The sequence below is a fragment of the Nocardia sp. NPDC055053 genome (assembly GCF_053608285.1).
Genome location: NZ_JBSGVD010000002.1, coordinates 226858 through 283474 on the forward strand (window position 1 = coordinate 226858; position 56617 = coordinate 283474).

Consider the following 56617-nt stretch of genomic DNA (forward strand, 5'->3'; position numbering starts at 1 on the left):
ACTGAGGCACTGGTTCATCCTTCGAGCTTTTGACTCGGCTGATCCAGTTGTTGTTCGCGCTTTCGCTGCTCGCTCTTCAAGAGTTCGACACGTTCAGCGAATTCAGCTAGAGCTGTCTCCGGCTCCTGAATGTGCTTGTACTGCGCTACGCCCAGTTGTAAGCTGCTAAGCTCCCCCTCAATAGAGTCAGCTGTCTGCTGGAGGTAGAATCCCCTTTCTCGAAATTTGAAATATCCAGTGAATCCAGAAGCGAGACCGACCGAAAAGGTTACGCAAACAAGGATCGTCTTTTGTATGCCTTGAATTTCAGCAAGTCCAGCTATCGTGGAGGACGCCAGGGAGCCCACGATAATCAGTGACTGAAGGATATTGTGGACCCGTCGATAGTATCTTTGCCCACTCCTCAACTCCGCAACCGTTGCGGGCGTTTCCTCACGGTATAAATGCCGAAGTGTAGACTCGGATGGGCTCAACTTCGCGGCGTAAAGACGCCTTCTCTCCTGGGCGATTTCGAGATCAAGCCGACGGCTGGAAACGTAGGACGCTGTCCAGTTCCTGCTATCTGCATTATACCGGAAGCCGATCGTGCAAATCAGAAGGACAAGCGCAATAGGAATTAATGCGACATTTGTCCTGGCTAGATCTACCCTGCCCCACAGGGCGATGTTTACCAGGGCGAAGGTCGGTACGAAGAGTCCAGTGATCGCCCATGTTGACAGGGCCCAACGCCTGAATATGCGCGTAGAACGGATGTCTTCTTGGATGTCAAGGATTCTTCTGCCGTGAGACAGGAGGCGTTCGATGGACGCTTCCTCTGCTGTGGGTTCTTCCGGACCGTCAGCACTCTGATTCATTGCCACCCCTGCTTTGGCTCGCACTCGGTCGAGCAACTCTAAACTGTTGCACAGTAACAGGTTTCGCCGACTGCCAGGGAGGTCGAATGAGCGCGTGGTGTCATGATGTCAGTGGCTGGATCAGTCGAGAGGTTCTATTCGACTCCGCTGGACAAGGCGCTGCAGGTATGCAGCCCGCACGCGCCGATCCGGGTATCAGCACCACCGGGGTAGCGGGATCGGCGTCACCTGGTACACGTGGCTGGAACAGGGCCGCCAGATCAATGCCAGCGTCCAGTTGCTTGATGCGGTCGCGCGCAGCCTGTGCCTCGACCATGCGGAGAAGGTGTACTTTACCGGCTTGCGGAAGTCCTCTCGGTACCCGCTGCGGCGGCGCAGTCGGCGATGCCGCCCGGCATTCCGATGATCGTGGGGCAGAAAACAAGTTGACGCGGTTAGCCGGCTTGATCCGTGGCCGATAACCTGCGCCAGAAGCGGAAGAACTCATTACGAGTGAACCGGCGTAGTTACGCCGAGCGAATCCGAGGCCGTGGAAGGCCCAGCGCGTCAACATGTTGCACGACCGCAGAATCCACCGGCCGACCTGCTCAGCGGTCTCGGCCGCGAATACCGCACTCTTCGGGCGGATCCGGGTAGCAGCGCTACCTGGATACTGGTATCGGTATCGGCGACGATGAGCAAATGATCGAACTCGCCGACGTACACGCGGTCCACACCGAGCGCCGGACCCAACTCGGCGCCTTCCTGAAATCGCGCCGCGCCAAGATCACCCCGGGCGATGTCGGCCTGCCCCCGGCCCCCGCCGCCGCACACCCGGCCTGCGCCGCGAAGAGGTCCCGCAACTCTCGGGGGTGAGCATCGAGTACTACACGCGCCTGGAGCGCGGCAGCCTCAACGGTGTCTCCGACGGCGTGCTGGACGCGCTGGCCCAGGCACTGCGGCTCGACGGCACCGAGCGCATGTACCTGTACGACCTCGCCCGCGCGGCAGGACCGGCGCCCAAGGCCCGGCAGCGCGCGGCCCGGCCGACGATTCGGGCCGGCGTGGCGCGCATCGTCGAAGGCATCCGCTCGTCGGCTACCTGGAACTCGACCAGGAGACCATGACCCAGCCGGACGACAGCGGCCTGAGCGTTGTCGTCTACAGCGCGCCCGCCGGATGCGCCGCCGAGGAGGGCCTGAAGCTGCTCGCCGGCTGGTCCGCCACGACCGGACAGGACCAGCGCCCGGAATCCACCACTCCGGTCGCCCCGACCATCCGCGGCGCTACCTGATCCGGGACCTACTCGGTATCCGAGGCCTCGCGATGCACCACCTGGGCGTCGGTCCCGGGCGACATGATGCTCTCGTGGCCATCGTCAGCCCGCACCCGGTAGGGCGGTGCGCCGTCGTGGCCGAGTACTTCGACGATCTCGACAGTGTGGTCGTGTTGCCCGACGGTCCTGCCATGCAGGACCAGCTGGTCGCCCTTTGCTGCATACATGAGTAGCCTCCTCGTCGACGCTGACTGATCTCCCGAATTCAACGGTACGACTGGTACGAATTCTCAGCTAGCGGGTGGTGAGCGGCTGACTCACCCGATGGCACGCAGATATGCCGCGCCGCGCGGTGAGATCTCGTAGCCGATCTCCAAGCTGTGGGTCAGGCCGAGGTTCTTGAGCTTGCGTACATCGAGCTTCAGCGAATCCTTGTCTCTGCCGAGAAGCTCCGCCAGCTCGGCCGCGCGGCGACCGGGATGCGCCGCCACGGCGGCCAGGACCGCACCTGTCCATGGTCCTCGGCGACTCGCTTTGTCCAGCCGGGCCAGTGCCGCGGAGATCTCGGCGATGTCGAGCGGGGACAGGTCCGCATGGCTCCGCAACGCCACCCGCTCGTCGGGCCCGACGAAGCGGACCTCGATCCGGAAGACCGGGTCTTGCGCGGGGCCCCGCAGGGCCGCTGTCACCGCTTCGGCGTCACGCTCCCCGGCGCGGCGCGCGTCGGCGTCCGAGATCTCGTGTTGCTCGATCCGGTCGACGCGGACGATCTCGACGATCCCGGCGCTGGTGTGCAGGGTGCCGCCTGCCCGAACTCTGGGTACCGACCAGCGCCGGAACACCGTCGAAACCTCGCCGGCGGCGACACCGCGTGCGATGCGATCGGTCAGGATCACTGCGCGTCCTCCCTGAAGCGGCCCGATGACCCGATCGTAGCGTCGCGGGCTTCAGGCACTGATCGGCGCCGCCGTCACTCCGTAGCCGAGGTTGCCGAGGACTTCGCTGGTCGCCTTCGCGAAGTTCAGGGTGATGAAGTGCAGGCAGGGGGCTCCCTCATCGATCAGACGCCGGGTCATCTCCGTCGCGATATCGATTCCCTCGGCACGCACGGCAGCACGATTCTCCTCCGGCCCGTCGCCCGCGGCCCGGCGCAGCCGTTCGATCACCCGCTTCGGGAGCGCCCGGCCGCTCAGCTCTTCCGCCCGCTGGACGGTGCGCAACGAGGTGATCGGCATGAGTTCCGGGATGATCGGTTTGGCGCCCTCGATCGGGTCGAGCGCGACGGCTCGGTCTCGCAGCCGCAGATAGTGCTCGACGTCGAAGAACATCTGCGTGATCGAATACTCGGCGCCCGCACGCAGTTTCGCGACGAGGTGGCGGGTGTCGTGGTCGAGGTCGGGCGAGCGATGGTGACCCTGCGGGAACGAGGCGACACCGACGTGGAAGTCGCCGAGGTCGCGCACGATGCGCACCAGCTCCTCGGCATGCTCGACGCCACCGGGGTGTTTGCGCCATTCACCGAGCGGATCACCCGGCGGATCGCCGCGCAGGACGAGCACGTTGCGGATGCCGGAATCGGCGTAGGAGCCGATCAGCGCCCGCAACTCCGCGACGCTCTGCCCGACGGCGGTGAGATGCGCGACCGGCAGCAGGGTCGTCTCGGTGGCGAGCTCACCGGTGATCCGCGCGGTGCGGTCCTTGGTCGACCCGCCCGCGCCGTAGGTCATCGACACGAAGGCCGGGTGCATCCGCTCGAACTCGCGCACCGTCCGCCACAGTCTCGCCTCGCCCGCGGCCTCACGCGGCGGATTGAACTCGACCGAGAACGGCACACCCCGACCCGCGTGGGTTCGCAGACTCTGCGCGACCGACGGAGTCCGGGAGACCGACGGGGTCGGCTGCCCGTTGGTCGCTGGTCGTTCCGCACCGGTCATCGACTCTCCCCCAGTTCCACTAGTAGGTCGCCGCCCTCGACCTGCTGCACCTTCGCCACGGCGATTCGACTGACGATACCGCCGCGGCGGCGCGGTGACAGCCGCTTCGCTCTTCATCCGCTCGTCACCGAATCACCCTCGGAGACAAGGCGAGTCACTCCCGGGCAGGCTAGGCCACGACCGCGCTCCGACGTACTCGCTCAGTGACCGGATCAGGGCATCGGATTCGCCACGCTCGGCTGATTGCCCCCAGGCTTCCCCTCGGAAGGTTGTCGAATACGCGAAGGTTGCCCGGTGCGGGCTAGGCTCGTGGAGTGCCCGACACCGAGGCCTCGCCGCCACCACGCAATGGTGCCGGACTCGCGTCGCTGGTGCTCGGCATCGTCGCCTGTGTGTTCTCGTTCATCCCGTTCGCCACGGAGTTCGTCGCGGTGCCCTCGTCTGTCGCCGCGGTGGCCGCGGCGTTCATCGGGTGGGACCGGATCGAACGTGGGGTGGCCACGAACCGCGCCGACACCGTCGCCGGTGGCCTTCTCGGCGCGTTCGCGCTCGCCATGAGTGTGCTCGTCTACCTCGCGACCCACAGCGGCGATTCGGTCTGAGAAGCATCCGGCCCGGGAGTCCACGCTCCCGGGCCGAATGACTCCTGATGTCAGACCATCTCAGGCACGCGCAGGTGAGCGAACCCCAACCTGAACTCCGCCACATCGAGAACCCTGGCACCCGTCACCTGAGTCGCCATCTTCCTGATCCGATCAGCGTGCTCGCGGCTGCTGTCCAGCTCCTCGAGGCTCGCCCAGACGGTGGAGCCGACGCCGCGGCCGGTCGCCCGGTCGACGAACAGGCTGGCGCTGCGGAATCCTTCGAGCTTCTCGAACTCCGGCATCAGCTGTGATTTGAACGTATCGATCGCCTGATCGATGCCGGACGGATCGACCTGCACCCAGGTACACCGGGTACACGCGTTCGCGCCGGCCAGGTGATCACGGTGCATCACCGCGACTTCCCACTCTTCGATCTTCTCGACCGGCCCGTGCAGCGACTGGGCCAGACCGTCACGCAATGGCTGGACGCGCCTGCTGCTGGCGTGCAGTGCGTCCTCGGATTCCCACGCGGTTGTGGCGATGCAGCGCCCTGTCGACCTGTCCAGCATCAGCGACAGGCCGACCCAGCCTTCCAGCTCGGGCAGATTCGGCATCACCTCGTTGCGGAGGTATGCGAGCCCGCCATCGATCGACGACGGCTGAGCTGCAATGGTGCTTGAACGTGCGTACACGAGCCACCTCCTGCTCCCATAGAGGCGGCGCCCCGGTGGGCGCCACCGGACATACCCACTGTCCTCCACGGTTACCGTCCGCACAATGCCGCGGCGGACGCGGCGGACACGGGTCCTACAACTTGTAGCCGATCTGACGCAGTAGCTGCCGACGGTCCGCTTGATCGCCGGCACCTTCCACGCCCAGTGGCGCCGACCCGTCGACCACTCCGACAATTCCGCGGCCCAGCTCGGTCTGGGCGATCAACACATCCACGGGATTGGCGGTGGCACAGAATATTCCGCAGACTTCCGGGACGTGCCGGATCGCGTTGAGCACATTGACCGGGTAACCCTCACGCAGGAAGACGATGAACGAATGTCCCGCGCCGACGGTGAGTGCGTTCGCCGTGGCGAGCTCGATCAGATCATCGTCGTTGCCGGAGTGCCGGACCAGGCACGGCCCGGATGCCTCGCAGAATGCCAGCCCGAACCGCAGGTGGGAACTGACCCCGACCAGCGCCTCGTGCAGATCCTCGACGGTCTTGATGAAGTGCGCCTGCCCGATGACGACATTGAGATCATCCGGCTTGTCGATACGCACGGCTGTCAGCTCCACACCCAGCATTCTGCGCCGCACCGATGCCGATGCACAGCACGTCTCGGCACCGATTTGCCCGGGCGGCCCCGACGGGCCGAAAAAAGCCGGATTCAGGGGGCCACAGCTATTGACAGAACGAGAATCCGGAGAAGACTGTACATATACCAGAACACCGGAAATGAACCACGCTGTCAGTGGAGACGTCTGTTGACTTCGGTGAATGATTTTCGAGGATCTGGCCAGGCCCCCGGCAAGCCAATCGAATGCCAGAGTTATCAGCGACGACTGAAAGCTCATGGATTTGATGGAGACTACCGGGGACTGTTCTGTGTGGGGGCTTTCTACTTGGCGTCCCCGTAACACTCCACCACCGCGGTGGTGAACGGGAACCGCACCGGTGTCGATCCGAAAGCGAGTGTGCCCGCGGTCTCGGCCGCGGCGGCGATCGCGGCGGTCACCATTGGCGCCTCCTCCGCCGGACAGTGCACGATCACCTCGTCGTGCTGGAAGAAGACCAGTTCGGCGCGAAGACCGGCGATCGCGTGACGCACACCGGCCAGGAGCAGCAGCGCCCAGTCGGCTGCGCTGCCCTGCACCACGAAGTTGCGGGTGAACCGGCCACGGGCCCTGGCCGCGGAACTGCTGCCGTATCCTCCCGGATTCTCCTGGGCCTGGTCGGGCTCCTCCGGCGCGGCGACCGACAGCGGCGGGCAGGTACGCCCCAGCCACGTGCGCACCAGGCGCCCTTCCTCGCCGGCGCGCGCCGCGTCGTCGACATAGGCGACCGCCGCCGGATACCGCCGGCGCAGACCAGCCAGGTGGATCAGGGCATCGCCGGAGGTCTGGCCGTAGATGGCGCCGAGCAGGGCGATCTTGGCTCGAGCGCGGTCGCCGCCGAACCCGCGGGCCGCCAGATCCGCGTACAGATCTTCACCGCGACCGGCCACCTCCATCAGACCAGGGTCGCGCGACACGGCGGCGAGCACGCGCGGCTCCATCTGATCGGCGTCGGCGACCACCAGACACCAGCCCGGATCGGCACGGATCGCTTGCCGGATCACCTTCGGAATCTGCAAAGCCCCGCCCCCATTGGTGGTCCAGCGGCCTGTCACCGTGCCGCCGGGCAGGTATTCGGGACGAAATCGGCCGCCGTGCACCCACTGTTCGAGCCAGGACCAGCCGTGCGCGGTGTACAGGCGATACAGCGACTTGTAGGCCAGCAGCGGCGCCACGGCGGGGTGGTCGACCCGCTGGAGTTCCCATTTCCGGGTGGAGGACAGCACGATCCCGGCGCGGGCGAAGGCCTTGACGATCTCGTTGGGCAGGTCGGGCCGGACCCGGACGGCGCCGCCGAAGGCTCGCGACACGTCATCGGCCAGCTCCGCCATCCGGCGCGGTTCCGGTGCGCCGGGAACGCGCTCCCCCAGCATGGTGTCCAGCAATGCGCGGTGGACGTCCGCGCGCCACGGGATCCCGGACCGCGACATCTCCGTGGCCACCAGCATGCCCGCCGATTCGGCGGCCAGCAGCAGCCGCATGCGTTCCGGATGCTCGGTGTGCGCCGTCCTGGCGACCTGTCCCGCGTAGACCTCCAGCAGCGCGGTGAACTCGTCCGTGCCGGGCGGTAGCGGCACCGGCGCCGACTCGAACAGCGACGGCTGGGTCTCGGCCGCCCGTGCGGGGGCGTCCGGCGGGACCGGCAGATTGCGCAGGCGCGCCCAGGCTGCCGCCAAGGATCGCGCCTGACCCGCCTGACCCTCCTCGTGCCCGATCAGCAGGGCTTCCGCGGCCTGCACGTCGTAACAGCGCTCCACGCGCACACCGGCCGCGAGCAGGGTCCGGTAGATCTCCGCGGTGGATCGCCACACCCAGCGCTCGACCTCAGGACGTGAGCGCACCGCCTCGGCCAGCGACGGCTCGTCGACCACCGGTCCCGCGGGCAGGCCGTCCCGCTCGAGGGGACACAAACGAGCACCACCGTCGCCCCACTCCGCCACCGCCCATCGCACGAGACGAGTCTGGCAGCGGGGTCCGACATCCCCGGTGGCGGCGGCCACGCGGCACGGCTTTCGCGGCGTACCGTTGACTGTCCGGTTGCCGGGCCGCACAGTTGGTACAGCAGACTTTGCGCGTGTCGTGGTGGTGTCCACAGGATTGCCGCTGTTCACATGGGGTATCAGCGTGATTGATCGCACACGGAGAGGATGCGATGACGATGCGCGGCCGACGGAATCGACGTGATCGGGAAATTCGCGAAGTACGAGAGATCCACGCCAGGCCATCCCACCAAGTCGCCAGGTTCTTGCTGTCTACGCTGCTGATGGTCTGGATCGGATCCGGGATGGTCGCGGCCATGCAGCGGAACTACTTCACCAACCCGCCCGTCAACTGCGGCGAATGGGGCACCATCGCCGTCACGCTCGTGGCGGGCCCGCTCAACTATCTGGGGGCGAACCCGAAGGTCACCGAGTGCCAGCTACCGGAGCCGAGCCAGTGAACGGCCGCGGTGACCAGGCAGCAGCAGTGCCTTGACGGCTCGCCGTTCATCCATCGCGCGGTAGCCCTCGGCGACCTGGTCCAGGGGCAGAGTCAGGTCGAAGACCCGGCCCGGGTCGATGCGGTCGCTCAGGACCCGCTCGATGAGGTCGGGCAGGAAGCGGCGCACCGGGGCTGGTCCGCCGCGCACGCCGACCGCGGACGCGTACAGCTCTTCGGCGTCGAGCCGGACATCGTGTGGCAGGCCGACGACACCGAGGCCGCCGCCGGCGCGGGTCGCCCGCAGTGCCTGGCGCATCGATTCGCTCGTGCCGACGCACTCGAGGACCGCATCCGCACCGATCCCGCCGGTGATTTCGCCGATCACCGCGACGCCGTCGTCCCCGCGCTCGGTGACAATGTCGGTGGCGCCGAACGCGAGCGCCAGCCGCTGCCGGGATTCGTGGCGGCTCATCGCGATGACGCGCTCGGCGCCGAGTTCCCGCGCGGCGAGAATCCCGCACAGGCCGACGGCTCCGTCACCGACCACCGCCACGGTCGAGCCGGCACGCACGCCGGCGGCGACCGCCGCGTACCAGCCCGTACCCATCACATCGGACAGGCTGAGCAGGCTGGGCAGATGCCGGGCATCGGGGTGCTCATCGAGGGCGACGAGCGTGCCGTCGGCGTGGGGCACGCGAAGGTAGTCGGCCTGGCAGCCACTCATGAAGACCCGGTCGACGCAGGAGGACTGGTAGCCGTAGCGGCAGGTCGGACAGGTGTTGTCGGAGGTGGCGAAGGAGCCGACGACGAACTGGCCCGGCCGGATCATCGAGACCCGGCTGCCGACTTCTTCGACGACGCCGAGGTATTCATGGCCCATCGGGCGCGCTTCGGTGACGGGTTCGATGCCACGGTACGGCCACAGATCCGATCCGCACACGCAGGTGGCCACGGTCCGCAGGATCGCGTCGGTCGGCGCCAGGATCGCCGGGTCGGGCAACTGTTCGAAACGGACGTCGCCGGGGGCACGGAGGATGGTGCCGTACATGGTTCACTCCTGGCATCGAGGCCGGGGCGGCAAGTGGACAGCGGCTGGCGACGAATTAGCAACTGTCAGTGCGTCATTCTCCGCATCGCAAGCCAAACATATTGTGCGCCAACACAAGACCAGAACGCGGACAAATCCAGCCTCGAGCGAGGCGATCGCAAAGCAAACGAACCGGCAGGTTCCTACCACCAATTACGTTGACCCGCAACATCATTCATTGATCGCGTGTTACGGTGACCGAACCGTCGAGTTCGACTGTCGTACTGAATCACCTTGTGGTGCAACCTCTTTCAAGACTTCCCAGGAGGTCCGAGTAATGCGTGCGTTGGTGACCGGAGGTGCCGGATTTGTTGGATCACATGTGGTCGACGCGCTCGTCGCGCGCGGCGCCGACGTGCTCGTCGTTGACGATCTCAGCCGCGGCAACGTCAGGAATCTCGAGTCGGCGCTACAGCTCGGCGCCGAGCTGATCAATCAGGATGTCCGATCGGCCGGCGCGATCCGCGACACCATGCGCCGGTTCGATCCGGAGGTGGTGTTCCATCTGGCGGCCCAGGTCAGTGTCCATCATTCGATCGCCGACCCGGTGACCGATGCCGAGCAGAACGTGGTCGGTGTCGTCAGCGTGCTGGCCGCCGCGGCGGCGACCGGAGTCCACCGCGTCGTGCTGAGTTCGACGGGCGGGGCGATCTACGGCGAATCCGACCGATATCCGACGCCCGAGAGCGCGACACCCGACCCGCCCTCGGCCTACGGGCTGGCGAAATGGGCCGGTGAACGGTATGGGCGCTGGTTCCGGGATACCCGCGATATCGACGTGGTCGCCTTGCGATACAGCAATGTCTACGGTCCGCGGCAGTCGCTGGAGGGTGATTCCGGTGTCGTCCTCCGTTTCTGCGCGGCCGCACTGGAGTGCAGGCCGCCGGTGATATATGGCGATGGCATGCAAACTCGTGACTTCGTGTATGTCGACGACGTCGTCGAAGCCAATCTCGCCGCCGCGCAATGCGATCAGCACAGCTTCGGCGAGTACAACGTCGGCAGCGGCATCGAAGTGACGGTGAACGGATTGGCCGACGCCGTTCGCGCCGCCGCCGGGCTGCGCGCGAGCGCATGGCTGCCCCACTATGCCGCCGCGCGCGACAATGAGGTGCGGCGCAGCTGTCTCGATATCGCGCGCGCCCGAGCCGAACGAATCCTCGAGGCGACCACCACCCTGCCCAACGGCATCGAACGAACATTGAGCTGGTTGCGGGACGCGCGAGCCTCCCTGGTTCCCACTGTGTAATTTCCTCGTTTGGCGAAGGGAGGCGGCCCTATGCTGCCTGTTCTCGATGACGACCACGCCGGAGCCGTCGCCGCGAAACAATTCGCGGATCTCGGCTATCTGATCGTTCCCGGACTCGTCCCCGACGATCTCTGCGCGCGATTGCTGCCGGAGGTGGACCGCTGGGTCGATCAAGGGTTGCGCACGCGGTCCATAGACAGTTGCCTGGATCCCGCGAAATTCGGTATCCCCCCGGTGATGGAATTCGAAATGCCCGCCCACGGCGAGATATTGACGCATCGGCCGTTGATGGCGATCCTGGACCGGCTGCTCGGCCCGGACTACGTCTTCCACCATCTGCACAGCGACCGCCACGATGCCACGACCCCGGCCAAGGCCTGGCACCACGACTACGAGCCCAACGATCGGTCCGACCCGTCGCTGACGATGCTGCACGCATTGCACTACCTCAATGGACTCGACGGCACCATGGCCGGTTTGGTCGTGCTACCCGGGTCACACCGGCGGCCGGGCAGCAAGACGGCGATGGCGCATCTGGGCAGCGGCCCGCTCGACGGCGAGGTCGTCATCGACGAGCTGGCGCCGGGGTCCACCGTATTGCTGCATTCGGCTTTGCTGCACGCCCGGCGAACAGCGGCGACGACCTCACAGCGGCGGCGATATTTCGTCGACGCGTCGTATTGCCAGACCGGCGCGGCGCGCTGGCGGCCGGTGAAGCCGTACTGGCGGCACATGCTGGCCCGTGCGCGCGAACTCGGCCTCGGTGCGGGTTTGTCGCCGGAGTTGTTCGCCGAAAAGCATTTCCGAGACGATGTCATACAGGGATAGGGGCCCGGATCATGAGAATCGTCGGAGACAGCGATCTCACCGAGGTCGTCGAGATCTATCGGTCCGAACATCGTGCCAACGGCGTCGAGGACGGCGTGCGGTACAAGGAAGGCGAAGACAACCTGCGGCGCGGCGACGCAGTGTCCGGCCGTTGGTCTCGCGTGCTGCTCTCGCGCGCCGATCTGGTCGCCGTGATGTTGCCGTGGCATCTGAGCGAAGGGGGCGGTCGCGAACTGGTGCCGCGCACCGGGCTGACCGTCGCGCAGGCGGCCGCGCGCCTGCGTGCCGAGCACGGGGAGATGGCCGCGGCCAATCCGGTGTGCACCGGACTGATCACCGCACTCGCCGAGTCGCCGTTCACCACCGTGTTTCTCAGCACGCGCCCGGTCGACCACAGTGACTATTCCGATCTGCGCACCCGCGACGGTCTCATCCATCTCGACGGCCTGCACCGCATGCTCGCGTGGGAATTGGCGGGCAGGCTGCCCGAGGGTGAATTGATCGAGGGTTTCGTGGCAGGCGACGTGCGCGACGGAGGTCTGCGCCGATGAGTGGAACCACGCTGGTCGATCTGCTCCGCGCGAACGCACTGACCTACCCGGCGCGCCCCGCCCTTGCCGATGCCGAGCGCACGTACACCTATCGCGACGTCGAGCGGATCGCCGATGCGACGGCGGCCAGGCTGCGCGCGGCGGGCGTCGGCCGGGGCGATCGCGTCGCGGTGCTCGGTCCACGAGACGCTCGGCTGTTCGCGTTGATGTTCGGTGTGTGGTGCTGCGGCGCGGTCGCCGTTCCGGCCGAATCTTCGTGGAGCCCCGCACAATTACGTCGCCGACTCGACGCTGTCGGTGCCCGGTGTGCCCTGTCCGCGCAGCAGGGCGCCGATCGGCGCAGCGTTGTCGTCGATCCGGACGCGGTGGACGGCCAGGACGTACCGCCGATTCCGGCACAGGTCGACGCGGACGAGCTCGCCTATCTGTCGTTCACTTCCGGCTCGACCGGTGAGCCGAAGGCCGTGGCGGTCACGCACCACAACGCTGTGCACTACGCGCGGTCGCTGTGCCTGCGGCTCGGATACGGCGCGGGCGACGCGCCCTGTGTCGGGCATGTCACCACGCTGGCCGCGGATCTCGGCCATACGGCCTGGTTGCTCGCGCTGGCGAGCGCCGGTTCGGTGCACGTGGTGGGCGACCGCGACGCGAGGGATCCGTCGGCATTCTGGGCGGCGGTGCGGCGCGCGGGTATCTCGGTCCTGAAGACGACGCCATCGCATCTGACCGCCCTCGAGCCAGGCAGGCCGCGAGAGGACCAGCCACTGGACACCGTGCTGCTCGGCGGCGAGCCACTGCCGCGAGTGTTCGCCTCCGCCTTGCTCACTCGTGGCCTCACGCGCCGGGTGGTCAATCACTACGGCCCCACCGAAACGACCGTGGGTGCGACCTGCTTCGTCGCCGCCACCGACGCCGATCTGCCTGCCGGGGAACCGGTCGTGCCGATCGGCAGCGCCATCGGCGTGGCGACCCTGCACCTGCTGGATCGAGCGGGCGCGCCGGTACCCGACGGCGCCGAGGGTGAACTGTTCATCGGTGGAAAGGGTGTCGCCGCAGGCTATTTCGGCGCGCCCGGCGAAACCGCACGGAAGTTCGTGCCCCACGGGGACGGCCGGGCCTATCGCACCGGCGATATCTGTCGCCGACGCGACGACGGCGCACTGGTCTTTCTGCGGCGCACCGACCGCCAGGTCAAGATCCGCGGCTTCCGTGTCGATCCCGCCGAGATAGAACGGGCCGCCGAGTCCGTGCCCGGTATCGATCGAGCGGCGGTGGTCGTCCACGCCACGGCTACCGGCAACCGGCTCCATGCCGCGGTCTGGCTTTCCGGGCGCACCGACGACTCGGCGACGCTGGACTCCCTGCGCGCGCATCTGCGCGATGTCCTACCGGATTACGCGGTACCGCAACCTGTCTTCGCGCTGCCCGAGCTGCCGCTGGGACCGACCGGCAAGCTCGATCTGGCCCGGGTGTCGGAACTGGTGACAGCGCTGCTCGACGCCCGAGCCCGCGACACCGCCCGGCGAGATCCTCGGCCCGGCGATCCCGCAGGCGACGATCTCGCGCAGGCCGTCGCCGCACTGTGGGCGGAAGCGCTGGGCGTGCACTCGGTCGATACCGATGCCGACATCCTCGATCTCGGCGGCGACTCGATTCTGGCGATGCGGACCATCGCCGCCCTGTATCGACGCGGGTACCGGGTCACCTTCGACGACTTCTATCAGCATCCGACCCCGCGCCTGCTGGCCGCGGTCGCGCGGGCCGTCGCGCCTGCCGCGCCACCGGCAGGCGACCACCGGCCGGAGCAGCAAGCAGGACCGGCGCAGCGGTGGATGTTCGCACAGCCCGTCGCCGACATCCGGCAGTGGAATCAGTCGGTGGTCGTGCGCTGCGGCAATTCTGTCGACGCCGGTGCCCTGTCGCGCGCGGTCAGCGATCTTGTCCACCGGCACACCGCGTTGCGCAGGCCGATCGGGCCGGACGGGCCTGGCGTCCTCGAGGCCGTAGCCGAACTGGACATGGTGTCGTTCTCCCGGCTACCGCGTTCGCCGGCCATGGTCGCGGACTTCGTCGAGAAGACGTGCACCGACTTGCATCTGAGCCTCGACCCGGCGGCAGGGCGGCTCATCCGGGTGCACCTGTTCGACGGCGGCACCGAACACGACGATCGCCTGGCGATCGTCGTCCACCACCTGGTCGTCGATGGTTTCTCGTGGCGGATCCTGCTCGACGATTTCGCCTACGCCTACCGAACGGCGGTGCACGGCAAGCAGTTCGATCTTCCGGCGACCGGTGACTACTACCGGTGGGCAGCGGATCGCGGCGTACCGGCGCACGGCATCCCCGCTGCGCCGACCGGGACGGCGCCGAGATCAGCCAGTCTGGTGTGGTCGCTCGATCGGGCCGGCACCGCCGCCCTCGTGCACGGATGCGGCGGCGGGCATGGCATGGAAGCGCTGCTGCTCTCGGCGTTCGCCGCGGCGGTCCTGCGGACCGGCGACCAGCCGGACCTCGCCGTCGAGATCGAGACGCACGGTCGCGACGTCGGCGACGGCGGTGGCGAGTATCTCGACACCGTCGGCTGGTTCACCGCCGTCAAACGGGTGCGGATCGAACGGCGGCCCGGCGGCGCACCCTCCGCGCCGGAGCTCGAACGCCTCCTCGCCGACACTCCCGAACTGCCGATGGATACCGGCGGCACCCGCCCGGCGATCAGTTTCAATTTCCTCGGCACTTTCCAGCTCCCCGACAAGCAGACGCTGGACTGGTCGGTCGCGGCGGAGCAGGCGGGCAGCGCGCGCAGTGCCCACTGTGACGCGCTGTACGACCTCAAGTTCACCGCTCGCATCGTCGAAGGCAGGCTGGTCACCGACCTGGTCCACCCACGGACCTCGGCGTCCGGGCAGTATGCCGACCAGATCATGACGGACTTCGCCGAGATCGTCGCCGAGCACGCGGGGACGACGGCGCGGGCCCACACCGCGTCCCCGCTCACCACTGCCGGGCAGGTCATGCTCGCGGGTGCGCCACCGGCCCGGCCTCGCGCGCGGGTGGTGAGCGAGGCGCCGCGTGTGCTGTTGACCGGTGCCACCGGCTATCTGGGTAGCCATCTGCTGTCGGCGCTGCTGGCGAGAAACGCGCAGGTGACCTGTTTGGTGCGCGGGGAACGAGACGTCGCCGCGCGGGCTCGGCTGCGGCACGTCCGCGATGTCAGGGTGGTCGCCGGGGACATCACCAGCGAGGGTCTCGGCATGTCGGCCGGGCAGGCGCGGGAGGCGGGCAGGGCGCAGGTCGTCGTCCACGCTGCCGCCGACACCCGGCTGGTCGCCGCACCCGCCGAGCTGGAACGCGCCAATCACACCGGGGTGAGCCGGCTGCTGGCGTGGATCGAGACGCACGCACCCGGCGCGCGCTTTCATCATCTGTCGACGCTGGGTGTCGCCGGCGGTGTCGACGGCCCGGCCCGCCGGTTCAGCGAAGCCGACCTGCGGATCGGCCAGCACTTCCGAACTCCGTATGAGCGCACGAAATTCGGTGCGGAGCTGGTGGTCCGCGAGTGGGCCGCGCTGGGACGGCAGTGCTATATCCATCGCAGCGGCCACGTCGCCGCCCACAGCCGGACCGGCGCGTTCCAGCGCAATATCGGCGACAACCGCGTCTATCAGCTCCTGCGCGGATATCTGCTGGCGGGCGCCGCACCACGGCGTCCGGCCGTGAGTTTCGGGTTCTCCTACGTCGATACCGTCGCCGAGGCCATCGCGACCCTGGCCTGCCGTCCCGCCTGCGCGCCGGGTGTCTATCACGTCGAGACCCCGCATCTGGTGGCGCACGACGAACTCATCGCCTGGAGCGCGGCGGCGGGCTATCCGATCACGCTCACCGATGACGCCGCGTTCGCCGCCGCGCTCGACCGTGTCGACCGATCGCATTCGGCGGCGGTGCGGGAAGCGCTCGCCTGGTCGCACCACGACGCGGACCGCAATGTCGTCGTCGACAGCAGTTACACCGTCGGGGTGCTGAACCGGCTCGGCATCCGGTTCGCCACACCGACCCCGCGGTGGTGGGCCACCGCACTGGCGTGGGGACACGAGGTCGGTTACTTGCCCGCCGTCGCGACCGCCGACCGCACCGCCTGAGACAGCACCCCACCGATAGGAGGTCGAAATTTCCGTGTCCGAGCTTTCACCGGTACTCGCCCAGGCCACACCCGTCATCGCCTGCCGCGGGCAAGGAATGTACTTGTACGACGCAGCGGGCGAACGGTACCTCGATTTCACCGCCGGCGTCGGCGTGACCAGCACCGGTCACTGCCATCCCCGCGTCGTCGAGGCCGCGCAAGAACAGGTCGCGCGACTGATCCACGGCCAATACACCACGGTGCTGCACGAGCCGCTGATCGAACTCACCGAGCAGCTCGGGACCGTACTGCCCGCCGGCCTCGATTCGCTGTTCTACGTCAACTCCGGCAGCGAGGCGGTCGAGGCCGCCGTCCGGCTGGCGCGCCACGCCACCGGCAGGCAGAACATCGTGGTCTTCGACGGGTCGTTCCACGGCCGCACGATGGGAGCGGCCGCGCTGACCACCGCCTCGACCAGATACCGGGCCGGAATCGGACCCTTGATGCCCGGCGTCGCCGTGGCACCGTTTCCGGCGGCATTCCGTCTCGGCCTGAGCGAGGAGGCCGCCGTCGACTACGCGCTGCGTGGCCTCGATCATCTCCTGGCCACCGTCACCGCGCCGTCCGAAACCGCGGCGCTGCTCGTCGAGCCGGTGCTCGGCGAGGGCGGGTATGTGCCCGCGCCACCGGGATTCCTTGCCGGACTGCGGGAACGCGCCGACCGCCACGGCATGCTGCTGATACTCGACGAGGTGCAGACCGGATTCGGCCGCACCGGCAAGTTCTGGGCACATCAGCACGAGCCGGGGGCGCGCGCCGACATCCTGATCACCGCCAAGGGATTGGCGAGTGGATTCCCGCTGTCGGCCATCGCCGCACCCGCCGAGCTGATGCGGCGTGCCTGGCCTTCCTCCCAGGGCGGAACCTATGGCGGCAATGCCGTCGCCTGCGCGGCCGCGGTGGCGACGCTGGCTGTCATTCGCGACGAGAAGCTGGTCGACAACGCCGCGGCGCAAGGCGAACGCCTGCTCACCGCGATCCGTGCCGACGCGCTGGCCGTCGCGGCGGTCGCGGATGTGCGTGGCGTCGGACTGATGGTCGGCATCGAATTCTGTGCCCCTGACGGCGCACCGGACCCGGCGACCGCGCGGCGCGCCCAGCAGGCCGCGGCCGCACTGGGGTTGTTGCTGCTGACCTGCGGCCCCTACGGGAACGTCGTGCGCATGATTCCGGCGCTGGTGGTCACCACCGAGCAGATCGACGCCGCCGTCGCACTGTGGTCGAAGGCGCTGGCCCTCGCGACCGGCGACGCAGGAGAAAGGAAGGGAACCAGCGATGTCCGAGCAGAACACCGTTGAGATCAGTTGGGACGCAGCGCGTCTCACCCAGGAGACGGCGACGTGGTCGCTACGCCTGCCCGGCGACGACCGGCAGACCCTCACGGCGGCCGACGACGACGCGGCCAAGGTGCGCGCCACGGTCCACTCCTTCGTCGACCATGCCATCGAACGCGTCGGCTTCGCCCACGTCGCCGGCTTCGTCGACCCGTCGACGCCGGAAGACGACATCGTGCGCACGCTGCTGTACGTGCTCGACGGGATCGGCGAGGTGGTCCCGCAGAACGGCGCCGGTGACCTCAGGCAGGTCCTGCGCGATCGCGACGGCGACGGGGCCACCGCGCTCGGATTCCACTGCGACACCTGCGATCTGCTTGTCCTGCTCTGCCTGCAACCGGCCGCCGCAGGCCAGGGGTTCACCCGGCTCGCCGGCGCGCGGCGCGTCAACGACATCCTGGAATCGGAAGACCGGCAGACGCTGTCACTGCTGCGCGAGAAATGGACCTACGACCGCACCGGCCGGGCGGGACCGCAGATCGTCGTGTCGCCGATCCTGTTCACCCAGCCCGACGGCACCATCGGCTGCTACTACCAGACCCGGACCGTGCGGGCATCGTTGCACGGCGACGACACCGCCCGGCAGGCCGCCCTCGATGTGCTCGACGAGGTTCTGCACCGCCCCGGCGTCGGCTTCGACCTGATGCTCGCCGCGGGTGACCTGCTGATCATCCGCAACAGCCGCGTGCTGCACGGCCGATCGCCCTACCTCGACCAGCCGGGACCCAAAGCCCGTCGCATGCTGCGACTCTGGGTGGACAAGGAGACACGATGACCGGCAACGATCGCATCGCGCTGGTCACCGGCGCAGGCAGCGGACTCGGCCGGGCGGCGGCACTCGCCCTGCTCGATCACGGCTGGTCGGTGGCGTTGGCCGGGCGCCGCGAGGCGCTGCTGAAGGAGACGGCCGCGGCGTCGAACGTGCCTGCGGGCCGGGTGCTGGCCGTTCCCGCCGACATCACCAGCCCCGCCGAGGTGGCCGACCTGTTTCGCGCGGTCGAGGACCATTTCGGCAGGCTGGATCTGTTGTTCAACAACGCGGGGGCGGCGGTTCCCCGCTGTCCGATCGAGGAGATCCGGGTCGAGGACTGGAATCGGGTCGTCGACACCATCGTCACCGGGGCCTTTCTCTGTGCGCAGCAGGCGTTTCGGATCATGCGCGCCCAGACCCCCGGCGGCGGCCGGATCATCAATATGGGTGCGCCGTCGGCGCACGCGCCCCGGCCGAACGCGATCGCCTACACGACCGCCAAGCACGCACTGCTCGGGCTGACCAGGGCGCTGTCGCTGGATGGCCGGGAACACGGCATCGCCTGCGGGCAGATCGATGTCGGCAATATCACGCCACCGGACGGCGTCCAGCCCGCGGCGCGTCAGGCCGACGGCACGATGGCCGTCGAGTCGACGATTCCGGCCGAGCGGTTCACCGAGGCGCTGATTCTCATGGCCTCGCTGCCGCCGGACACCAATGTCCCGTATCTCGGCGTCTTCCCCACGACGATGCCGTTCGTCGGAAGGGGCTGACACCGTGGACATCCCGGGTATTCCGTTCGAACGGCGGATCGAGATCCTGTGCGCCGGTGACGAGCAGGCGCGGGCAGCGCTGAGTGACCCCGCCGTCTCGGCAGCGATCCGAATACCCGGGATGTCGCTGGCCGGCATCGTCGAGACGATCATGACCGGCTACGCCGATCGACCCGCGGTGGGCAGACGCGTCACCGACACCGTCGTCGACGCGGCGACCGGCCGCCGGACGACCCGATTGCTGCCGCGGTTCGAAACCCTCAGCTATCGCGAACTCTGGCAGCGCGTGAGCGCGGTCGCCGCACGCTGGCACGGCCCACACACGCGGCTGCGAACAGGCGACTTCGTCGCGGTGGTGGGAGTCACCGGGTGTGACTACGCCACCGTGGATCTGGCCTGCGGGTATCTGGGCGCGGTGGTCGTTCCGGTGCCGGCGAACACGTCCGCGCGCGAACTGTGCGCCATCGTCGCCGAGACCACGCCGCGCGTTCTCGCTGTCGGGGTGGAATTCCTCCCGCGTGTGTTGGATTACCTTCCTGCCCAGGACTTTCCGGCGCAACTGCTCATCCTCGACCAGCACCCCGAGGACGACGAGCATCGTCGCATCGTGGCGGACACCCGGCGCCGGCTGCCAGCCATCCGCATCGACACCCTCGACGCGCTCGTCGCGCAGGGGCGCGTCGAACCGGCGGCGCCGCTGTGCACCGACGACGACCCCGAATCGATGCGCCTGCTCATCTACACCTCAGGGAGCACTGGCACACCCAAAGGCGCGATCTACTCGCAACGGCTAGTCGCCAGAATGTGGCTCAATGCCGGTCCGGCACCGGCACTCACGCTGGCCTACATGCCGATGAGTCATGTCGCAGCGCGTCTTTCGCTCTACGGAACGCTCGGCAGGGGCGGCACCACCTACTTCACCGCACGACCGGACCGCTCGATGCTGTTCGACGACCTCGCCCTGGTCCGGCCTACCGAGATCGCCTTCGCGCCACGGGTTTGTGAGCTCCTGCTGCACCGGTTTCGCGACGACGTCGGCCGACGGTGCGCAGCGGGCGCCGAGCCTCATGTCGCCGAGCGAGCCGTCCTCGGCGAGATGCGCGGGGACGTACTGGGCGGGCGGGCGGTGTATGCCATTTTCGGCAGCGCTCCCCTGGCCGCCGAGGCCCAGCAGTTCGCGCGGGCACTACTGGGTTTCGAGCTGCACGACGGGTACGGCGCCACCGAAGCGCTCGACATTCTCCTCGACCACCGCATCCAGCGGCCGCCGGTGATCGACTACACCCTCGTCGATGTCCCCGAACTCGGTTACTACACCACCGATGTGCCGTATCCGCGCGGCGAGTTGCTGGTGCGGACCGACACCGCGGTCGCGGGCTACTACCGGCAGCCGGAATTGTCCGCGGCGATCTTCGACGCCGAGGGTTACTACCGGACCGGCGACATCATGGCCGAGATCGAACCCGATCACCTCGTGTACCTCGATCGGCGCAACAATGTGCTCAAACTGTCGCACGGTGAGTTCGTCGCGGTGGCGCGGCTCGAGGCCGTTTTCAGCACGAGCCCGCTGATCCGGCAGATCTTCGTCTACGGCTCCAGCGAACGGGCGTATCTGCTGGCGGTGATCGTGCCGACCACCGCGGCGCTGACGATCGGCGACGGGCTCGAATCGGCGCTGGCCGAGTCCCTGCGCGCCGTCGCGGTGGCCGCGGGGCTCGAATCGTCCGAGCTCCCTCGTGATTTCCTGATCGAACCCGAACCGTTCACCGTCGACAACGGTCTGCTGTCGGGCCTCGGCAAGCTCTTGCGTCCGAAGCTGCGCGCACGATACGGGGCTCGATTGGAGCGAATGTATCTCGACCACACCGACGAGCAGGTGCGTGAGCTCCGCGAATTGCGGGTAGCCGCGGCACATCTGCCGGTGCTCGAGGTCGTCGTCCGTGCCGCCCGCGCCATTGCCGGAACTGCCGAGCCGGACGTCGCGCCGAGCGCCTCCTTCACCGATCTCGGCGGTGATTCGCTGGCGGTCGTATCGTATTCGGCGCTGTTGAATGAGCTGCTCGATGTCGAACTACCCGCCGGACTGGTCACCGGCGCCGGGGCTGATTTCGCCTTTCTCGCCGACTATGTTCTCCGGCAACGTCAATCGGGTTCGATCCGGCCGAGTTTCGGCTCGGTCCACGGCGCGCACAGCAGTGCGGTGCGGGCCGACGATCTGGCCCTCGCCTCGTTCCTCGATCCGGCCATCCTGGCGCAGGCCACCGCGCTCCCTCTCGCAGCGGATGTTCCGCGCACCGTTCTGCTCACCGGCGCTACCGGATATATCGGTCGCTTCCTGTGCCTGGAATGGCTACGTCGTCTCACCGACGCCGACGGCACTCTGATCTGTTTGGTGCGGGCGGCGGATGCGCGCGCGGCCAGGCAGCGCCTCGACAGTGTCTTCGACACCGACGCCGGATTGCGTGACGAATTCCGAAGTCTGGCAGCGCGGTGCCTCGAGGTCGTCACGGGCGATGTCGCCGAGCCCGGTCTCGGCGTCGATCTGTCGACCTGGCATCGGCTCGCGGCACGCGTCGACCATGTGGTGCACACCGCTGCCCTGGTCAATCATGTTCTCCCCTATCCGCACCTGTTCGGCCCCAATGTGGTCGGGACCGCCGAGGTCATCCGGCTGGCGATCACCACGCGCGTCAAGTCGGTCGACTTCCTCTCCACCATCGCGGTGGCGGCGCCACCGCGAGTGCCTGCGCTCGACGAGGACGAGGACATCCGCACGGTCCGGCCGACGCGGCCACTCGACGACAGCTACGCCAACGGCTACGAGGCGAGCAAATGGGCAGGCGAGGTGCTGTTGCGGGCAGCGCACGACCACTGCGGCCTCCCGGTCACGGTGTTCCGCTCGAATATGGCTTTGGCGCATCGGCATTACGCCGGTCAGCTCAATGCCACCGATTCGTTCACCCGGCTTTTGCTGAGCCTGTGCGGCACCGGGGTCGCGCCGTCGTCGTTCTATCGGACCGGACCCGACGGCGACCGCCCGCCTGCCCACTACGACGGGCTTCCGGTCGACTTCACGGCAGCGGCCATTACCAGGATCGGCGGTGATCCCCGATCCGGTTATCGCACTTTCCATGTCACCAATCCGCACGACGACGGCATCTCGCTTGATCGGGTGGTGGATTGGCTGATCGAGGCAGGCCTGCCCGTTCGGCGCATCGACAGCTACCAGGATTGGCTGACCCGGCTGGAAACAGCGTTGACCCGGCTGCCCGAACCTCGACGCAGGCAGTCGCTGCTGCCCCTGCTACAGGCCTACCAGAGGCCTGCGGATCCACCACTCATTCTGCCCGCCAAACGGTTTCACGAGGCACTGCGAGCGGTAGGCATGCCCGTTCCGCACCTCGATCGGTCGCTGATCGACAAGTACCTATCGGATTTCCGGCAACTCAGGCTCCTGAGCCAGGACGCCGGTCGCTGATCGGACACCACTACCTCGCCCGGTCGCCGAACGGCGGCACCTGACGACCCCACCGCGCGCAGGTCCAGCCGAGGAACCGCGACCCACCTCCATATCGGGGGACCAGTTCGATCGTCTCGGTGAAGTCGAGCCGGTGGCCCGCGGCGAATGATGTGGGGACGCCACCCACCGCGCCCGCCACCAGCCGCATGGCCATGCCGTGGCTGACGAGGACGACCTCGGCCGGTTCATCCGGCGACAGACAACGGACACGCAGGTCCTCCAGTGCGGCCGAGAAGCGTTCCAGGACAATCCGTCCGGTCTCGCCGCCGGGCATCGCGACATCGAGCTCGCCGTGATGCCACCGCTGGTAGATCCGGTGGAAGGCCAGGTGCGCCGCCTCACTGTCGAGGCCTTCGAAGTCGCCTGCCTGCACCTCATAGACACCGTCAAGCACCGTCACCGGCCCACCGGCAACCGATTCGATGCGCTCTGCCGTCTGACGGGCTCGTAGCGCCGTCGAGCAGAACAACCGCCGCCGGGCGTTGGTCAGCGCCGCGGCGAACCGATCGGCTTGCGCCACACCGCGTTCGGTAAGCGGTGGACCGGGCACCCGGGTGCTGAGCAGCCTGCCCAGATTGCCTTCCGACTCGCCGTGGCGTACCAGGACCAGTCTCCCCCACCGCCCCTGCGCGACCCGAGAGCTTACGGCGCTGTCGTCCACTTGCCCCACCTCACGGTCCGCGCAACATCACACCCACTGTAGGTGGGTCGGATGCACACCGTCCAGGCCTCTCACTGCACGCGGGAGTGCCAGCGCTGCAACAACTCTCGCGATCCGCGGCTTCCACATCGGCGAGGCGCCGGGTCGGCCGGCGGACCGTGTCGGCGAGGACTAGCCGTTCATGTCGACGACCGGAGGGCCTGCCGTCCAGCCGCCGTCCACGGCCAGCTCGGCGCCGGTCGTGTACGAGGCGACGTCGCTGAGCAGATAGGTGACCGCCCCGGCGAGTTCCTCCGGCTGCCCGACCCGGCCCAGCGGCGCGTTCGGAAAACCGCCCTCCGCCAGACTGATTCCGGTCGGCGCTGTCATCGGGGTGAGCACCATGCCGGGATGGACCGAGTTCACCCGGATCCGGTCGCGCGCGAGCTCGACCGCGGCGACCTTGGTGAGCCCGCGCACACCCCACTTGGCGGCGCCATAGGCACCGGTGTGCGCCAGGCCGACCAGCCCGGCGGCCGAGGAGATATTGACGATGGAACCACCACCGGCCGCCCGCAGGGCAGGCACCACCGCGTGGATGCCGATGTTCACCGAGACCAGGTTGACCTGGATCACCCGCTGGAACGTCTCGAGCGGCTCCTCGACCAACGGCACTCCCGAGGCGGTCACCCCGGCATTGTTGACCAGGCCGGTCAGTTTCCCGAAGGCACCGACAGCGGTGTCGACGGCGTGCTGCCACGACGCCGGGTCGGTGACATCGAGGTGCACGAACCGGGCGCGCTCCCCCAGCTCGCCCGCCACGGCGGCGCCGTCCTCGTCCAAGAGGTCACCGATCACGACGCTGCCGCCCGCGGCGACGATGCCGTGGGCGAAGGCCGCGCCGAGACCGCGCGCTCCACCGGTGACCAGTACTACTTTGCCCGAAAGCTCCATCACAGATTCCTTTCTCACCGGATGCCGAAGACCGCGCCGCCACCGAAGGCCTCGCGATGCGACACCGGCTGTCCACCATCGATATCGGTGATCCCGTACTCGACGGCCGCCTCGGCCGTGATCACCGTGCTGCCGCTGCGGGTACCGATCTCGGGATCGGTGGCCAGCGCCAGGACGACCCTGCCGACGAACTCCGGCGTTTCCGCACCCGCGATCGGAAACCCCTCGATGTCCTCGACACCCATGGCCAGCACCTGCTCGGTGCGCACGATCCCGGGCCACAGCGACACCGTGCTCACGCCGGTCCCGCGCAGTTCCACGGCCATGTCGCCGGCCATCTTGTCCAGCCCCGCCTTCGACATCCCGTACAGCACCGAGTGCAGATAGCCGCGGGTGCCGAACGAGGAGATGTTGGCGATGACGCCGCCGCCGCGGGCGACCATGCGCCGCGCCGCCTCGACGGAGGCGACATAGTGCGCGCGCAGGCCGACACCGATCAGGGTGTCCCAGTCGTCGACGGGCCGCTGCCAGAACGGGTCGCCGAAGCCGGCGAACCCGTCGGGATTGGCCCAGACATTGTTGACCAGCAGGTCGAGTCCGTCCTGTTCGGCGGCGATGCGGGCGAAGACGGCGGCGATCTGCGCGTCGTCACGATGGTCGCACCGCACGGCGATGCCGGTGCCGCCGCGGGCGCTCACCTCGGCGGCGGCCACCTCGAGCGGCCCACCGTCACCCGCGCTGCCACGTCCGGTCAGATACACGGTCCATCCCGCGGCGCCGAGCGCCAGCGCGATTCCCTTGCCGACGCCACGGCTGGCGCCGGTCACCAGAGCGATCTTCGACATGCCCCGGCCCTACTGCGCGATCCGGCAGGCGTCGTCGAGTGGCCGGGTGATCGCCCACAGCCGGTGGAACGTGCAGGTCGCGATCTTCCAGCGGCCGTCCTCCACCCGGTATTCGTCGGTGTATTCGCCGGTGGCGACGGTTTCGGTGCGCTCGATCAGGTTGACCTGGCGGAACCGTAGCGTCCACCGGCCGCTCGCGGTGCCATCCGTGCGCACCGTGATGTCGGGGTGCACGCCGTGGTGCATGTCGAGGATCGCGTGCTTGCCGTCCACCTGCTGCAGGGCGATCGAGGCGAAGACCGCGGCCATGCCGTCGGCGTCCATGGAACCGAGCTCGCCGTAGTCCAGTGCCGAGCCGACCGCGACGAAACAGTCGCGGAACCCTTCGGGGTCCTTGGCGTCGCAGGCGCGGAAGTAGCGGTGCTTGAGCGCGGTGATCGACTCGATCGCCGCCAACCGCGCGAGGTGCGTCGCCGCGTCGTCGGGCTGGGGAGTTGCCGTCATGAAACTCACCGTATGACCTGGCGGATGTCAGTGCCTGCGCGTCTTCCCGCTCATCGGGAACGGGCCGCCGGATTTCGGCGGTTTCCCACGGACCGCCCCTGGGTAAAAAGATTCCGATACCCGTTCGCGGAACCGGCGACGGGACGCGGATTCCGCGACGTACACCACGGGAGAAACACAGTGTTGAGTTTGCTCGGCGTCAACCGCCGCACCGAGGCGGCCGACAGTTGCCCCGGCGCGCCCACCTCGGCCGGACTGCTGGAATCGGGTGACATCGTGCTCACCCCACGGCGCAGCTACCGCGTGATCAGCACGAGCTTCGCCGGCGGCGCACATCACGCCGGGCGCGTGATCGCCGACACGGTCGACCTGGTGACCGGCCGCCTGCGCGTCTTCGAATTTCCCAGCACCGACACCACCGTCACCGTCCGCGCAGCGTAGGCCGCCAGGTACCCGCGCGAATCACCCTGCGCGAGAACTTGTCTCACGCTCCGGGCGCAGGTTCTCCGGTTTGCCGAGTCCGCGATGGGCGCGGATCAGCAGCGCCGCGCGCAGATAACACAGACCGGTGACGTCGTTCAGGTCGAAGCCGGTCAGCTGGCCGATGCGTTTCAGCCGGTAGTCCACCGTATTCGTGTGGATGAACAGCTCGCGCGCGGTCCGCGAGCGCTGCAAATTCGTCGCCATGTACACCTCGAGCGTCTGCAGCAGTTCCGGATGCGCTTCGAGGGAATCGACGACCGAACTCAGGTAGTCGCGGGCCGGGCCCTGCCTGGTCAGCTGATATTCGAATGCCAGTTGATGCGGACGATAGACCTTGCTCGGGCCACCGAGCCGATCCACTATTTCGACCAGTTCATGGACCTGTTCGGCCGCACGCGGGATTTCCGCGGGTGCCGCGGTCGTCGTCACAGCGCGCACCGGAACCTGGGCCGCCTCGGCCAACCCGGCGATCAACTCGTCCAGTTCCAGTTCGGAGAACTCCGCGGTGGGCAGCAGCAGTGTGCCGCCGTCGACGCTCAACAGCGACAGCACCTTGCCGACGCACCGGTTCGCCAGCTCGGCCTGCACGCGACGCAGCTTGCGCCGGGCAACGACATTGCCGTCGAGGGACGGGATGAACTCCTCGACATGGGGCGGCAGCGCCAGCGCTACGACGTGATAGCTGTCGGCGACGGTGATGCCACATTCCCTGGCCATCGTCGAGGTGTTCTGACCACCGAGCAATGCCGAGGTCAGCGTGTGGACCGCGGTGTGGTGCTCACTGACGACCGAGCGCAGCTCCCGCACATAGGCCAGGGATACCGCCGAGGTGATCATGTTCTGGATGTCGGTCAGCCGCCGGGCCACACCGACGACGGTCTCGTGGTCTTGGTTGGTGACACCGGCGATGACGAGATCGAATCCGAGTTTGAAGCCTTCGTGCACGGCATTGTGGATGGTGTCGATCGGGATGCCCTCCCGCGCCCAGTCCGCGGCCGCGGCTTGGATCTGCTCCAGCCGCCCCGGTAGGTCACGCCCGTCGAGCGCGCTCCTGGTCAGCTCGAGGCACACCCGGGTCACCGTCGTGACATCACCGTCGAGTACCTCGCCGGGCAGTGTCGCGCACGGCACGACATTCTCGATGAAATGGCCCACCATCTGACGGGATATCGTCCGCACATCCTTCAAGGGGTTCGATACCGGGCGGCCCGCTGCGGTCAAGAACGGCGCAATGGAGGGTGAGACAGCCATGATGAATCCTTCCCAACCCAGATCACTGGGCAAGACCCCAATCTACCGTGCAGAACAAACCGCCGTCCTCGCTTCGCTTGTGATAAACAGCAACGGAAATCCGGTTCATTGATGGATTCCGACAACGGCGCGCATGCCTCCGGCGGTGGCGGGGGTCCCCACCGCCGGAGGCACTCCGGCTACCCGGTTACAGGCACAGCGCCAGCTCGAGCGGCCCGATATGCGGGAGTGGCAGGCAGACTTCCACCGAACCCGCAACGGGGGCAGGGGAAGCCGCGGTGGCGGTACCGGCGCTCAGGGCGCACGCGGACAGCGCCAGTGCGGCGACGGCTAGCGGACGGGTGATTCTGGGGTTCATACGGTTCCTCGTTGTGTGCTGCGAAAAATCCCCATCTCGGGGACATCTCGATCAGATCACAGCCGTCCGCGTGAGAACCCGCACTCGGCACGGGTTTTGACCTTCCTCTGGACCATTCGCCGAATCATCGGAGATATCCACAAGATTGAGCCTCTGGAGAGGTCATGCCATCGCGTGCGTACCGTCGCCCTCGATGACATCCGACAGCGGCCTGCGTGGCGTCGATTCCAGCGGCGCCGCCGCATTCGGCATGACTCCGACCCGGATCATCACGTGTGGATAGGCGCATTCCTGGAGAACCGCGGAACGAATCTGGCCGCGCAAGTCCAGCATGCCAAGCGGCTCCGATTGCAGGCTCGTCGCCAAACCGCGAAAAGTGGCCTGCAGCAACATCGCACTCGTCGCCTCCCCTGCCCGCAATTGCGAGAGCGTGTCGTCTCGCGGGGTACAGACGACCAGCCAGTGGGCGGAGTCGGGGGCGTCGGTGTATTCGGGCAATTCCGCCTCGGCGAAGGTCCGCAGCGGCAATTCCTCCGGCGAACGGGGTCCGGGGGTATTGCGCGCGGGAACTCCGGTCGACTCTCCGTGGCAACCGCTCCATTCCGACAATTCCGCCCGATAGTTCGCATCCGTCGCGTGCCGGTCGGCCGCTCGGCGCATGGGGGCGGCCAGCTCGGGCAGCAGCCCATCGGGAACGTGCCGGGCCGCCGCTCCGTAGGTCGCCGCGCACCGCGACACCGCACGCAGATCTGCCGTCGGCACCGGCAGGCCCGGGAAGCGCCGGCGATCGGATTGCCGCAGGTGAATGGCGGCGGCCATCCGGATATCGACGTCGGCGGGCGGTCGTCGAGTGAAGGTGATCGTGGCGAGGTGATCAGGCCGCGCCGGGTCGGGCAGGCGCTTGACGGCGGCTTTCCAGCCGAGCATCGCGAAGGCGACAGTGAGGTGATGCAGCGCGGCACCACAACTCACCAGCAACGCGCGCGCCAGCGGTCGGTCGCGGCGAGCTGCCGCCGGAAATCCGCGAAAAGGTCGACCCGCCCGGGCCGGATCCGCCACAGCCACGGCTGGGTGTTGTGCACCGAAGGGGCCCGCACGGCCAACTCCACCGCGTCTCGACAAGTGGTCACGCTCGGCCCACTTCGATGCATATCGCCAGTTGCCCTTCCGATTCGCCTAGGCGTTTCCCCAACAGTCGACACGACGATAGTTCGCGAACCTATGTACTCACCACATGAATCGTGCCGTAATCGAATCGAAATCTTCGATACAGGCGCCCTTCTCGACAACTCCGCTGCGGGTCAGCCGCGGTTCCGGACGCCAATGTATGAGCGTGCTACAAATTTTCGGCTGTGGCGGATCTCGCACGCCGACACAGTGTCGTTATGTTGTCGGCGAACACCGCGGGGCAGACGCTCCGGTCAGGCGGGGGCGAAGGCGCGCAGTACCGCATCGACCAAGGCATCGGCGAACTCGGCGTCGATGCGGCCGGAACGCTGCAACCATCGCTGGGTGATCGGTCCGTAGAGCATGTCGACGACGAGATCCAGGTCGGCGTCGGCACGGAGCTGTCCCGCGCGCTGCGCACTCCGCAGCCGCCGCTGCTTGGCCGCGCGCATCGGTTCCGCCATGCGCTCCCGATAGACAGCCGCGAGGTCGGGGTCGTTGACGATCTCGGTGGTCAGCGCCCGCAACGGGCCTGCGAACGCGGGATCGGCGAACTCGGCGGCGGTCAAGCGCAGCACCGCGGTCAGGTCGGCCGCGATATCGCCGGTGTCCGGCAATTCGATACCGCCACCCTCGGGATCCTCGCTCGCGGCCAGCAGGGCGTCGAAGACCACAGCGCCCTTGGACGGCCACCACCGGTAGATCGTCTGCTTCCCCACCCCGGCCCGCGCCGCGATGGCCTCGATCGTCAGCTTCGCGTACTCGACCTCGCCGATGAGTTCGCGGGCGGCGTCGAGGATCGCGACCCTGGATCGCTCGCTGCGGCGGGTGCGGTCCGGCGTGGTTCTGGCCATGAGCACAGATCCTATCCCACGACGGAACGGCACGTCTCGTCTTGAATAGTGGCGCGCGTCGACCGAGCCGTCGAGCAGGCGACCGAGGCACGGAGCAGGCTCCGGCCCGATCGTTTCAGCGCAGGAACGCTGTCAGCACCGGGGCGACCTGCGCCGGGCAGTCCTCATGGACGGTGTGCCCGCAGCCGGGCACGACGGTTGCCGTGGCCTCCGGGATCCGCGCGGCCAGCTGGTGGGCTTGGGATGCGGGGAGCCAGCTGTCCCGGTCGCCCCACAGGACGAGCGTCGGCGCGGCGACCTCGGCGAGCCCGGCGTCGGTGAGCCGGTAGTCCAGATTGCGCCACAGCGACAGGAATCCGGCGCGGTTGGCCGGTCGGGAGAACGGTGCGTACAGCTCGTCGATCACTGCGTCGGTGACCAGGTGCCGGTGCTCGAAGGTGCCGCGGATGTTGTCGGCGTAGAGGTCGCGAGTGGTGAGGTTCGTGGCGAGCTCACCGAGCAGCGGGGTGGTGAACAACGGTGTGACAGGCGCCTTTTCGGCGTCGATGCCGGGCGAATCGAGAAGTACCAGTCGCTCGACGCGATCCGGATGCTGCTGTGCGAAGTACAGACTCCAGGCGCCACCCCACGAGTGCCCGGCGATCGCCGCCCGCTCCAGTCCGACGGCATCGAGGAATGCCCTGATGGCTTCCGACATCGCGGGCAGGTCGTAGGCGAAGTCCTCGCGACGCACGTCGGTGTAGCCCTGACTGGGCAGGTCGACGGCATACACCGTGTGCTCGGCGGCCAGCGCCGGAATGACGTCTCGCCAGGAATAGCCCCACAATCCGCCCCCTGCGATCAGAACGACGGGCGAGCCGGTCCCGGTTCGCGTGTAATGGAATCGGGCGAGATCGGTCTCGGCGTAGTGGGACCCGACTCGGCTCAGATAGGCCGAGCCGTCAGCCCCCTCGGCGTGGGCCACCGGTGTGGCGGCAGCGGCGAGGACCGCGGCGGTGACCAGCGCGAGCCGTGCGGACAGCGTTCGAATATTCATGTCGGCGCCTTCTTCTCGACGGAATGACTACTCCCAGGACGAGCGAACGGCACCCGACGTGACGCGACATGACGTGGTTCACAGCATCACCCGCTGTCGCGAAATCAATTCTCATAATCATCAGTTTTTGAGATGGCGGTAGATCGTTGCCCTGGAGACACCGAATCGGTCGGCGATCGCCTCGGCGGCACCGCCCGCGAGATGGAGCGAACGCACCTGTTCGACCTGTTCCTCGGTGAGCGCGGCGGGCCGTCCACCGTTGCGCCCGCGGGCGCGGCCGCGGGGCCGAGGCCGGGCAGGCTCCCCGAGCAGCGCCCGCGCACCGTCCAGGATCAACCGGCGGAGGGTGTCGGTCGGTACCTCCCGGAACAGCACCACCGGGTCGGCCAGACCGGCGACCACCTGGCAGGCCAGCACCCTGTTCCCGATGCTGTCGTCCGGGCCGGCGACCAAGTCGTTGGCCAAGGCGATCGCGGCCCGGAATCGGTCGGCTACCGGCGCCTGCACCAGCAAGGTCATGTCTTTGACGAGCATCGTCAGCGTGTGCCGATGGCGCAAGTGGACATCTACGTAGCCTTCGATCGCCCGCCATCGCACCTCGCCGGCGCCGGCGCCGGCTTCGGCGGCGGCCAGCGCCGCTTCGAGCTCGTCCAGCAGCGGCACCGTGAGCTGGCGCAGGATCTCGTCTTTGGCGTCGAAGTGGTAATAGAGGGCGGCTTTGGTGATGCCGACCTCGTCGGCGACGGCCTGCATCGAGGTGGCCCGGTAGCCGCGGGCGGCGAACAGGACGCGCGCCGCGGCCAAGATCCGCTCCGATGTCGTCGAATCACTTACCAATGGTCAGCCTTTTCGCTAGAGTGCTTACCGACAGTAAGTCTATTGCCACGGGGTTGAGCCGTATGCGAATCACAGTGTCCTTCCTGGCGGCCGGCGTCCGGTGTGCCGGTAACCTCTACCTGCCCGCCGACTCAGGACCGGTGCCGTGTGTGGTGCTGTGTCACGGCTTCAGCGGCACGATGGACCGGCTCTTCGACTACGCCGAGAAGTTCGCCGCCGCGGGCTCGGCGGCACTGGTCTTCGATTACCGCGGCTTCGGCGAGAGCGACGGCGAACCGCGCCAGGTGCCCGACATCGCCGGTCAACTCGACGACATCCGCGCCGCGGTCGCGTTCGCCCGCGGCCATGAGCGCATCGACCCCGACCGGATCTTCCTGTGGGGGAACTCGCTGGGCGGGGCGCACGTGATCACCGTCGCCGCAACGGATCCCCGCATCGCGGCCGTCGTCGCGCAGATCCCGTTCAACGGGTTTCCCGACCGCGTGGCGGACCGCTCGACCGGTGACACGCTGAAGCTGCTCGGCGCGATCGCCTGGGACACCGTGCGCGGCACGCTCGGGATGCGGCCGTACTACATCCCGATGGTCGGCCGTCCCGGTGAGCTGGCCGTCACCGCGACACCCGAGGCAGAGGCGCATATCCGGACACTGACCGGAAGCGGAGAAACATTGTGGCGCAACAGCATCGCGCCGCGCGCGCTCCTGCAGATGATGCGCTACCGTCCGGCCGAGTCCGCCGCCCGCCTGTCCTGCCCGCTCCTGGTCTGCGTCGCCGCCGACGATCAGGAGACACCGCTGGAGAAGTGCCGCGAGCTGGCCGATCGCGCGCCGCGTGGCGAGCTGCGGATCTACCCCGGCACCCATTTCACCTTCTACACCGACCCGGAGTTGCGCCGACGCGTCGTCGCCGACCAGATCGAGTTCTACCGCCGGACCGACGACTCGCTACCGACCGATGTGACCTGAGTTCGCCCTCCGGATCGGCCGGTATCCCGCCTATTCGATCAGGTTTTCGCTCTTCAGCCAGTCGTAGGCGACGTCGGCGGGGTCTTCGCCGTCGATGTCGACGCGCCCGTTCAGCTCCCGCATGAGGTCGTCGGTGAGGCGTTCGGAGATGGTGCCGAGCAGGGGGCGCAACTGGGGGTTGGCCTCGATGACGGTGCCGCGGACGACGGCTGTGCCGCTGTAGGGCAGGAAGAACTTCTTGTCGTCGTCGAGGACGCGCAGGTTCAGGTTCTTGACCCGGCCGTCGGTGGTGTAGACCATGCCGAAATGGCACGGGGCGCTTTTGGCGGTCGCGGTATAGACGACGCCGGCGTCCATTCTGGTGACGTTGCCAGCGGGGACGCCGTCCGGATCGTTGTAGGGGATACCGTATTTCGCCAGCATGGGAATGAAACCGTCGGAGCGGCTGAAGAATTCGTCGTCGACGCAGAAGGTTCGGTCGGCGACGGGAAGTGCGGCCACGTCCGACAGCGACCGCACGCCGAGCCTGTCGGCGGTCGGTGTCGACGCGGCGAAGGCGTAGGTGTCGTTGAAGTTGGCGGGGGGAAGCCATTCGAGGTCGTAGTCGCGCTTTTCGATGTCGTGGACGCGCTGCCAGAGTTCCTGTGGGTCGGCGATCGTCTCGGTCTGGTTGTGGTAGTTGACCCAGCCGGTGCCGGTGTACTCCCACAGCACGTCGGCGTCGCCGTTGAGCTGGGCCTGGCGTGAGGAGGCCGAACCCGGTGCGCCTGTCAGATCGGTGACCGACGCGCCCGCCGCGGCCAGATAGGTCGCGGTGATCTTGCCGAGCAGCACGCCCTCGGTGAAGCTCTTCGAGGTGACGACGAGCTTCGCGCCGTCCAGCGGCCGCTCACCGCCGGGCAGACTCGCGTCGTGGAAGGTCCCCGACGAGCTCACCAGACCGCACCCGGCGAGCAGTGTCGCCGCGAACGCTGACATCAGCGTGACCAGCCGTGCTCGTCTCATGAGATACCTCGCGGAGTCGCGGCAAGTTCGACGAGCCTGCCGAGCCAGTCGATGATCAACGCCAGCAGCCCGACGAGCACGGCTCCGGAGATGAGCAGCTTGGGCAGGAACAGGGTGACACCGGTGGTGATCAGGGTGCCGAGGCTGGTCGCGCCGATGAACGTGCTCAGCGTCGCGGTGCCGACCAGGATGACCAGCGCGGTCCGCACACCGTTGAGGATCACCGGGACCGCCAGTGGCAACTCGACCTGGACCAGGGTCCTGGTGGCCGAGAAGCCGATGCCGCGGGCCGCCTCGATCGTGCGGTGATCCACCTGCCGCAGCCCGACGATCGTGTTCTGCAGGATGGGCAGGATCGCGTAGACGACGAGACCGACGACGGCCGTGCGGAATCCGGTACCGAGCCAGAAGGTGAACAGCACCAGCAGGCCGACCGCGGGCGCGGCCTGCCCGATATTGGCGATATTGACCGCGATCGGCTCGAGCCGCTGCAAGGCGGGCCGAGTGAGCGCGATGCCGAGCGGGATCGCGACGACGACCACGATCAGCGTGGCGACGACGGTGAGCCGGATGTGTTCGAGGATCGTGGTCTGCAGGTTCGCCCAGCCGAGCGAGGCCTGCTCGGTCGCGGTGAAGGTCGAGGCCCGATACCAGAGCAGGTAGCCGATCCCGATCACCACGATGACGAGCGGTTCGAACCACACGTCGATCGGGATCCGGCGCAGGCGGTTCATGCCGGTCCGGGTTCGTCGGCGGCGACGACCGGCGTCGGCGTGGGATCGGAGCCGTCGACATAGGTTTCGTAGGAGGGCTCCTCGGCGACACCGTTGCCCTCGGCGAGCTTGGTCTGGATCACGTCGGTCACCGAACCGATGCTCAGCGAGCCGATGACGGCGCCGCGGCCGTCGGTGACGAGGGTGGCGCCCTGGCTGGCCGCGAGCATGGCGTCGAGCGCGTCGTTGAGCGTCGAGGATTGCGCGACGACGGGCAGGCGCCGGTCCAGATAGTCGGAGACCTCCGGCTTGCTCGCCACTTCCGTCAGCGAGGGCCACGACCGTGGCCGTCCCGACTCGTCCACCACGACGACCCAGGTGTGTCCGGCCGCTTGCGCGCGCCCGATCACCACCGGTGACGATTCCCCGATCCGCGCGGTGGTCACCGGGTCGACCTCGACATCCCGAACCCGCGACACCGTCAGATACGCCAATTTCGCGCCGGACCCGACGAATTCCTCCACGAACGGCGTCGCCGGATCGGTGAGGATCTCCTCCGGGCGCGCGTACTGCTCGACGTGCCCGCCCTCGGACAGGATGAGCACCTTGTCACCGAGCTTCGTGGCTTCCTCGAAGTCGTGGGTGACGATCACGATGGTCTTGCCGAGCTCGTGCTGGATCGCGATCAGGCTGTCCTGCAACCGAACCCGGGTGATCGGATCGACAGCGCCGAACGGTTCGTCCATCAGCAGCACCGGCGGGTCCGCCGCGAGGGCGCGCGCGACGCCGACGCGCTGCTGCTGGCCACCGGACATGTCCTTGGGCAGCCGGTCGGCGAAGGTGCCGGGGTCGAGGCCGACCAGATCCAGCAGGTATTCGGTGCGTTCGGCGATCCGCTTCTTGTCCCAGCCGAGGACCCGGGGAATGGCGCCGATGTTCTTGGCCACCGACCAGTGCGGGAACAGGCCGCCGGACTGGATGACGTACCCGATCGACTGCCGCAGCTTGTCGGGATCCTCCCGGGTGACGTCGCGGCCACCGATGAAGATCCGGCCATCGGTCGGCTCGATCAGCCGGTTGATCATTTTCAGCGTGGTCGTCTTGCCGCATCCGGACGGGCCGACGAACGCGACGATGTGGCCCGCGTCGATCTCCAGGTCGAGCCGCGCTACCGCGGGCTTGTCCTGGCCCTTGTAGCGCTTGACCACCGAGTCCAGGGTGATGGACGCACCGGTGACATGGCGAAGATCGGTCATGCGAGCCCCTTGGCGATCGTGAGGCGTCCGAGCAGGACGAGAAGCGCGTCGAACACCAACGCGACGGCGACGATGAGAATGGTTCCGGTGAGCGCCATTTCGAGGGAATTGGCGCCACCGAGCCGGGACAGGCCGTTGAAGATCAGCGAGCCGAGACCGGGGCCGAGGACATAGGCGACGATCGCGGCGACCCCGACGATCATCTGGGTCGACACCCTGATCCCGGTGAGGATCACCGGCCAGGCGATCGGCAATTCGACCGTCAGCAGGATGCGCCACCGCGACAACCCGATCCCGCGCGCGGATTCCACCACCGACGCGGGCACCGACCGCAGCCCGACGATGGCGTTGCCGATCACCGGCAGCGCCGCGAAGAACGCCAGCATGATGAACGACGGGACGACACCGAGCCCGAACGGGACGAGCAGCAGCGCCAGCAGTGCGAGCGAGGGAATCGTCAGCGCGACCCGGCTCGAGGTCAGGGTGAGTGCGGACGCCAGCGGCAGCCGGTATACAGCCACCGCGGTGAGGATGGCGACGACCGTTCCGGCCAGCACCGTCTGAAACGCCAGCGACGCATGCTGATAGGTGAGGAACGTCAGCACCTCTCCCCGCCCCTGGATATAGCTCCACAAGTTCACGGCATTCCCATCGTCAGGCTGGGCCAGTGGGGACCTGTTCGCGCGTGAGCACCGGACGTCTGCGCCGTCGAAGGGTAATCGATACGGCGTGCCCGTCCGGGGATGCGCGAGCGGACGTCGGCTATGCCGCCCGCCGCAGCGGGACCGTCGCGTAGGGCTCGGCGGCGCCCGCGATGACGGTGCTCGACCTGCCGTCGACCCCGATCGGGACCTTCCCGGCCAGCGTGATGCGGGTGAGCCTGCGATGCTCGCTGCCGTCGTAGTCGTCGACCGCGTAGTGCTGGGTGGCCCTGTTGTCCCAGATGGCGACATCGCCCAGTGACCAGTCCCAGCGGGTGGTGTGTTCGAGGCGGGTCACCCGATCTTGGAACAGCCGCAACAGCGCCCGCGACTCGGCGCTCGACAGGCCGACGATCTCCTTGACGAAGCAGCCGAGCAGCAGGGCACGTTCGCCGGTCTCGGGGTGCACTTCCACCACCGGGTGCTCGGTCTCGAAGTAGGTGGATTCGAACTCGCGACGGTAGGCCCGATCGATGTCGTCCGGGCTGTCCTCGATGTCGGCGGCGTAGTCGTAGCGGTTCGTGTGCCGTGCGCGCAGGCTCTCGGCGAGCCGCCGGAGTGGTTCGGGCAGTGCGTTGTACGCGGCGACGGTCGAGGCCCAGGTGGTCGAGCCGCCGTAGCTGGGCAGCGCGACGGCCCGCAGGATCGACGCCTTCGGGACGCGGTCGACGAAGGTGACATCGGTGTGCCAGACGTTCGAGCGGGTCTGGCCGGAGTCGATGGCCAGGCTCTTCGCGCCGGCCGAGGTGACGGTCGGATGCGGGGTGGTCGGTTCGCCGAGCAGCTGCGCGAACTCGTATTGCCCGTCCTCGGTGAGGTGGTGCTGGTCGCGGAAGAAGATCACCTTGTGCTCGGCGAGCGCGGCCCGGATCGCCGCGACGGACCGGGCGTCGAGGTCACCGCCGAGCCGCACTCCGTCGATCCGCGCGCCGATGTGGGCACCGAGCTTGGCCACCCGCACCGCGCTGCCCGGAACGGCTGCGTCATCGATGGACATACGGAGGCCTTTCGCTCGAACCTGGACTATCAGGACAAACGAAACCAGCCCGGCCGCACCGCGGCCAGCATTGGATTCACCTCGAGCAGAAAGGCACAGCGAACCGTCCTGATTACCGCACCGGAGCGTCGACCGATCCCACGATGCCGCGGGCGATGGAGGCGGTGAGCCGGTCGGTCACCGGACCGGCCAGGCGCAGCAGCGGCCGCAGCGCCGGACCGCCTTCGACGGCGAACGTCCAGGTCAGCCGGGTGCCCGTGGTGGAGGGCGTGAGCTGGATGTCCTCGGCGAACCGGCGCAATCCGGGGATGGTGGCGGAATCGACGGTGAAGGTCATCCGGCGTTCGTCGTCCCAGCGGTAGAAGCGTTCGGTCAGTCCGGCGACACCGGCGAGCGTGACGACTCGCGTGGCGCCGACGCCGAACGGGGGCTGCGAGGTCCAGCGCATGCCGGTGACGGCCGACGACCAGGACACCAAGGCGTCATCGGCGGTCAGTGCGGCCCACACCGCGCTCGGCGGCGCGGCGATCTCGACGACGTGGACGTAGCGGTTCGGGGCGGTGGCGAGGAAGTGATCGTCGGACTCATGCAGGGCGTAAGTCGGCATGGGTGTCTCTTCGTCCGTTCTGTCGGTGGTGACGGGGGTGTTTCAGTGGTCGGACCTGCGCGCGCAGCCGGACAGCCCGTTCCAGCACAGGGCGGCGGTGACGTCGACGGCGTCCTGCTTGGGAATCGGGCGTCCGGCGTCGAGCCAGTGGCGCGCGGCCAGGTGGCTGGAACCCACCAGGCTCCAGGCGTACATGTCGGCGGGCGCGGCGTCGACACCGACCGCGCGGAGTTCGGTGGCGACGAGGTCGGCGCAGGCACGCAGCGCGCTGCGTACCCGCCATTCGATGCTCGGTTCGCTGGGGACCGGTGATTCGAAGACCAGCACGTGACCGCCCGGGTCCTCGTCGACGAAGTCGAAATACACCGACACGGCTACCCGCAGCCGGGACCGCGCTGACGCGTCGGCGGCGACCGCGGCACGGACACCGTCGACCATGCGGTCCAGATACTGTTGCAGCACAGCCAGATACAGGTCCAGCTTGTTCGCGAAGTGGTCGTACAGTACCGGCTTGCTGATCCCGGCGCGCGCGCTGATCTCCTCCATCCGCGCGCCGTGATAGCCGCTGGCGACGAACACGTCTCGCGCGGCGGCGACGACAACGCGCCTGCGGTGCGCGCGCCTGCCGTCGCCACGCACTCCGCGCGCGGAGGTGACCCCCGCCCCGGCTCCCGGCAGGACCGGGCGCCGGGGGGTCGTGTCCGTCGTCATGACGCTCAGCCCAGCGTCTCTCCGGCGGCGGCCTTGGCCCGCAACGACTCAGGAACCTCGAACCGATCACCGTAGGCGGCGCGCAGTTCGTCGGCCCGCGCGACGAATCCGGCGAGCCCGCCCGCGTACTGGTTGATGTACTGGACGACGCCACCGGTCCACGCCGGGAAACCGATACCGAAGATGGAGCCGATGTTCGCGTCCGGCACGGTGCGCAGCACGTTCTCGTCGAAACACCGCACGGTGTCGAGTGATTCGGCGAACAGCATCCGTTCCTGCATGTCGATGAACGGGATGCCGTGATCTTCGCGGGTGTACTTCTCCGTCAGCCCCGGCCACAGGCCCAGCTTCTTGCCGTCGGCGTCGTACTCGTAGAAGCCGCGGCCTTCGAGCCGGCCGGGCCGGTCGAAGTCGTCGACCATCGCGTCGACGAGCGGGTACGCCTTCGAGTCGGTCCAGCGACGTCCCTCCGCGAGCAGGTTGTCCTTCAGGCTGCGCCGGATCTTCTGAGCCAGCTTCATATTGATCTCGTCGGCCAGCGCCAGCGCGCCCACCGGGTAGCCGGCCTGCGTGGCGGCCTGTTCGACCGAGGCGGGGTGTACGCCCTCGGCGACCAGCGCGATCGCCTCGTCCATGAATTGGCCGATGACCCGGCTGGTGAAGAACCCGCGGCTGTCGTTCACCACGATCGGGGTCTTCTTGATGGCCAGGGTGTAGTCGACGGCGCGGGCGATCGCTTCGTCGCTGGTCTGCTCGCCGACGACGATCTCCACCAGCGGCATCTTGTCCACCGGCGAGAAGAAGTGCAGACCGATGAAATCCTGCTGCCGCCCCACGCCGGTGGCCAGGTCGGTGATGGGCAGCGTGGAGGTGTTGGATCCGAGCAGCGCGTCCGGGTTCACGAGGTGCTCGATCTCGCCGAACACCTTCTTCTTCAGACCTGGATCCTCGAACACCGCCTCGACGACGAAGTCGCAGCCCACGGCATCGGCCGGGTCGGCGGTCGGATGAATGCGCCCCAGTACCTCGTCGTACTTGTCCTGGGTGATCGCGCCCTTGCGCAGCGCCTTGTCGAGCAGTTTGCGCGAGTAGTCCTTACCGCGCTCGGCCGCTTCGATCGTGACGTCCTTGAGTACGACCTGCATGCCGGCGCGGGCCTGCACATAGGCGATGCCCGCGCCCATCATGCCCGCGCCGAGCACGAGGACCTTCTCCGGCGTGCGCACGGGGAAGCCTTCCGGGCGGCTGCCGCCCTTGTTGATCGTCCCCAGATCGAAGAACAGGGACTTGATCATATTGGTCGAGACCTGGCCGCAGATCAGGTTCGTGCAGTAGCGGGTCTCGATGGCGAACGCGGTGTCGATGTCGACCTGTGCGCCCTCGACCGCAGTGGCCAGCACCGCGACCGGTGCGGGCATCGGCGCGCCCTTGAGCTGCTTGCGGACATTGGCAGGGAACGCGGGCAGGTTGGCCGCCAGCGCCGGGCTCGACGGGGTGCCGCCAGGGATCTTGTAGCCCTTCACATCCCACGGCTGCGCCGCTTCGGGGTTGGCCGCGATCCAGGAACGAGCCTTCTCGAACATCTCCTCGCTGGAGGCCGCGACCTCGTGAATGATCCCGACCTGCAGCGCCTTCGCCGGCTTCATCCGCTGGCCCTGGCCGACGACGTTGAGCACCGCGTTGGTGATGCCGAGCAGTCGCACGGTGCGGGTGACGCCACCCGCGCCGGGGAGCAGGCCGAAGGTGACCTCCGGCAGGCCGAGCAGGCTGCCCTTCGCGTCGAGCGCGATGCGGTGATGGGTGGCCAGGGCGACCTCGAAGCCGCCGCCGAGCGCGGTGCCGTTGATCGCGGCGACCACCGGCTTGCCCAGCTGCTCGAGGCGGCGGAACGCGGCCTTGTAGGTGTCGAGACCGAGGGCGATCTGCGGCGCGGTCTCGGGGGTCGCGTTCATCAGCAGGTTCAGATCGCCACCGGCGAAGAACGTGTCCTTGCCCGAGGTGAGGATCACGCCGTCATAGGTGTCCTTCTCGGCTTCGAGCCGGTCGACCGTGGCGGTGAGGTCGCGCGCGAATGCCTCGGTCATGGTGTTGGTCGACTGGCTCGGGTCATCCATCGTCAGGACGAGCACCCGGTCCGCGCCGAGATCCCAGCCGATCATGTTCTCTGTCATGGTCTTTCCTCTGTATCCGGTCCGGCGCTCAGACGCGCTCGATGATGGTGGCGATGCCCATGCCGCCGCCGATGCACAGCGTGATCAGCGCGCGCCGCGCTCCCCGGCGCTCGAGCTCGTCGACCATGGTTCCGGTGATCATGGCGCCGGTGGCGCCCAGCGGATGACCCATGGCGATCGCGCCGCCGTTGACATTGAGCTTCTCGTCCGGGATCGCCAGCTTCTTCTGGTAATTGAGCACCACCGACGCGAACGCCTCGTTGAGCTCGAACAGGTCGATGTCGTCGACCGTGAGCCCGGCCAGTGCCAGCACCTTCTCCGTCGCCGGAACCGGCCCGGTCAGCATGATCGTGGAGTCGCTGCCGCTCACCGCGGACGCGACGACGCGCGCCCGCGGCGTGAGACCGGCTGCGGCACCGGCGGATTCACTACCGATGAGCACCAGCGCCGAACCGTCGACGATGCCCGAGGAGTTCCCGGCGTGATGGACGTGGTTGATCTTCTCGACGTGGTGGTAACGCTGCAGGGCGACCGCGTCGAAACCGCCCATCTCCCCCATCGCCGCGAAGGACGGCGTCAGCCCGGCCAGGCTGTCCACCGTGGTACCCGGCCGCATGAATTCGTCGTGATCGAGCAGCACGGCACCGTTGATGTCCTTCACCGGGACAACGGATTTGGCGAAGTAGCCACCCGACCACGCCGCCGCGGCCTTCTGCTGCGACCGCACCGCGAACGCGTCGACATCCTCGCGGCTGAAGCCCTCGATGGTGGCGATCAGGTCGGCGCCGATGCCCTGCGGCACGAAGTAGGTGTTGTAGTTGGTGACCGGGTCCATCGCCCACGCACCGCCGTCGGAGCCCAGCGGGACGCGGGACATCGATTCCACGCCACCGGCGATCACCAGCTGCTCCCAGCCCGAGCGCACCTTCTGCGCCGCGGTGTTGACCGCCTCGAGGCCCGAACCGCAGAACCGGTTGAGCTGCACGCCGGCGACCGTGTCGGGCAGTCCGGCGGCGAGCGCCGCGGTCTTGGCGATGTCGGCGCCCTGGTCGCCGACCGGGGAGACCACGCCGAGGACGATGTCATCGATGGCCGCCGGATCGAGCCCGGGATACCGGGCCTTCAGCTCCTCGATGAGCCCGACCACCAGGTCGAGCGGTTTGACGCCGTGCAGGGCGCCGTTCTTCTTGCCGCGTCCGCGCGGGGTGCGGATCGCGTCGTAGATGAATGCCTCGGTCATGGTTCCTCGAAACTGTGTCGGGTGACAGGTCAGCGGTGGGTGAAGTGCGCGGGCCGCTTGTCGACGAAGGCGTTCATGCCTTCCTTCTGGTCCTCGATCGCGAACAGCGAGTGGAAGACGCGGCGCTCGAAGCGGATTCCCTCGGCGAGGGTGGTCTCGAAGGACCGGTTCACCGCTTCCTTGGCGATCATGGTGACCGGCAGCGACTTGGCCGCGATGGTCTCGGCGACCTCGGCGGCGACGTCGAGCAGGTCGTCGGCGGGGACGACGCGCGAGACGAGACCCGCCCGTTCGGCTTCCTCGGCGCCCATGTTCCGGCCGGTCAGCACCAGGTCCATCGCCTTGGCCTTGCCGACGGCACGGGTCAGCCGCTGGGAGCCGCCGATGCCGGGGATCACGCCGAGTTTGATCTCGGGCTGGCCGAATTGCGCGGTGTCGGCGGCGATCAGGATGTCGCAGAGCATGGCGAGCTCGCAGCCGCCGCCGAGCGCGTACCCCGCCACCGCGGCGACGGTGGGCTTGCGGAACTGCGCGAGCCGGTCCCAGCGGGCGAAGAAGTCGTCCATGAACATGTCCATGTACGACTTGGGCTGCATCTCCTTGATGTCGGCGCCCGCCGCGAAAGCCTTGGCGGAGCCGGTGATCACGACCGCGCCGATCTCGTCGTCCCGCTCGAGTTCGTCCAGGGCGGCGACGATGTCGTCGAGGACCTGGGTGTTGAGCGCGTTGAGCGCCTTCGGCCGGTTGAGGGTGATCCAGCCGACCCGGTTCTTGCGTTCGAGCAGGATCGTGTCGTACTCGGTCACTCGGATCCCTCCCCGGAGCGATCCCGGATGTCGGTGATGATCGCGGAGAAGTCGCGACCCGCGTCGGTCTGGTTGAACCGCTCGTAGATCGCGGCGGCCAGTGCGCCGAGCTGTCCGTCGATGCCGTTGGCGCGCAACGCGTTCGCGGCCAGGGTGAGGTCCTTCGACATCAGCGCGGTGGCGAAGCCGGGCTGGTAGTCGTTGTTGGCCGGGCTGGCGGGCACCGGACCGGGGACCGGGCAGTAGCTGGTGAGCGCCCAGCTCTGGCCCGACGCGGTGGAGACCACGTCGAAGAACGACTGGTGGCTCAGGCCGAGCTGCTCGCCGAGCACCAGCGCCTCGGACAACCCGATCATGGAGATCCCGAGCAGCATGTTGTTGCAGATCTTGGCGGCCTGGCCGACACCGGCGTCACCGCAGTGCACGACCTTGCCGCCCATCACCCCGAGCACGTCGCTCACGTCGGCGGAGTCGGCGGCCGCGCCGCCCACCATGAAGGTGAGGGTGCCCGCCGTCGCTCCGGCCACACCACCGGAGACCGGGGCGTCCAGCGGCCGATGACCGGCCGCGACCGCCTGTGCCGCAGCGGCTTTCGCGTCGGCGACATCGATGGTGGAACAGTCGATGAACAGGGTGCCCGGCGCCGCGGCGGGCAGGAGCTCGGCGTACACGTCGAGGACGAGCTTGCCGTTGGGCAGCATGGTGATCACCACGTCACGGTCGACGGCGGCTTCGGCGGCGGTGACCACCACCGTCGCGCCGTCGGCGCGCGCCTGCTCCTGCGCGGCGGGGACCGGGTCGAAGGCGAGCACGTCATAGCCCGCCCGCACCAGATTCGCCGCCATGGGCGCGCCCATGTGACCGAGCCCGAGGAAACCGATCTTCTTGGTCATCGCTGTGCCTCCTGTGTCGTCACGCCGAGTTCCTTGTCGCCCAGTTCGGCGAAGTACGCCGCCACCTGCGCGTCGGTGACCTCGGCCAGGCTCGCGGGCTCCCACCGCGGAGTGCGGTCCTTGTCGATGACCTGGGCGCGGATCCCCTCGACCAGATCGTGCGAGCCGAGCGCGGCGATCGAGACCCGGTACTCCTGGTCGAGCACCGCCTCGAGGCTCGGCAGCTCCCGCGCGGCCCGCAACGACCGCAACGTGACCTTCAGCGCGACAGGCGATTTGGCCAGCAGGTCGTCGGCGGCCTTGGTCGCCTCGGGAGAATCGGCAGTCTGCAGACGGGCCGCGATCTCCTCCACGGTGTCGGCGCTGTAGCAGGAGTCGATCCAGCTCTGCTGGGCGAGCAGGTCCGAGGCCGGCGACGGTTCGGCCACCGTCGCGATCGCCGCGTCCACGTCGGCGGTGCGCAGCGCGTCCAGCAGTGCCGGGAGCGCGGCGGACGGCACGTAGTGGTCGGCGAATCCGGCCGCGATGGCGTCGCCCGCGCTCATCCGCGCGGTGGTCAGCGCGACGTGGGTGCCGAGCTCGCCCGGTGCGCGCGAGAGCAGGTAGGTGCCGCCGACGTCGGGCACGAAACCGATCCCGACCTCGGGCATTCCGATCCGGGAGCGTTCGGTGACGATGCGGTGGCTGCCGTGCCCGGACAGGCCGACACCACCGCCCATCACGATGCCGTCCATGATCACCACGTACGGCTTGGGGTAGCGGCCGATGAGTGCGTTGAGGATGTACTCGTCGCGCCAGAACACCCCGGTCGGCGAATCGGCGCTCGCCGTACCGCCTTTCGCGTCGGCGTGGATGGCGACGATGTCACCGCCCGCGCACAAACCGCGCTCGCCCGCGCCGGTGACCACGACCGCGCGCACCGCGTCGTCGTCGGCCCACGCCCGGAGCGCGTCGGTGATGGCCAGTGCCATCGAATGATTCAGCGCGTTGATGGCCTTGGGCCGGTTCAGGGTGATGAGGCCGAGGCCGTCTTCGACGGTGATCAGCACTTCGGGTTCGTCGGTCATGCCGCTCCTGTCAGCGTGCGGGCGACGACCACCCGCATGATTTCGTTGGTGCCCTCGAGGATCTGGTGGACCCGCAGGTCGCGGACGATCTTCTCCAGGCCGTATTCGTGCAGGTAGCCGTAGCCGCCGTGCAATTGCAGCGCCTTGTTGGCGACCTCGAAACCCGCGTCGGTGGCGAAACGCTTGGCCATCGCGCACAGTTCGACCTTGTCCGGCGCCCCGGCGTCGAGCGCGGCCGCGGCCCGCCACAGCAGGGTCCGCGCCGCTTCCAGCTCGGTGCGCATGTCGGCCAGGTCGAACTGCAGGGCCTCGTTGCGCGCCAGCGGTTTGCCGAAGGCGTGCCGTTCGGCCAGATACGGCACGGTCTTGTCCAGCGCCGCCTGCGCGCCGCCGACCGAGCAGGCCGCGATATTGAGCCTGCCGCCGTTGAGCCCGTTCATCGCGATCGCGAAGCCGTCGCCCTCGGCGCCGAGCCGGTTGGCCACCGGTACGCGCGCGTCCTCCAGGATCACCTGGCGTGTCGGCTGCGCGTTCCAGCCCATCTTGCGCTCGTTCGGTCCCACCGTCAGGCCGGGTGTGTCGGCCGGGACGATCAGCGCCGAAATGCCGCGCGAACCTTCCTGACCGGTGCGAACCATCATCACGTACACGTCGTTGGCGCCCGCACCGGAGATGAACTGCTTGGCGCCGGTGAGGATGTAGTCGTCCCCGTCCCGCACGGCCTTGGTACTCAAGGCCGCCGCGTCGGAACCGACACCCGGCTCGGTGAGGGCGTAACTGCCGAGCAGTTCCATCGAGGCCATCCCGGGCACCCAGCGGTTCCGCTGTTCTTCGGTGCCGAAAGCGTCGATCATCCAGGTCGCCATGTTGTGGATCGAGATGTAGGCCGCGACCGCGGGACACCCGGTGGCCAGCTCTTCGAAGATCCGCACGGCGTCGAGCCTGCGCAGCTGCGAGCCGCCGACGTCCTCGCGCACATAGATGCCGCCCAAGCCGACCGGGCCTGCCTTGCGGAGCACGTCTACCGGGAAGTGTTTGCGCTCATCCCATTCCAGCGCGTTCGGCGCGAGGAATTCGTCGGCGAACTGGCGCGCGGTCTCACCGATCGCGCGCTCGTCGTCGTCGAGTGTGAACACGGCCGGTCAGTCCATCGTCGGGATGACGAAGGCGTTGGACTCCTTCAGACCGGCAGGCCAGCGCTGGGTCACCGTCTTGGTCTTGGTGTAGAAGCGGATCGAGTCGGGACCGTGCTGGTTGAGATCGCCGAAGCCCGAACGCTTCCAGCCGCCGAAGGTGTAGTAGGCGATCGGCACCGGGATGGGCACATTGATGCCGACCATGCCGACCTGCACGCGCGCGGCGAAATCGCGGGCGGTGTCACCGTCGCGGGTGAAGATGGCGACGCCGTTGCCGTATTCGTGCTCGTTCGCCAGACGCAGGCCCTCTTCGTAGTCCTCGGCACGGACCACGGTCACGACGGGACCGAAGATCTCCTCCTTGTAGATCCGCATGTCGGCGGTGACCTTGTCGAACAGGCTCGCGCCGACGAAATAGCCGTCCTCGGCACCCTCGACGACCAGCCCGCGGCCGTCGACAACCAGCTCGGCGCCCTCGTCGACACCGATCTGCACGTAGTTGTTCACCCGGTCCACACCGTCACGCCCGACCAGCGGACCGAAATCGGCGCCCGGATCGTCGGACCGGCCGACATTGAGCTTGTGCACCCGCTCGGTCAGCTTGGCGACCAGCCGATCGGCGGTCTCCTCCCCCACCGGCACGGCCACCGAGATCGCCATGCACCGCTCGCCCGCGGAACCGTAGCCCGCGCCGATCAGCTGGTCGGCGACATCGTCGAGGTCGGCGTCGGGCATGACGATCGCGTGGTTCTTGGCGCCGCCGAAGCACTGGGCGCGCTTGCCGTTCGCGGTCGCGGTCTCGTAGATGTACTGCGCGATCGGGGTCGAGCCGACGAAGCCGACGGCCTTGATCCGCGGGTCGTGCAGGATCGTGTCGACGGCTTCCTTACCGCCGTTGACCACGTTGAACACCCCCGGCGGCAGGCCCGCCTCGAGGAACAGCTCGGCCAGGCGCAGCGGCACCGACGGGTCGCGCTCGGACGGCTTGAGCACGAACGCGTTGCCGCACGCCAGCGCCGGACCGGCCTTCCACAGCGGGATCATGGCCGGGAAGTTGAACGGGGTGATGCCGGCGACGACGCCCAGCGGCTGCCGCATCGAGTACACGTCGATGCCGGTGCCCGCGCTCTCGGTGTACTCGCCCTTGAGCAGGTGCGGGATACCGACAGCGAACTCGATCACCTCGAGGCCGCGCTGGATGTCGCCCTTGGCGTCGGCGATGGTCTTGCCGTGCTCCGACGACAGCAGCGCCGCCAGGCTGTCGATCTCGTCGTTGACCAGGGTCAGGAACTTCATCAGCACCCTGGCCCGCTTCTGCGGGTTGAACGCCGCCCACACCGGCTGCGCCGCGGCCGCGTTGGCGATCACCGCCTCGACCTCGGCGGTACTCGCCAACGGAACCCTGGCCTGCACCTGCCCGCTGTTCGGATCGAACACCTCACCGAACGCGCCCGAAGCGCCCTTGACGTGCTGTCCGTCGATGAAGTGGGTGAGTTCGCGAACCATGCCAGTCCTTGTCGTGGGGGTCGGTGCACCCGGGGGCGCAGTTGAAAGGTGATCCAATAGTTGGATGTCCTATCAATTGATACCATGGCAGCACTATTGGCACCTTGTCAACACTTTGCCGAACTATTGACAGATTGCCAACAACTGCTCACTCTGGTGCGCAGTCCATCGACAACTGGGAGAGGAACCCCGATGAGCACCGCCGATACCGACCGCGGCACCGACGCCGAGTCGGAGCTGCAGGGCCTGGCCGAACTGGCTCGCAACTTCTTCGCGAACACCGTCGCGCCGCACCGCGAGGAGTTCGCCGCGCAGGGCTTCCCGAGCCGGGAGGTCTATCGCAAGGCCGGCGAACTCGGCCTGCTGTGCATGTCGATCCCCGAGGAGTACGGCGGTGGCGGCGGCACCTTCGCCCACGAGGCCGTGCTGTTCACCGAGCAGGTCAAGGGCGGCGATTCGGCCATGCAGCTCGGCGTGCACACCGGCATCGTGCCCCACTACATCCTGGCCTACGCCTCGGCGGAGAACAAGAAGCGCTGGCTGCCCAAGCTGGCCTCGGGCGAGTGGATCGGCGCCATCGCCATGACCGAGCCCGGCACCGGCTCCGACCTGCAGAACATCGCGACCAAGGCGGTCAAGGACGGCGACGACTACCTGATCACCGGCGCCAAGACCTTCATCTCCAACGGCCGCAACTGCGATCTGCTGATCATCGCGGTCAAGACCGATCCGACCCAGGGCGCCAAGGGCGTCTCGCTCGTCGTCGCCGAGGTTTCCGACGACACTCCCGGCTTCGAACGCGGCAGGCTGCTCAAGAAGATCGGCCAGAAGGGCCAGGACACCACCGAGCTGTTCTTCGACGGCTTGCGCGTGCCGCAGGCGAACCTGCTCGGCGCCGAGGGCGAGGGCTTCATCCAGCTCATGCAGCAGCTGCCCCAGGAGCGCCTGATCTGCGGCGTCGCGGCCGCGGCCGCGATCGAGGCGGCAGTCGACGAGACGCTGGCGTATGTCAAGCAGCGCAACGCTTTCGGCAAGCCCCTGTTCGCCATGCAGAACACCAGGTTCGAGCTGGCCGAGTGCGCGACGATCGCCGAGGTGGTGCGCACGTTCGTCGACTCCGCTGTCGACAAACACCTGCGCGGCGCACTGGACGTCAAAACCGCGGCGATGGTCAAGTATTGGACCACCGATCAGCAGTCCCAGGTGATCGACCGCTGTGTCCAGCTACACGGTGGCTATGGCTACATGGAGGAGTACCCGATCGCCCGGATGTGGGCCGACGGCCGCATCTCGCGCATCTACGCCGGCGCCAACGAGGTCATGAAGGACCTCATCGCCCGCTTCCTCTGACGTGCGACGCCCGCGCCTACTCGGTCACCTGGACTGTGTGGGCGCGGGCGAGCTCGTCCAGAAATGCCCGGACCGCACGCCGGGAACTCAAGCGGACGAAGTCGAGGTCCTGGTACGCCGGGTCGATCTGCGCGGTCTGGTAGCGAATCCGGTTCTGGGCGTGGGTTGTCCACGCCCAGAGAATCACCGACCGCTGCGGGTCGAACGAGAGCATGTCTCGCCACCGTTCCCTGTTGCCGTTCCACAATTCGCGCCTGGTCAGCGCCCGGCCCACCGTCCGTCTGACGATCTGCGCCATGACGATCGGCTTGGGCAGATCGAGCCAGACCACCGTGTCGGCCCGACGCCACACCAGGTCACCGAGCTTGCCGCGATAGTTGCCGTCGACCACCCACGCGTCCCCACCGGTCCGCTCCGAGACAGCGGCCCGGAATTCCGGCTCCGCCATCGGCGTCCAGCCCGCCTGGTGATGGATGGCGTCCAGCTCGACGTACGGGATGTCGAGCATGCGCGAAATCCGCCGGGCCAGCGTGCTCTTCCCGGAGCCCGACGTCCCTACCACCGAAATCCGCCGCGTCACAGCCACAACGACATTATCCAGGATTCGCGCCGGACGGTACCGGCACTTACTCGAAACGGAGTACGACGTTGTCGGAGACGGGGCGAGTGCGGCAGGCCAGCACGTAGCCGGACGCGGTCTCGTGGTCGGTGATCGCCAGCAGCGGATCGGGGTCCATGGCGACCGCACCGGATTCGACTGCGGCGCGGCATGTTCCGCAGGAGCCACCGAGGCAGGAGTACGGGAGGTCCTCGCGCTGTCCGAGCGCTGCGTCGAGGACGGACCGATCTCGTGGCATATCGAATTCCATGGGCCTGCCGTGTCCGGTGAGGGTGACGCGACTGGTGGTGGCGTCCGTCGCCGGTGCTGCCGAACGGATGGTGTCGGTGTCGAACAATTCGAGCAGGATCCGCGAGCGGTCCAGCCCTCGCTCGGTCAACGAGGCAACGGTGCGGATCACGAGATCCCTCGGGCCACACAGGAACCAGCGGTCAGCGTCCTCCGTGATGGTGGCCGGATCAATCCGGCCGTGCCGATAGGTCAGGCCAGAGACAGGCTCGGGCAGTGGACGGTTGCCATGTCGCGAGAGATGGTGGGTCACCTGGAGGCGCCCGGGAAAGCGGTCGGCGAGGTCACGCAGCGGGCCGTCCAGCATGATGTCGTCCAGGCCGCGGCTGCCGTAGTGCACGGTGAACGTGCTGTGCGATTCGGATTCCAGGACGGTACCGACGATGGAGACGATCGGCGTGATCCCGCTGCCCGCCGCAACCGCCGTGTAGGAGCACCGGGCCGTGGAATCCAGTCCGGGAGTGAACATCCCGGCCGGCTCGGAGACATACAGTGTGGAGCCGGCGATCCGATGGTCGAGCACATAGCTGGAGAACGCTCCCCCGTCCTGGCGTTTCACCGCGATACGCAGGCGCCCGGATCCCGCCGGGTCGCACAGCGAGTAACTGCGCCGGATCGCTTCGCCGTGGCGGGTACCGCGCACGACGATGTGCTGACCGGCGGCGTATCGGAACCGGTCGGCGAGTTCGGCCGGGACATCGAATTCGACGATCGCGCTGTCGCGCGTATCGCGGGTGACCGAGCGCACCGTCAGACGGTGGAAACCCAGCGCGGGCCCGTGGGGAAGTGGATCGAACGCTGATGTTCCGCCGGCGGGCCGCGCTATGGCCTGCCGGACCTGATCGATGCCGGCACGTCCGAGCGCGGTCGCCGTGTGTGCCAGCAGTTGTGGGCGGAGCACCGCCGTCGGCCGGTCCAGGAGTCCGGCGATGCGCGCGATCGCCCGCCCGACCCGAGCATCCCGGGCCCCGGCGGCCAGGCCGAGCCCGACCAGGGATCCCGCGCTACGCGTCAGAACCTGACCGCTCGCGTCCACATGCGGCATGGCCAGGTCGAAGAGTTTGGTGATCAGCCAGGCATCGTCGATCGCGGCGGCGGCCGCGCGGAAGTAGCGCCGGGGTAGGTCGTGATCGCCGTCTGCCAGCACCGCCCGGAGCCGCATGGCTTGCAGCGCCGACACCGTCATGCCTTGGCCGAAGGCCGGGCTGAAGCTGCAGACCGCGTCACCGAAGACCAGCAGCCCGTCGGGAAAACGCTCGAGTCGCTCGTAGCGGCGACGCTGGTTGGCGAGGTAACGGTACGTGGCGATGTCGGTGAGTGATTCGGCTTCTACCAGTGCCTGACGCACATCCGGCGGGGCGACCGAGGACGCGAACCGCCAGAAGCCATCGGAATCCGCTGGTGGGTGGTCGTTTCCGTAGCCGATCAGCGTGAGGATGTGCTTGCCGTCCTCCACCGCGAACAGCGCCAGGCCCCGTGCGGGCTGCTGGTTGGAGACGATGATCTCCTTGTCGCCGCGCACCGCACCAGCGGGCAGCCGGACGTATCGACTCGCGTACATCATGTCGATCCGCACGCCTTCCTCGGCGGGCCGGTCGTAGCCGAGATCAGCCAGCCAGTCGTTGACCGGACCGTGTCTGCCCAGACAGCTGACGATCAGATCGGCCTCGATCTCACCCACACCGGCGACCCGAACGCCACGCACCCGCTCCGCCGCACGGTCGTGGCACAGTGCCTCCACGGTGCGACCGTCGAGAAAGTCCACATTCGGCAGATCACGGACGCGTTCGCGCACTCGCCATTCCAGGAACGGACGGCTCGCCTGTAAGACCGAGTACCCGCTGTCGGATTGACGCAGTGTGTGCCCGCCCAGCGACATCCGCATCTCGCTCAGCGCGCGACACTCGACCGCCCCCTCGGCGAGCAGGTCCTGCGTCAACCCTGGGAACAGCTCCTCGAAGATCCGCGTTCCCCGCGCCAGCAGCGCGTGCACATGACTGCCCTGCGGTACTCCGCGCCGATCCCCCTGGCTCGACAGATCGTCCCGTTCGATCACGGTGACCTTCGCGAAGCTCTCGCTCAACACGCGTGCGGCCAGCAGCCCCGCCATGCTCGCGCCCAGCACCACGGCGTGCTCCCGGCTCGCGCGATCGGCACGTCCGTCTCGGTTACTCGTCACTTCGCCCTCCGACATCGTTGTCACGGCATTCGCCCCCGCGTGAGCACCTCTATCGAAGAGCACCAGCCTGAGACTCATTGCTAAATTAGTCTCAGTAGTAACCGGGGCGCAAGACGCCTCCCCACCCTGCCGGAGTACAAAGAGCCATGACCTCATCGACCCGCTCCTCGGAAGAGCTGCTGGACGCCGCCGTCAGTTTGATCGCCGAATCCGGACTCGACGGCTTGACCCTGACGACGGTGGCCGAACGCGCGGGGGTATCGCGAGCCACGGCATACCGTGAACTCGGAGACAAGAAGGCGCTCGTCTCCGCGGTGGGTCGCCACGAGATCGGGCGCATGGTCGCCGCCGCGTACAGCAAGATCGACCTGTTCGCACCGGTGGCCGATATTGCCCGCTCAGCAACTCTTTTCGCGATCGCCTACCTGCGCGAGCATGCGGCGTTCGACTACCTGCGGACACACGAACCCGCCTGGCTGCTCACGATCGCGATCACGCACGGACAGTCGGAACACAACCTGGTCGAGACCGTCGCCGCGTTCGCGGAGCCCCTCATCGCGGCCCGCGACGAGAAGTCGCTGGCCCTTCCCCCACGCCAAGCCGCCGAAGTCATCGTGCGTACCGTCCTGTCGCATGCGCTACTGCGCGACAGCAGCCTCACCGACGAACAGATCGCCGACACGGCCGCACGCGCGATCACCAGGAGGTAGTCCCGACCACCGACCGAACGAAGTCTGATACCAGTAGTTCAAATCGTCTCGCTCCCCCGGCGGCGCTACCGGTCAGCGGATACGCGTGGTGCGGGCGGGCTCTCCGCGATAGCGCGAGGCGTCGCCGTCGATGCGGCAGATCTTCCGTCGGGACCGCGATGAGGTCGCAGATGATGCGCATGGTCGGCGCGGAGAGCAGCGACAGGACGAACTTGCGCAGGCGGCCCATCATTCGGCCGTCTCGCGGCGAGCTGAGGTTGTCGGTACCGCCGTTACCGGATAGCGTTGACGATGTCAGTGCACAATTGTTCACTCAATAGTTCAGCGGGGTGGCGGCGATGAGGTTGCTGGTGTCAGCGATGGTAGACGCCTTGGTAGAGAAGACCGCAGACGATCGGCAGGCGATCGGCGAGTTCGCGCGGGAAGTGCGGGCCGCGGTGGTCGCTCGCCAGCGGAAGCTCGGGCGGGTGGCGACCGCCTCCGGCCGCGAATTGATGCGGGAAGGGCGTTCACTGGCCTTCGACATCGCCGATCTGGCGGACGCGGCCAGGAGGGCACGGGCCGACCGGCTTCGTGACGACCCGCGCCGGTCCGCCGGGCGGAAGTGGTGATCGGCACGGCATTGGCGGTACTGGTCGGACTCTGCGCGCTCGTCGCGGGCTCGCTGCTGGCCGGGTACGCCGTCGTGGTCGCCGTCTACTGGCTCGAACTGCGTCAGAATTCCGTGGCGAGCGATGGGCCCTACCTGGTGCGGCGGCGGCGCTCGCGGCGGACCAGGCACAATGGACTCGATGAAACCTTGGCAACCGGATCAGCTCACCATCGACGACGGCCCGCCCCACAACGGGGAGCGGGTCGGGATCGACGATCTCCGGGTGCTGCGCGAACAGTTCGTCGACTTCATGCTCGGCTACAAGTTCGCGATAGACGAGGTCACCACCAAGATCGATATCTTGCGTGAGGACTTCAACAACGCGCACGAGTACAACCCCATCGAACATGTGCGGTCGCGGCTGAAGTCGCCCGAGAGCGTGCTGGAGAAGGTCCGGCGCAAGAACTACGCGATGAATCTGGCCGCGATCCGGGAGAACGTGCTCGATATCGCCGGTGTCAGGGTGGTCTGCAGCTTCATCTCCGATATCGACACGATCAGGGCCATGCTGGTCGGCCAGGAGGACATCACCGTCCTGGAGGAGCGCGACTACATCACCAATCGCAAGCCGAACGGCTATCAGAGCCTGCACCTGATCGTGTCGATTCCGGTGTTCCGCTCCGATCGCACCGAACGGATCCCGGTCGAGATCCAGATCCGCACCATCGCGATGGACTTCTGGGCCAGCCTCGAGCACAAGATCTACTACAAGTACCGCGGCGAGGTTCCCCCGAATCTGCGCAGCGATCTCGCCCAGGCGGCCGAGGTGGCCACCCAGCTCGACGAGAAGATGGAAGCCCTGCATCGGCAGGTCGATCGCGGCGGCCCGCAGCCCAAGCGGGGCGCGGTCGATTCGCTCGACCTCAGCGTGCTGTACAACAGCCTCACCGCGGCCCATCCCGTCGACCTGCGGCCGGGCGATCTACCCACCTGACCAGGCCCGGAGGGACCGCGAATTCGCGAGCGCGCGGCCACCATTCGGCGACTGCCCGATCCACCACCCAGGGGTGGCGTGAATCTTGTACTGTCGCAACAGATCAGGTGCTGTCCCGTCGACGGTTCCTTCCCCGGGATGGGCACCGCTGTCACACTTGCAGAGGAGCGAGGCGCATGGCCGACGTGCACACCCCGGTGATCCGGACCGATATCCCGCATTCGGCGCGGATCTGGAACTACTGGATGGGTGGCAAGGACCACTACGAGATCGACAAGATCGCCGGCGACGCCGGCCTTGCCGTCGACCCGGACATCTCCACCATGGCCGTGCAGTCGCGGCAGTTCCTGATCAGGGCCGTCCGGTTCCTGGCGCGCGAGCGTGGCATTCGGCAGTTCCTCGACATCGGCACCGGGCTGCCGACGATGCAGAACACCCACGAGGTCGCCCAGGGCGTCACGCCCGATGCCCGCGTGGTGTACGTGGACAACGATCCGCTGGTGCTCACCCATGCGCGGGCGCTGCTGACCAGCACCACTCCCGAGGGCGTCACCACCTACATCGATGCCGATTTCCACGATCCCGAGCAGATCATCGCCGACGCGCGCAACGTCCTGAACTTCAACGAGCCGATCGCGGTGATGTTCATGGGCGTGCTCGGTCACGCCAGGACCTACGACGATCTGCTGCGAATCGTCCGGACGGTGCTCGGAGCGGTGCCGTCGGGCAGCCACCTGATCATGTGGGACGGCACCGACGACAGCCAGGCCTACGTGACGCTGTGCGAGAACTACACCGGCACCGGCGGCACACCGTACATCCCGCGGCCGCAGGCCCAGATCCGCGCCGTGTTCGACGGCTTGGAGCTGGTGGAGCCCGGCTTCACGTCCATCACCCAGTGGCAGGCGGAGGGGACCGAGGTCGGCGAGGTCCGTCCGATCTCGGCGTACGGCGCGGTCGCCCGCAAGCCCTGACCGAAGTGGTCAGCGTGGTGGCGACTGCTCGCGGTGCAGCAGCCACCACGCGACGACGAGATCGTCGGTGCGGTCGAGGTCGAGGCCGGTGAGCTCGGCGAAGCGGGTGAGCCGGTTGCGGACGGTGTTGCGGTGCAGGTACAGCGCGGCCGCGGTGTCATCGATGCGCCGATCGCAGTCGAGATAGGTTTCGACGGTTCCGAGGATCTCCCCCGCCGCACCACCATGGCGGCGCAGCGGCTCGAGGTGTTTCTCCGCGAGCAACTGCGCGACGTCCTCGGCCGCCCCGAGCAGCGGTAGCGGGCCGAGGGATCCCAGGTCGACCGATCCGCGGCGCCCATGGCGCACAGCCAGATCCAGTGCGCGCCGCGCCTGGCGGTACGAGGCCGCGGCATCGCCGAGCGGCACAGCCGATCCCAGGGCGACCACGCTGTCGTCCGGGAGTGAATCCGGGGTGCGTGGCAGCAGCGCGACCAGATGCTGGTCGACCACCGTGTCCACGACCGGCAGATCCGTCGTCGACCCCCGGGCCCGCAGGGCGGCGAGCAGGTCGGTGGTGGCGGTGGTCTCGTTCCACGCGGCGCAGGCGATCCGGTAGCGATGCTCCGGGTCGAGGCGGTGATCGCGGGCGTCGACGAGCAGCACGGCGGGCGAGAGGGTGCCGTCGACGAGGCTGCGCACGAAATCGGCGCGGCGGGCGGCCCCGGCCACGGCCCGCTCCTGCGCGACCACATGCACGGCGGTGGCGGACGCGGTCGCCCATTCCCAGGTGAGGTCCTGCATTTCGTCGATCTCGGCGGCGGGGATGTCGCGGGTCGCGGCGCGGCGGCGGATCAGTTCGAAGATCCTGCGCGCGCCGATCTGCAGGCTGTGTGCCACCAGGTCGAGGGGGATCTGCTGGTCGGCCCAGGTTCTGGCGAGAGTGGTGAGTTCGTCGAATCCCGCGTGCTGGGCCTGCTCGTCACCGAGTTGGGCGACGACGATGCGCAGCACCGCGCGGGTGTTGATCTCGATCGAGCTCGCGTCGACCTGGTCGTAGACCGGGATGTGCTCGCGGTACAGCCGGGTCAGGTCCGCCGCGATCTCGTTCAGCTCGGGGTCGACCTCCGCGATCATCACCGCGATCTGGGCCGCGATCTTGCGCCGGTGTGGTCCCAGCGGAAGGGCGGGCACCGTTCTACCGATGTGCATATGCACATCAAACTCGGTCTCCGCGCCTATTTCAATGCCGCCGACCGGCATCGATAATTGCATCTGCACACGCAGAGCGGTTCCTTCACCGAAAGCAGAAGATATGGACTTCGCCCCAAGCGCTCGCGCCACGGATCTCGTCGACCGAGTCCGCGGTTTCATCGCCGAGGAGATCGCCCCGATCGAGGCGGACTACCACCGCAGCGTCGCCGCCCTGCGTGACTCCGGCGCCGACCCATGGAATCCGCTGCCCGTGCTCACCGAGCTGCGGACGAAGGCGCGCGCGGCGGGATTGTGGAATCTGTTCCTGCCCGCGGCGCACGCGGGCGAGTACGCCGCGCGGTTCGGCACCGACGGCGGCACCGGCTTG

57 protein-coding genes and 1 pseudogene (1 of these 58 cut by a window edge) are annotated in these 56617 nt (G+C 67.9%); 21 read left to right on the forward strand and 37 right to left on the reverse strand.

Features of this window, described 5'->3' with window-relative positions:
* Positions 1–14: 14 nt before the first annotated feature.
* Positions 15–854, reverse strand: a complete 840-nt coding sequence (locus ACWF82_RS02990; protein ID WP_452497387.1) for an SLATT domain-containing protein — start codon at positions 852–854, stop codon at positions 15–17.
* A 681-nt stretch (positions 855–1535) separates the two neighbouring features.
* Between ACWF82_RS02990 and ACWF82_RS02995 the strand changes: the two genes are divergently transcribed.
* Genes ACWF82_RS02995 through ACWF82_RS03005 form a run of 3 tightly spaced genes read left to right on the forward strand, consistent with a single transcriptional unit; the run spans position 1536 to position 2127 of the window.
* Entirely contained in the window at positions 1536–1709 is a 174-nt protein-coding gene (locus tag ACWF82_RS02995) for a hypothetical protein (RefSeq protein WP_452497389.1), read from the forward strand.
* Complete coding sequence (locus ACWF82_RS03000) at positions 1706–1960, forward strand: hypothetical protein (protein ID WP_452497391.1); 255 nt, start codon at positions 1706–1708, stop codon at positions 1958–1960. Before ACWF82_RS02995 ends, ACWF82_RS03000 begins: the two co-directional genes overlap by 4 nt.
* Complete coding sequence (locus ACWF82_RS03005) at positions 1936–2127, forward strand: hypothetical protein (RefSeq protein WP_452497713.1); 192 nt, start codon at positions 1936–1938, stop codon at positions 2125–2127. The genes ACWF82_RS03000 and ACWF82_RS03005 overlap by 25 nt, the downstream gene beginning before the upstream one ends.
* 8 nt (positions 2128–2135) lie before the next feature.
* On the opposite strand, the gene ACWF82_RS03010 is transcribed toward ACWF82_RS03005, so the two are convergent.
* The 4 genes and pseudogenes from ACWF82_RS03010 to ACWF82_RS03025 all read right to left on the reverse strand — a co-directional run.
* Positions 2136–2336 carry a DUF1918 domain-containing protein gene (locus ACWF82_RS03010; RefSeq protein WP_452497393.1) on the reverse strand — a complete coding sequence of 67 codons (201 nt, stop codon included), beginning with the start codon at positions 2334–2336 and terminating at the stop codon, positions 2136–2138.
* Positions 2337–2426: 90 nt separating this feature from the next.
* Positions 2427–3005, reverse strand: a complete 579-nt coding sequence (locus tag ACWF82_RS03015; protein WP_452497395.1) for a hypothetical protein — start codon at positions 3003–3005, stop codon at positions 2427–2429.
* Between the two features lie 51 nt (positions 3006–3056).
* Complete coding sequence (locus ACWF82_RS03020; RefSeq protein WP_452497397.1) at positions 3057–4043, reverse strand: methylenetetrahydrofolate reductase; 987 nt, start codon at positions 4041–4043, stop codon at positions 3057–3059.
* Positions 4040–4166 (reverse strand): annotated as a pseudogene (locus tag ACWF82_RS03025) (biotin/lipoyl-containing protein); the annotation flags it as partial. The pseudogene ACWF82_RS03025 and the gene ACWF82_RS03020, both read right to left, overlap by 4 nt.
* Positions 4167–4357: 191 nt before the next feature.
* Between ACWF82_RS03025 and ACWF82_RS03030 the strand changes: the two are divergent.
* Positions 4358–4645, forward strand: coding sequence for a hypothetical protein (locus ACWF82_RS03030; protein WP_452497399.1), 288 nt, complete (start codon positions 4358–4360; stop codon positions 4643–4645).
* Between the two features lie 50 nt (positions 4646–4695).
* Here the strand turns inward: ACWF82_RS03030 and ACWF82_RS03035 are convergent, their stop codons facing one another.
* From ACWF82_RS03035 to ACWF82_RS03045, 3 genes are all read right to left on the reverse strand, one after another.
* Complete coding sequence (locus ACWF82_RS03035) at positions 4696–5388, reverse strand: hypothetical protein (RefSeq protein ID WP_452497401.1); 693 nt, start codon at positions 5386–5388, stop codon at positions 4696–4698.
* Between the two features lie 46 nt (positions 5389–5434).
* Positions 5435–5917 carry an adenosine-specific kinase gene (locus ACWF82_RS03040; protein ID WP_452497402.1) on the reverse strand — a complete coding sequence of 161 codons (483 nt, stop codon included), beginning with the start codon at positions 5915–5917 and terminating at the stop codon, positions 5435–5437.
* Positions 5918–6240: 323 nt separating this feature from the next.
* Positions 6241–7908, reverse strand: a complete 1668-nt coding sequence (locus ACWF82_RS03045; RefSeq protein WP_452497404.1) for a bifunctional 3'-5' exonuclease/DNA polymerase — start codon at positions 7906–7908, stop codon at positions 6241–6243.
* A 311-nt stretch (positions 7909–8219) separates the two neighbouring features.
* Between ACWF82_RS03045 and ACWF82_RS03050 the strand changes: the two genes are divergently transcribed.
* Entirely contained in the window at positions 8220–8396 is a 177-nt protein-coding gene (locus ACWF82_RS03050; RefSeq protein WP_452497406.1) for a hypothetical protein, read from the forward strand.
* On the opposite strand, the gene ACWF82_RS03055 is transcribed toward ACWF82_RS03050, so the two are convergent.
* A complete protein-coding gene (locus tag ACWF82_RS03055; RefSeq protein WP_452497408.1) occupies positions 8376–9425 on the reverse strand; it encodes a zinc-dependent alcohol dehydrogenase family protein in 1050 nt (349 codons plus the stop codon). The genes ACWF82_RS03050 and ACWF82_RS03055 overlap by 21 nt on opposite strands.
* Between ACWF82_RS03055 and ACWF82_RS03060 the strand changes: the two genes are divergently transcribed.
* From ACWF82_RS03060 to car, 8 genes are read left to right on the forward strand one after another with little or no spacing between them, the layout of a single operon-like run.
* Positions 9424–10713: an NAD-dependent epimerase/dehydratase family protein gene (locus tag ACWF82_RS03060; protein ID WP_452497410.1), complete on the forward strand. Its 1290-nt coding sequence runs from the start codon at positions 9424–9426 to the stop codon at positions 10711–10713. The genes ACWF82_RS03055 and ACWF82_RS03060 overlap by 2 nt on opposite strands.
* Positions 10714–10743: 30 nt before the next feature.
* On the forward strand, positions 10744–11541 hold the full coding sequence (locus tag ACWF82_RS03065) for a phytanoyl-CoA dioxygenase family protein (protein WP_452497412.1): 798 nt from the start codon (positions 10744–10746) through the stop codon (positions 11539–11541).
* A gap of 11 nt (positions 11542–11552) precedes the next feature.
* A complete protein-coding gene (locus tag ACWF82_RS03070; RefSeq protein WP_452497413.1) occupies positions 11553–12092 on the forward strand; it encodes a DUF6309 family protein in 540 nt (179 codons plus the stop codon).
* Complete coding sequence (locus ACWF82_RS03075) at positions 12089–16228, forward strand: AMP-binding protein (protein WP_452497415.1); 4140 nt, start codon at positions 12089–12091, stop codon at positions 16226–16228. The genes ACWF82_RS03070 and ACWF82_RS03075 overlap by 4 nt, the downstream gene beginning before the upstream one ends.
* Before the next feature lie 34 nt (positions 16229–16262).
* The gene (locus tag ACWF82_RS03080) at positions 16263–17567 is read left to right on the forward strand and encodes an aspartate aminotransferase family protein (protein WP_452497417.1); all 1305 of its coding nucleotides are present in this window, start codon (positions 16263–16265) and stop codon (positions 17565–17567) included.
* A complete protein-coding gene (locus ACWF82_RS03085) occupies positions 17545–18378 on the forward strand; it encodes a TauD/TfdA family dioxygenase (protein WP_452497418.1) in 834 nt (277 codons plus the stop codon). Before ACWF82_RS03080 ends, ACWF82_RS03085 begins: the two co-directional genes overlap by 23 nt.
* On the forward strand, positions 18375–19127 hold the full coding sequence (locus ACWF82_RS03090) for an SDR family oxidoreductase (RefSeq protein ID WP_452497420.1): 753 nt from the start codon (positions 18375–18377) through the stop codon (positions 19125–19127). The genes ACWF82_RS03085 and ACWF82_RS03090 overlap by 4 nt, the downstream gene beginning before the upstream one ends.
* A gap of 4 nt (positions 19128–19131) precedes the next feature.
* A complete protein-coding gene (gene car, locus ACWF82_RS03095; RefSeq protein WP_452497422.1) occupies positions 19132–22605 on the forward strand; it encodes a carboxylic acid reductase in 3474 nt (1157 codons plus the stop codon).
* A gap of 10 nt (positions 22606–22615) precedes the next feature.
* Here car and ACWF82_RS03100 read toward each other — a convergent pair whose 3' ends face one another.
* The 4 genes from ACWF82_RS03100 to ACWF82_RS03115 form a co-directional block, all read right to left on the reverse strand.
* Positions 22616–23308, reverse strand: a complete 693-nt coding sequence (locus ACWF82_RS03100) for a histidine phosphatase family protein (RefSeq protein ID WP_452497423.1) — start codon at positions 23306–23308, stop codon at positions 22616–22618.
* A gap of 171 nt (positions 23309–23479) precedes the next feature.
* Positions 23480–24241, reverse strand: a complete 762-nt coding sequence (locus ACWF82_RS03105) for a glucose 1-dehydrogenase (RefSeq protein WP_452497425.1) — start codon at positions 24239–24241, stop codon at positions 23480–23482.
* Between the two features lie 14 nt (positions 24242–24255).
* Positions 24256–25086 (reverse strand): SDR family NAD(P)-dependent oxidoreductase, encoded by an 831-nt coding sequence (locus ACWF82_RS03110; protein WP_452497427.1) that lies wholly within the window; start codon positions 25084–25086, stop codon positions 24256–24258.
* Positions 25087–25095: 9 nt separating this feature from the next.
* On the reverse strand, positions 25096–25590 hold the full coding sequence (locus ACWF82_RS03115) for a nuclear transport factor 2 family protein (protein ID WP_452497428.1): 495 nt from the start codon (positions 25588–25590) through the stop codon (positions 25096–25098).
* A 180-nt stretch (positions 25591–25770) separates the two neighbouring features.
* Here ACWF82_RS03115 and ACWF82_RS03120 point away from each other — a divergent pair, with 180 nt between their 5' ends.
* Positions 25771–26031 (forward strand): hypothetical protein, encoded by a 261-nt coding sequence (locus tag ACWF82_RS03120; protein WP_379311405.1) that lies wholly within the window; start codon positions 25771–25773, stop codon positions 26029–26031.
* Between the two features lie 21 nt (positions 26032–26052).
* On the opposite strand, the gene ACWF82_RS03125 is transcribed toward ACWF82_RS03120, so the two are convergent.
* The 7 genes from ACWF82_RS03125 to ACWF82_RS03155 all read right to left on the reverse strand — a co-directional run bounded on the left by ACWF82_RS03125 (position 26053) and on the right by ACWF82_RS03155 (position 31543).
* Complete coding sequence (locus ACWF82_RS03125; RefSeq protein WP_452497429.1) at positions 26053–27324, reverse strand: PucR family transcriptional regulator; 1272 nt, start codon at positions 27322–27324, stop codon at positions 26053–26055.
* A gap of 187 nt (positions 27325–27511) precedes the next feature.
* On the reverse strand, positions 27512–27682 hold the full coding sequence (locus tag ACWF82_RS03130; protein WP_452497431.1) for a hypothetical protein: 171 nt from the start codon (positions 27680–27682) through the stop codon (positions 27512–27514).
* A 162-nt stretch (positions 27683–27844) separates the two neighbouring features.
* Positions 27845–28654, reverse strand: coding sequence for an Acg family FMN-binding oxidoreductase (locus ACWF82_RS03135; protein ID WP_452497432.1), 810 nt, complete (start codon positions 28652–28654; stop codon positions 27845–27847).
* Positions 28651–28812, reverse strand: a complete 162-nt coding sequence (locus ACWF82_RS03140; RefSeq protein WP_452497434.1) for a hypothetical protein — start codon at positions 28810–28812, stop codon at positions 28651–28653. The genes ACWF82_RS03135 and ACWF82_RS03140 overlap by 4 nt, the downstream gene beginning before the upstream one ends.
* Positions 28813–29103: 291 nt before the next feature.
* A complete protein-coding gene (locus tag ACWF82_RS03145) occupies positions 29104–29703 on the reverse strand; it encodes a TetR/AcrR family transcriptional regulator (RefSeq protein WP_452497436.1) in 600 nt (199 codons plus the stop codon).
* Positions 29704–29818: 115 nt separating this feature from the next.
* The gene (locus ACWF82_RS03150) at positions 29819–30739 is read right to left on the reverse strand and encodes an alpha/beta fold hydrolase (RefSeq protein WP_452497438.1); all 921 of its coding nucleotides are present in this window, start codon (positions 30737–30739) and stop codon (positions 29819–29821) included.
* A gap of 120 nt (positions 30740–30859) precedes the next feature.
* The gene (locus tag ACWF82_RS03155; RefSeq protein WP_452497439.1) at positions 30860–31543 is read right to left on the reverse strand and encodes a TetR family transcriptional regulator; all 684 of its coding nucleotides are present in this window, start codon (positions 31541–31543) and stop codon (positions 30860–30862) included.
* A gap of 95 nt (positions 31544–31638) precedes the next feature.
* On the opposite strand from ACWF82_RS03155, the gene ACWF82_RS03160 reads away from it, so the two are divergent.
* Complete coding sequence (locus ACWF82_RS03160) at positions 31639–32541, forward strand: alpha/beta hydrolase (protein WP_452497441.1); 903 nt, start codon at positions 31639–31641, stop codon at positions 32539–32541.
* A gap of 30 nt (positions 32542–32571) precedes the next feature.
* Here the strand turns inward: ACWF82_RS03160 and ACWF82_RS03165 are convergent, their stop codons facing one another.
* The 14 genes from ACWF82_RS03165 to ACWF82_RS03230 all read right to left on the reverse strand — a co-directional run bounded on the left by ACWF82_RS03165 (position 32572) and on the right by ACWF82_RS03230 (position 47350).
* The gene (locus tag ACWF82_RS03165; RefSeq protein ID WP_452497443.1) at positions 32572–33546 is read right to left on the reverse strand and encodes a glycine betaine ABC transporter substrate-binding protein; all 975 of its coding nucleotides are present in this window, start codon (positions 33544–33546) and stop codon (positions 32572–32574) included.
* The gene (locus ACWF82_RS03170) at positions 33543–34280 is read right to left on the reverse strand and encodes an ABC transporter permease (RefSeq protein WP_379303974.1); all 738 of its coding nucleotides are present in this window, start codon (positions 34278–34280) and stop codon (positions 33543–33545) included. The genes ACWF82_RS03165 and ACWF82_RS03170 overlap by 4 nt, the downstream gene beginning before the upstream one ends.
* Positions 34277–35515: an ATP-binding cassette domain-containing protein gene (locus ACWF82_RS03175; protein WP_452497446.1), complete on the reverse strand. Its 1239-nt coding sequence runs from the start codon at positions 35513–35515 to the stop codon at positions 34277–34279. Before ACWF82_RS03175 ends, ACWF82_RS03170 begins: the two co-directional genes overlap by 4 nt.
* A complete protein-coding gene (locus tag ACWF82_RS03180) occupies positions 35512–36156 on the reverse strand; it encodes an ABC transporter permease (protein WP_452497448.1) in 645 nt (214 codons plus the stop codon). The genes ACWF82_RS03175 and ACWF82_RS03180 overlap by 4 nt, the downstream gene beginning before the upstream one ends.
* A gap of 121 nt (positions 36157–36277) precedes the next feature.
* Complete coding sequence (locus tag ACWF82_RS03185) at positions 36278–37213, reverse strand: TauD/TfdA dioxygenase family protein (RefSeq protein ID WP_452497450.1); 936 nt, start codon at positions 37211–37213, stop codon at positions 36278–36280.
* A gap of 112 nt (positions 37214–37325) precedes the next feature.
* Positions 37326–37820: an SRPBCC family protein gene (locus ACWF82_RS03190; protein ID WP_452497452.1), complete on the reverse strand. Its 495-nt coding sequence runs from the start codon at positions 37818–37820 to the stop codon at positions 37326–37328.
* Positions 37821–37862: 42 nt separating this feature from the next.
* Positions 37863–38531, reverse strand: a complete 669-nt coding sequence (locus tag ACWF82_RS03195; protein WP_452497453.1) for a TetR/AcrR family transcriptional regulator — start codon at positions 38529–38531, stop codon at positions 37863–37865.
* A 5-nt stretch (positions 38532–38536) separates the two neighbouring features.
* Positions 38537–40702: a 3-hydroxyacyl-CoA dehydrogenase NAD-binding domain-containing protein gene (locus ACWF82_RS03200; RefSeq protein WP_452497455.1), complete on the reverse strand. Its 2166-nt coding sequence runs from the start codon at positions 40700–40702 to the stop codon at positions 38537–38539.
* A 28-nt stretch (positions 40703–40730) separates the two neighbouring features.
* Complete coding sequence (locus ACWF82_RS03205) at positions 40731–41942, reverse strand: acetyl-CoA C-acetyltransferase (protein ID WP_452497457.1); 1212 nt, start codon at positions 41940–41942, stop codon at positions 40731–40733.
* Between the two features lie 29 nt (positions 41943–41971).
* Complete coding sequence (locus ACWF82_RS03210; protein ID WP_452497459.1) at positions 41972–42748, reverse strand: enoyl-CoA hydratase; 777 nt, start codon at positions 42746–42748, stop codon at positions 41972–41974.
* On the reverse strand, positions 42745–43641 hold the full coding sequence (gene mmsB / locus ACWF82_RS03215; protein WP_452497461.1) for a 3-hydroxyisobutyrate dehydrogenase: 897 nt from the start codon (positions 43639–43641) through the stop codon (positions 42745–42747). The genes ACWF82_RS03210 and mmsB overlap by 4 nt, the downstream gene beginning before the upstream one ends.
* Positions 43638–44708, reverse strand: a complete 1071-nt coding sequence (locus tag ACWF82_RS03220; protein WP_452497463.1) for an enoyl-CoA hydratase/isomerase family protein — start codon at positions 44706–44708, stop codon at positions 43638–43640. The genes mmsB and ACWF82_RS03220 overlap by 4 nt, the downstream gene beginning before the upstream one ends.
* Positions 44705–45844: an acyl-CoA dehydrogenase family protein gene (locus ACWF82_RS03225; RefSeq protein ID WP_452497465.1), complete on the reverse strand. Its 1140-nt coding sequence runs from the start codon at positions 45842–45844 to the stop codon at positions 44705–44707. The genes ACWF82_RS03220 and ACWF82_RS03225 overlap by 4 nt, the downstream gene beginning before the upstream one ends.
* Before the next feature lie 6 nt (positions 45845–45850).
* Positions 45851–47350: a CoA-acylating methylmalonate-semialdehyde dehydrogenase gene (locus ACWF82_RS03230; protein WP_452497466.1), complete on the reverse strand. Its 1500-nt coding sequence runs from the start codon at positions 47348–47350 to the stop codon at positions 45851–45853.
* Between the two features lie 192 nt (positions 47351–47542).
* On the opposite strand from ACWF82_RS03230, the gene ACWF82_RS03235 reads away from it, so the two are divergent.
* Complete coding sequence (locus ACWF82_RS03235; protein ID WP_452497467.1) at positions 47543–48700, forward strand: acyl-CoA dehydrogenase family protein; 1158 nt, start codon at positions 47543–47545, stop codon at positions 48698–48700.
* Positions 48701–48716: 16 nt separating this feature from the next.
* Here ACWF82_RS03235 and ACWF82_RS03240 read toward each other — a convergent pair whose 3' ends face one another.
* Positions 48717–49286 (reverse strand): hypothetical protein, encoded by a 570-nt coding sequence (locus tag ACWF82_RS03240; protein WP_452497469.1) that lies wholly within the window; start codon positions 49284–49286, stop codon positions 48717–48719.
* 40 nt (positions 49287–49326) lie between these two features.
* Positions 49327–51942, reverse strand: coding sequence for an FAD-dependent monooxygenase (locus ACWF82_RS03245; RefSeq protein ID WP_452497470.1), 2616 nt, complete (start codon positions 51940–51942; stop codon positions 49327–49329).
* Here ACWF82_RS03245 and ACWF82_RS03250 point away from each other — a divergent pair.
* From ACWF82_RS03250 to ACWF82_RS03265, 4 genes are all read left to right on the forward strand, one after another.
* On the forward strand, positions 51933–52496 hold the full coding sequence (locus ACWF82_RS03250) for a TetR/AcrR family transcriptional regulator (protein WP_452497472.1): 564 nt from the start codon (positions 51933–51935) through the stop codon (positions 52494–52496). The genes ACWF82_RS03245 and ACWF82_RS03250 overlap by 10 nt on opposite strands.
* Before the next feature lie 350 nt (positions 52497–52846).
* Positions 52847–53107: a hypothetical protein gene (locus tag ACWF82_RS03255; protein WP_452497473.1), complete on the forward strand. Its 261-nt coding sequence runs from the start codon at positions 52847–52849 to the stop codon at positions 53105–53107.
* 180 nt (positions 53108–53287) lie between these two features.
* Positions 53288–54082, forward strand: a complete 795-nt coding sequence (locus tag ACWF82_RS03260; protein ID WP_452497474.1) for a GTP pyrophosphokinase — start codon at positions 53288–53290, stop codon at positions 54080–54082.
* A gap of 176 nt (positions 54083–54258) precedes the next feature.
* On the forward strand, positions 54259–55056 hold the full coding sequence (locus tag ACWF82_RS03265) for an SAM-dependent methyltransferase (protein ID WP_189033866.1): 798 nt from the start codon (positions 54259–54261) through the stop codon (positions 55054–55056).
* A 9-nt stretch (positions 55057–55065) separates the two neighbouring features.
* Here the strand turns inward: ACWF82_RS03265 and ACWF82_RS03270 are convergent, their stop codons facing one another.
* Positions 55066–56247, reverse strand: coding sequence for a PucR family transcriptional regulator (locus ACWF82_RS03270; RefSeq protein WP_452497476.1), 1182 nt, complete (start codon positions 56245–56247; stop codon positions 55066–55068).
* 103 nt (positions 56248–56350) lie between these two features.
* On the opposite strand from ACWF82_RS03270, the gene ACWF82_RS03275 reads away from it, so the two are divergent.
* Positions 56351–56617, forward strand: the 5' portion of a protein-coding gene (locus ACWF82_RS03275) for an acyl-CoA dehydrogenase family protein (protein ID WP_452497478.1). Its footprint extends 993 nt past the window's final position; the window shows 267 of its 1260 coding nt (coding positions 1–267); its start codon is at positions 56351–56353; its stop codon lies off the right edge, out of view.

Coding starts and splice junctions, on each gene's coding strand:
- ACWF82_RS02990 (WP_452497387.1), bottom strand. CDS start 854: ATGAATCAGAGTGCTGACGGTCCGGAAGAACCCACAGCAGAGGAAGCG.
- ACWF82_RS02995 (WP_452497389.1), top strand. CDS start 1,536: ATGATCGAACTCGCCGACGTACACGCGGTCCACACCGAGCGCCGGACC.
- ACWF82_RS03010 (WP_452497393.1), bottom strand. CDS start 2,336: ATGTATGCAGCAAAGGGCGACCAGCTGGTCCTGCATGGCAGGACCGTC.
- ACWF82_RS03020 (WP_452497397.1), bottom strand. CDS start 4,043: ATGACCGGTGCGGAACGACCAGCGACCAACGGGCAGCCGACCCCGTCG.
- ACWF82_RS03050 (WP_452497406.1), top strand. CDS start 8,220: ATGGTCTGGATCGGATCCGGGATGGTCGCGGCCATGCAGCGGAACTAC.
- ACWF82_RS03060 (WP_452497410.1), top strand. CDS start 9,424: ATGGTTCACTCCTGGCATCGAGGCCGGGGCGGCAAGTGGACAGCGGCT.
- ACWF82_RS03055 (WP_452497408.1), bottom strand. CDS start 9,425: ATGTACGGCACCATCCTCCGTGCCCCCGGCGACGTCCGTTTCGAACAG.
- ACWF82_RS03065 (WP_452497412.1), top strand. CDS start 10,744: ATGCTGCCTGTTCTCGATGACGACCACGCCGGAGCCGTCGCCGCGAAA.
- ACWF82_RS03070 (WP_452497413.1), top strand. CDS start 11,553: ATGAGAATCGTCGGAGACAGCGATCTCACCGAGGTCGTCGAGATCTAT.
- ACWF82_RS03075 (WP_452497415.1), top strand. CDS start 12,089: ATGAGTGGAACCACGCTGGTCGATCTGCTCCGCGCGAACGCACTGACC.
- ACWF82_RS03085 (WP_452497418.1), top strand. CDS start 17,545: ATGTCCGAGCAGAACACCGTTGAGATCAGTTGGGACGCAGCGCGTCTC.
- ACWF82_RS03090 (WP_452497420.1), top strand. CDS start 18,375: ATGACCGGCAACGATCGCATCGCGCTGGTCACCGGCGCAGGCAGCGGA.
- ACWF82_RS03105 (WP_452497425.1), bottom strand. CDS start 24,241: ATGGAGCTTTCGGGCAAAGTAGTACTGGTCACCGGTGGAGCGCGCGGT.
- ACWF82_RS03110 (WP_452497427.1), bottom strand. CDS start 25,086: ATGTCGAAGATCGCTCTGGTGACCGGCGCCAGCCGTGGCGTCGGCAAG.
- ACWF82_RS03115 (WP_452497428.1), bottom strand. CDS start 25,590: ATGACGGCAACTCCCCAGCCCGACGACGCGGCGACGCACCTCGCGCGG.
- ACWF82_RS03125 (WP_452497429.1), bottom strand. CDS start 27,324: ATGGCTGTCTCACCCTCCATTGCGCCGTTCTTGACCGCAGCGGGCCGC.
- ACWF82_RS03130 (WP_452497431.1), bottom strand. CDS start 27,682: ATGAACCCCAGAATCACCCGTCCGCTAGCCGTCGCCGCACTGGCGCTG.
- ACWF82_RS03145 (WP_452497436.1), bottom strand. CDS start 29,703: ATGGCCAGAACCACGCCGGACCGCACCCGCCGCAGCGAGCGATCCAGG.
- ACWF82_RS03150 (WP_452497438.1), bottom strand. CDS start 30,739: ATGAATATTCGAACGCTGTCCGCACGGCTCGCGCTGGTCACCGCCGCG.
- ACWF82_RS03160 (WP_452497441.1), top strand. CDS start 31,639: ATGCGAATCACAGTGTCCTTCCTGGCGGCCGGCGTCCGGTGTGCCGGT.
- ACWF82_RS03165 (WP_452497443.1), bottom strand. CDS start 33,546: ATGAGACGAGCACGGCTGGTCACGCTGATGTCAGCGTTCGCGGCGACA.
- ACWF82_RS03170 (WP_379303974.1), bottom strand. CDS start 34,280: ATGAACCGCCTGCGCCGGATCCCGATCGACGTGTGGTTCGAACCGCTC.
- ACWF82_RS03175 (WP_452497446.1), bottom strand. CDS start 35,515: ATGACCGATCTTCGCCATGTCACCGGTGCGTCCATCACCCTGGACTCG.
- ACWF82_RS03185 (WP_452497450.1), bottom strand. CDS start 37,213: ATGTCCATCGATGACGCAGCCGTTCCGGGCAGCGCGGTGCGGGTGGCC.
- ACWF82_RS03190 (WP_452497452.1), bottom strand. CDS start 37,820: ATGCCGACTTACGCCCTGCATGAGTCCGACGATCACTTCCTCGCCACC.
- ACWF82_RS03195 (WP_452497453.1), bottom strand. CDS start 38,531: ATGACGACGGACACGACCCCCCGGCGCCCGGTCCTGCCGGGAGCCGGG.
- ACWF82_RS03200 (WP_452497455.1), bottom strand. CDS start 40,702: ATGACAGAGAACATGATCGGCTGGGATCTCGGCGCGGACCGGGTGCTC.
- ACWF82_RS03205 (WP_452497457.1), bottom strand. CDS start 41,942: ATGACCGAGGCATTCATCTACGACGCGATCCGCACCCCGCGCGGACGC.
- mmsB (WP_452497461.1), bottom strand. CDS start 43,641: ATGACCAAGAAGATCGGTTTCCTCGGGCTCGGTCACATGGGCGCGCCC.
- ACWF82_RS03220 (WP_452497463.1), bottom strand. CDS start 44,708: ATGACCGACGAACCCGAAGTGCTGATCACCGTCGAAGACGGCCTCGGC.
- ACWF82_RS03230 (WP_452497466.1), bottom strand. CDS start 47,350: ATGGTTCGCGAACTCACCCACTTCATCGACGGACAGCACGTCAAGGGC.
- ACWF82_RS03235 (WP_452497467.1), top strand. CDS start 47,543: ATGAGCACCGCCGATACCGACCGCGGCACCGACGCCGAGTCGGAGCTG.
- ACWF82_RS03250 (WP_452497472.1), top strand. CDS start 51,933: ATGACCTCATCGACCCGCTCCTCGGAAGAGCTGCTGGACGCCGCCGTC.
- ACWF82_RS03245 (WP_452497470.1), bottom strand. CDS start 51,942: ATGAGGTCATGGCTCTTTGTACTCCGGCAGGGTGGGGAGGCGTCTTGC.
- ACWF82_RS03260 (WP_452497474.1), top strand. CDS start 53,288: ATGAAACCTTGGCAACCGGATCAGCTCACCATCGACGACGGCCCGCCC.
- ACWF82_RS03265 (WP_189033866.1), top strand. CDS start 54,259: ATGGCCGACGTGCACACCCCGGTGATCCGGACCGATATCCCGCATTCG.
- ACWF82_RS03270 (WP_452497476.1), bottom strand. CDS start 56,247: ATGCACATCGGTAGAACGGTGCCCGCCCTTCCGCTGGGACCACACCGG.